Origin of the sequence: Clostridium polynesiense, assembly GCF_000820705.1 — a bacterium.
GTDB lineage: Bacteria > Bacillota > Clostridia > Clostridiales > Clostridiaceae > Clostridium_AA > Clostridium_AA polynesiense.
The window spans coordinates 57,672-115,342 of the sequence record NZ_CCXI01000012.1 but is presented as its reverse complement, the minus strand read 5'-3'; the positions used below and the strand labels follow the sequence as shown (position 1 = coordinate 115,342).

The 57,671-nt window shown below is 33.1% G+C and carries 53 protein-coding genes and 3 pseudogenes (2 of these 56 cut by a window edge); 11 read left to right on the top strand and 45 right to left on the bottom strand.

Annotation, left to right across the window (positions count from 1 at the left end):
• The 7 genes and pseudogenes from TA89_RS02230 to TA89_RS02205 form a co-directional block, all read right to left on the bottom strand.
• Positions 1-195: the 5' portion of a RidA family protein gene (locus TA89_RS02230; protein ID WP_040210465.1), read on the bottom strand. It extends 186 nt beyond the left edge of the window; 195 of the gene's 381 nt are visible here — the first part of the coding sequence; the start codon lies at positions 193-195; its stop codon lies off the left edge, out of view.
• Positions 196-358: 163 nt separating this feature from the next.
• Positions 359-1,480 carry a tRNA 2-thiouridine(34) synthase MnmA gene (gene mnmA / locus TA89_RS02225; protein ID WP_040210464.1) on the bottom strand — a complete coding sequence of 374 codons (1,122 nt, stop codon included), beginning with the start codon at positions 1,478-1,480 and terminating at the stop codon, positions 359-361.
• Positions 1,481-1,505: 25 nt separating this feature from the next.
• A complete protein-coding gene (locus tag TA89_RS02220; protein ID WP_040210463.1) occupies positions 1,506-2,390 on the bottom strand; it encodes a tRNA 2-thiocytidine biosynthesis TtcA family protein in 885 nt (294 codons plus the stop codon).
• 5 nt (positions 2,391-2,395) lie between these two features.
• A complete protein-coding gene (locus TA89_RS02215; protein ID WP_040210462.1) occupies positions 2,396-2,674 on the bottom strand; it encodes a hypothetical protein in 279 nt (92 codons plus the stop codon).
• A 483-nt stretch (positions 2,675-3,157) separates the two neighbouring features.
• A complete protein-coding gene (locus tag TA89_RS19230) occupies positions 3,158-3,319 on the bottom strand; it encodes a GNAT family N-acetyltransferase (RefSeq protein WP_423219492.1) in 162 nt (53 codons plus the stop codon).
• 71 nt (positions 3,320-3,390) lie between these two features.
• Positions 3,391-3,885, bottom strand: coding sequence for a nucleotidyltransferase domain-containing protein (locus TA89_RS02210; RefSeq protein ID WP_040210461.1), 495 nt, complete (start codon positions 3,883-3,885; stop codon positions 3,391-3,393).
• Positions 3,886-3,908: 23 nt separating this feature from the next.
• Positions 3,909-4,269, bottom strand: a pseudogene (locus TA89_RS02205) (IS1595 family transposase); the annotation flags it as partial.
• A 392-nt stretch (positions 4,270-4,661) separates the two neighbouring features.
• Between TA89_RS02205 and TA89_RS02200 the strand changes: the two are divergent.
• Positions 4,662-5,369 carry a cytochrome c biogenesis CcdA family protein gene (locus TA89_RS02200; protein ID WP_040210460.1) on the top strand — a complete coding sequence of 236 codons (708 nt, stop codon included), beginning with the start codon at positions 4,662-4,664 and terminating at the stop codon, positions 5,367-5,369.
• Positions 5,370-5,459: 90 nt separating this feature from the next.
• Positions 5,460-6,083, top strand: coding sequence for a TlpA disulfide reductase family protein (locus TA89_RS02195; RefSeq protein ID WP_040210459.1), 624 nt, complete (start codon positions 5,460-5,462; stop codon positions 6,081-6,083).
• A gap of 144 nt (positions 6,084-6,227) precedes the next feature.
• On the opposite strand, the gene TA89_RS02190 is transcribed toward TA89_RS02195, so the two are convergent.
• The 9 genes and pseudogenes from TA89_RS02190 to TA89_RS02150 all read right to left on the bottom strand — a co-directional run.
• Positions 6,228-6,461 (bottom strand): glutaredoxin family protein, encoded by a 234-nt coding sequence (locus tag TA89_RS02190; protein ID WP_082023812.1) that lies wholly within the window; start codon positions 6,459-6,461, stop codon positions 6,228-6,230.
• A gap of 130 nt (positions 6,462-6,591) precedes the next feature.
• Positions 6,592-8,349, bottom strand: coding sequence for a helicase-related protein (locus TA89_RS02185; RefSeq protein ID WP_040210458.1), 1,758 nt, complete (start codon positions 8,347-8,349; stop codon positions 6,592-6,594).
• A gap of 87 nt (positions 8,350-8,436) precedes the next feature.
• A complete protein-coding gene (locus TA89_RS02180; RefSeq protein ID WP_040210457.1) occupies positions 8,437-9,552 on the bottom strand; it encodes a THUMP domain-containing class I SAM-dependent RNA methyltransferase in 1,116 nt (371 codons plus the stop codon).
• Between the two features lie 146 nt (positions 9,553-9,698).
• Positions 9,699-12,035: a murein biosynthesis integral membrane protein MurJ gene (gene murJ, locus TA89_RS02175; RefSeq protein ID WP_040210456.1), complete on the bottom strand. Its 2,337-nt coding sequence runs from the start codon at positions 12,033-12,035 to the stop codon at positions 9,699-9,701.
• Positions 12,036-12,044: 9 nt separating this feature from the next.
• Positions 12,045-12,806: a hypothetical protein gene (locus tag TA89_RS02170; protein ID WP_040210455.1), complete on the bottom strand. Its 762-nt coding sequence runs from the start codon at positions 12,804-12,806 to the stop codon at positions 12,045-12,047.
• On the bottom strand, positions 12,803-13,732 hold the full coding sequence (locus tag TA89_RS02165) for a hypothetical protein (protein WP_040210454.1): 930 nt from the start codon (positions 13,730-13,732) through the stop codon (positions 12,803-12,805). Before TA89_RS02165 ends, TA89_RS02170 begins: the two co-directional genes overlap by 4 nt.
• Before the next feature lie 279 nt (positions 13,733-14,011).
• A complete protein-coding gene (locus TA89_RS02160) occupies positions 14,012-15,121 on the bottom strand; it encodes a glycosyltransferase (RefSeq protein ID WP_040210453.1) in 1,110 nt (369 codons plus the stop codon).
• 47 nt (positions 15,122-15,168) lie between these two features.
• Positions 15,169-16,335: a glycosyltransferase family 4 protein gene (locus TA89_RS02155; protein WP_040210452.1), complete on the bottom strand. Its 1,167-nt coding sequence runs from the start codon at positions 16,333-16,335 to the stop codon at positions 15,169-15,171.
• 47 nt (positions 16,336-16,382) lie between these two features.
• Positions 16,383-17,477: pseudogene (locus TA89_RS02150) on the bottom strand (UDP-N-acetylglucosamine 4,6-dehydratase family protein); the annotation flags it as partial.
• 325 nt (positions 17,478-17,802) lie between these two features.
• Here TA89_RS02150 and TA89_RS02145 point away from each other — a divergent pair.
• Genes TA89_RS02145 through TA89_RS02130 form a run of 4 tightly spaced genes read left to right on the top strand, consistent with a single transcriptional unit; the run spans position 17,803 to position 21,945 of the window.
• Positions 17,803-19,125 carry a UDP-glucose dehydrogenase family protein gene (locus TA89_RS02145; protein WP_040210451.1) on the top strand — a complete coding sequence of 441 codons (1,323 nt, stop codon included), beginning with the start codon at positions 17,803-17,805 and terminating at the stop codon, positions 19,123-19,125.
• Positions 19,126-19,138: 13 nt separating this feature from the next.
• A complete protein-coding gene (locus TA89_RS02140) occupies positions 19,139-20,152 on the top strand; it encodes a GDP-mannose 4,6-dehydratase (RefSeq protein WP_040210450.1) in 1,014 nt (337 codons plus the stop codon).
• Between the two features lie 14 nt (positions 20,153-20,166).
• Complete coding sequence (locus tag TA89_RS02135) at positions 20,167-21,321, top strand: DegT/DnrJ/EryC1/StrS family aminotransferase (protein ID WP_187119255.1); 1,155 nt, start codon at positions 20,167-20,169, stop codon at positions 21,319-21,321.
• Positions 21,322-21,333: 12 nt separating this feature from the next.
• Positions 21,334-21,945, top strand: coding sequence for a sugar transferase (locus TA89_RS02130; protein WP_040210448.1), 612 nt, complete (start codon positions 21,334-21,336; stop codon positions 21,943-21,945).
• Positions 21,946-22,035: 90 nt separating this feature from the next.
• On the opposite strand, the gene TA89_RS02125 is transcribed toward TA89_RS02130, so the two are convergent.
• Positions 22,036-22,971 (bottom strand): DMT family transporter, encoded by a 936-nt coding sequence (locus TA89_RS02125; RefSeq protein ID WP_052447273.1) that lies wholly within the window; start codon positions 22,969-22,971, stop codon positions 22,036-22,038.
• Positions 22,972-23,100: 129 nt separating this feature from the next.
• On the opposite strand from TA89_RS02125, the gene TA89_RS02120 reads away from it, so the two are divergent.
• Entirely contained in the window at positions 23,101-24,003 is a 903-nt protein-coding gene (locus TA89_RS02120) for a Gfo/Idh/MocA family protein (protein ID WP_040210446.1), read from the top strand.
• 30 nt (positions 24,004-24,033) lie between these two features.
• Here the strand turns inward: TA89_RS02120 and TA89_RS02115 are convergent, their stop codons facing one another.
• From TA89_RS02115 to TA89_RS02100, 4 genes are all read right to left on the bottom strand, one after another.
• Positions 24,034-24,711 carry a DUF421 domain-containing protein gene (locus TA89_RS02115; protein WP_040210445.1) on the bottom strand — a complete coding sequence of 226 codons (678 nt, stop codon included), beginning with the start codon at positions 24,709-24,711 and terminating at the stop codon, positions 24,034-24,036.
• An 80-nt stretch (positions 24,712-24,791) separates the two neighbouring features.
• Positions 24,792-25,163, bottom strand: a complete 372-nt coding sequence (locus TA89_RS02110; protein ID WP_040210444.1) for a DUF4363 family protein — start codon at positions 25,161-25,163, stop codon at positions 24,792-24,794.
• A 20-nt stretch (positions 25,164-25,183) separates the two neighbouring features.
• Positions 25,184-25,549, bottom strand: coding sequence for a DUF4363 family protein (locus TA89_RS02105; RefSeq protein WP_040210443.1), 366 nt, complete (start codon positions 25,547-25,549; stop codon positions 25,184-25,186).
• A 30-nt stretch (positions 25,550-25,579) separates the two neighbouring features.
• Positions 25,580-26,308: a YetF domain-containing protein gene (locus TA89_RS02100; protein WP_040210442.1), complete on the bottom strand. Its 729-nt coding sequence runs from the start codon at positions 26,306-26,308 to the stop codon at positions 25,580-25,582.
• A gap of 194 nt (positions 26,309-26,502) precedes the next feature.
• On the opposite strand from TA89_RS02100, the gene greA reads away from it, so the two are divergent.
• Entirely contained in the window at positions 26,503-26,970 is a 468-nt protein-coding gene (greA, locus tag TA89_RS02095; protein WP_040210441.1) for a transcription elongation factor GreA, read from the top strand.
• 82 nt (positions 26,971-27,052) lie between these two features.
• On the opposite strand, the gene TA89_RS02090 is transcribed toward greA, so the two are convergent.
• The 6 genes and pseudogenes from TA89_RS02090 to treP form a co-directional block, all read right to left on the bottom strand.
• Positions 27,053-28,888 (bottom strand): extracellular solute-binding protein, encoded by a 1,836-nt coding sequence (locus TA89_RS02090; RefSeq protein ID WP_040210440.1) that lies wholly within the window; start codon positions 28,886-28,888, stop codon positions 27,053-27,055.
• Positions 28,889-28,891: 3 nt separating this feature from the next.
• On the bottom strand, positions 28,892-29,761 hold the full coding sequence (locus TA89_RS02085) for an ABC transporter permease (RefSeq protein ID WP_040210439.1): 870 nt from the start codon (positions 29,759-29,761) through the stop codon (positions 28,892-28,894).
• 13 nt (positions 29,762-29,774) lie between these two features.
• A pseudogene (locus TA89_RS02080) lies at positions 29,775-30,860 on the bottom strand (ABC transporter ATP-binding protein).
• A 267-nt stretch (positions 30,861-31,127) separates the two neighbouring features.
• Entirely contained in the window at positions 31,128-31,841 is a 714-nt protein-coding gene (treR, locus tag TA89_RS02075) for a trehalose operon repressor (RefSeq protein ID WP_040210438.1), read from the bottom strand.
• 33 nt (positions 31,842-31,874) lie between these two features.
• Positions 31,875-33,542: an alpha,alpha-phosphotrehalase gene (gene treC / locus TA89_RS02070; protein ID WP_040210483.1), complete on the bottom strand. Its 1,668-nt coding sequence runs from the start codon at positions 33,540-33,542 to the stop codon at positions 31,875-31,877.
• Between the two features lie 70 nt (positions 33,543-33,612).
• Positions 33,613-35,058, bottom strand: a complete 1,446-nt coding sequence (treP, locus tag TA89_RS02065; RefSeq protein ID WP_040210437.1) for a PTS system trehalose-specific EIIBC component — start codon at positions 35,056-35,058, stop codon at positions 33,613-33,615.
• Positions 35,059-35,396: 338 nt separating this feature from the next.
• Here treP and TA89_RS02060 point away from each other — a divergent pair, with 338 nt between their 5' ends.
• On the top strand, positions 35,397-36,011 hold the full coding sequence (locus TA89_RS02060; protein ID WP_052447272.1) for a 50S ribosomal protein L25: 615 nt from the start codon (positions 35,397-35,399) through the stop codon (positions 36,009-36,011).
• A gap of 104 nt (positions 36,012-36,115) precedes the next feature.
• On the opposite strand, the gene trhA is transcribed toward TA89_RS02060, so the two are convergent.
• From trhA to TA89_RS02005, 11 genes are all read right to left on the bottom strand, one after another.
• Positions 36,116-36,748: a PAQR family membrane homeostasis protein TrhA gene (gene trhA, locus TA89_RS02055; protein ID WP_040210436.1), complete on the bottom strand. Its 633-nt coding sequence runs from the start codon at positions 36,746-36,748 to the stop codon at positions 36,116-36,118.
• Positions 36,749-36,882: 134 nt separating this feature from the next.
• Positions 36,883-37,440 carry a hypothetical protein gene (locus TA89_RS02050; RefSeq protein ID WP_040210435.1) on the bottom strand — a complete coding sequence of 186 codons (558 nt, stop codon included), beginning with the start codon at positions 37,438-37,440 and terminating at the stop codon, positions 36,883-36,885.
• Positions 37,441-37,650: 210 nt separating this feature from the next.
• Positions 37,651-38,286 (bottom strand): precorrin-2 dehydrogenase/sirohydrochlorin ferrochelatase family protein, encoded by a 636-nt coding sequence (locus TA89_RS02045; protein WP_052447271.1) that lies wholly within the window; start codon positions 38,284-38,286, stop codon positions 37,651-37,653.
• A gap of 56 nt (positions 38,287-38,342) precedes the next feature.
• The gene (locus tag TA89_RS02040) at positions 38,343-39,140 is read right to left on the bottom strand and encodes a sirohydrochlorin cobaltochelatase (RefSeq protein WP_040210434.1); all 798 of its coding nucleotides are present in this window, start codon (positions 39,138-39,140) and stop codon (positions 38,343-38,345) included.
• 27 nt (positions 39,141-39,167) lie between these two features.
• Positions 39,168-41,195 (bottom strand): alpha/beta hydrolase family protein, encoded by a 2,028-nt coding sequence (locus tag TA89_RS02035; protein ID WP_040210433.1) that lies wholly within the window; start codon positions 41,193-41,195, stop codon positions 39,168-39,170.
• Between the two features lie 77 nt (positions 41,196-41,272).
• A complete protein-coding gene (locus tag TA89_RS02030) occupies positions 41,273-42,220 on the bottom strand; it encodes a metallophosphoesterase family protein (protein ID WP_040210432.1) in 948 nt (315 codons plus the stop codon).
• A 188-nt stretch (positions 42,221-42,408) separates the two neighbouring features.
• Positions 42,409-43,845, bottom strand: a complete 1,437-nt coding sequence (locus tag TA89_RS02025) for an aspartate ammonia-lyase (protein ID WP_040210431.1) — start codon at positions 43,843-43,845, stop codon at positions 42,409-42,411.
• 289 nt (positions 43,846-44,134) lie between these two features.
• Entirely contained in the window at positions 44,135-44,644 is a 510-nt protein-coding gene (locus tag TA89_RS02020) for a GNAT family N-acetyltransferase (RefSeq protein WP_040210480.1), read from the bottom strand.
• Positions 44,645-45,055: 411 nt separating this feature from the next.
• Complete coding sequence (locus tag TA89_RS02015) at positions 45,056-45,946, bottom strand: CPBP family intramembrane glutamic endopeptidase (RefSeq protein ID WP_040210430.1); 891 nt, start codon at positions 45,944-45,946, stop codon at positions 45,056-45,058.
• A 174-nt stretch (positions 45,947-46,120) separates the two neighbouring features.
• Entirely contained in the window at positions 46,121-47,629 is a 1,509-nt protein-coding gene (locus tag TA89_RS02010) for a DUF1846 domain-containing protein (protein ID WP_040210429.1), read from the bottom strand.
• A gap of 223 nt (positions 47,630-47,852) precedes the next feature.
• Positions 47,853-48,050 carry a DUF4177 domain-containing protein gene (locus TA89_RS02005; protein WP_040210428.1) on the bottom strand — a complete coding sequence of 66 codons (198 nt, stop codon included), beginning with the start codon at positions 48,048-48,050 and terminating at the stop codon, positions 47,853-47,855.
• A gap of 205 nt (positions 48,051-48,255) precedes the next feature.
• On the opposite strand from TA89_RS02005, the gene TA89_RS02000 reads away from it, so the two are divergent.
• On the top strand, positions 48,256-48,795 hold the full coding sequence (locus tag TA89_RS02000; protein WP_040210427.1) for a sigma-70 family RNA polymerase sigma factor: 540 nt from the start codon (positions 48,256-48,258) through the stop codon (positions 48,793-48,795).
• Entirely contained in the window at positions 48,776-50,158 is a 1,383-nt protein-coding gene (locus TA89_RS01995) for a DUF4179 domain-containing protein (RefSeq protein ID WP_040210426.1), read from the top strand. The genes TA89_RS02000 and TA89_RS01995 overlap by 20 nt, the downstream gene beginning before the upstream one ends.
• A 104-nt stretch (positions 50,159-50,262) precedes the next feature.
• Here the strand turns inward: TA89_RS01995 and TA89_RS01990 are convergent, their stop codons facing one another.
• The 7 genes from TA89_RS01990 to TA89_RS01960 form a co-directional block, all read right to left on the bottom strand.
• The gene (locus tag TA89_RS01990) at positions 50,263-51,228 is read right to left on the bottom strand and encodes an MYG1 family protein (protein ID WP_082023809.1); all 966 of its coding nucleotides are present in this window, start codon (positions 51,226-51,228) and stop codon (positions 50,263-50,265) included.
• Between the two features lie 110 nt (positions 51,229-51,338).
• Positions 51,339-52,484: an AI-2E family transporter gene (locus tag TA89_RS01985; RefSeq protein WP_052447270.1), complete on the bottom strand. Its 1,146-nt coding sequence runs from the start codon at positions 52,482-52,484 to the stop codon at positions 51,339-51,341.
• A 147-nt stretch (positions 52,485-52,631) separates the two neighbouring features.
• Positions 52,632-54,431 carry a S9 family peptidase gene (locus TA89_RS01980; RefSeq protein WP_040210424.1) on the bottom strand — a complete coding sequence of 600 codons (1,800 nt, stop codon included), beginning with the start codon at positions 54,429-54,431 and terminating at the stop codon, positions 52,632-52,634.
• Positions 54,432-54,724: 293 nt separating this feature from the next.
• Entirely contained in the window at positions 54,725-56,098 is a 1,374-nt protein-coding gene (locus TA89_RS01975) for an MATE family efflux transporter (protein ID WP_040210423.1), read from the bottom strand.
• A gap of 251 nt (positions 56,099-56,349) precedes the next feature.
• A complete protein-coding gene (locus TA89_RS01970; protein WP_052447269.1) occupies positions 56,350-56,706 on the bottom strand; it encodes a hypothetical protein in 357 nt (118 codons plus the stop codon).
• A gap of 29 nt (positions 56,707-56,735) precedes the next feature.
• Positions 56,736-57,341, bottom strand: a complete 606-nt coding sequence (locus TA89_RS01965) for an anti-sigma-I factor RsgI family protein (RefSeq protein WP_040210422.1) — start codon at positions 57,339-57,341, stop codon at positions 56,736-56,738.
• Between the two features lie 249 nt (positions 57,342-57,590).
• Positions 57,591-57,671, bottom strand: partial view of a MarR family transcriptional regulator gene (locus TA89_RS01960; protein WP_040210475.1) — the final stretch only. 96 nt of this gene lie beyond the right edge of the window; the window shows 81 of its 177 coding nt (coding positions 97-177); the start codon falls outside the window, past its right edge; the stop codon is at positions 57,591-57,593.

Genomic DNA, 57,671 nt, shown 5'->3' with positions numbered 1-57,671 from the left:
AGCTTCCTCCAATATAGCTTTAACATTTTCAAGACACTTTTCTGTAGCTCTTTTTATTTCTGTTTCTATCTCTCCGGTTTCAGCATCCATTGGAAGCTGACCTGAAGTATAAATTACATTTCCCATTTTAATTCCCTGTGAATATGGTCCTATAGCTTTTGGAGCCCTTTCTGTTTTTATTATCTGCTTATTCATAATTAACCTCCTAAAAATATTTATATAAAAGTAAATATAGTAATCAGCTGTAATTTATATATACAGCTGTTAAGGTTATATCATATCTTTATTCTACTTTATAATTGTAACATATAATTTAGTTGCTTTGTAAAACAACTTATAATAAAAGCCAGTCATTTGACTAGCCTTTAATATAATTTTGAAGCCTATTTTTGTTTTTATAATATTCTTCAATAATTCCTCCGCCAAGACATTCCTCACCGTCATAGAAAACCACTGCCTGCCCAGGTGTAATAGCTTTTTGAGGCTCTACAAACTCTACTATTGCGGAATTTTTTTCTTTAATATGCACTATGACCTTCTGATCAGGCTGTCTGTATCTGAACTTTGCTGTACATTCAAAGCTTTGAGATTTAGGCCTATCACTTATCCAGTTAATATCTACGGCCTTTAACCCAAAGGAATAAAGAGCTTCATTCTTTTCACCCTGCACCACGTATAAAATGTTCTTTTTTAAATTCTTATCCACTACAAACCATGGTTCTCCCTGACCACCGATTCCCAGTCCTTTTCTCTGTCCCAAGGTATAATGCATAAGACCTACATGCTCTCCTTTTATTTCTCCTTCAGGTGTCATTATAGGGCCTGGCTTAGCCGGTAGATAGTTATTTAAAAACTCTCGAAAATTTCTCTCTCCTATAAAGCAAACCCCTGTACTGTCCTTTTTAGTTGCAGTAGCAAGCCCTTCCTTTTCTGCTATTTCCCTAACCTGAGGCTTAGTTAAATGGCCAATTGGAAATAAGCTTTTTGAAAGCTGACTCTGATTCAGTTCACATAAAAAATAGGTTTGATCCTTATTATTATCTACACCTCTTAAAAGCTTGTATTCTCCATCTATATAATCCACCTGAGCATAGTGTCCCATGGCAATATAATCAGCACCTATTTTTAAAGCAAACTCTAAGAAAGCTTTAAATTTAATTTCTTTATTACACATTACATCAGGATTAGGTGTCCTTCCCCTCTTATATTCTGAAAGAAAATACTCAAAGACTCTATCCCAATATTCCTTTACAAAGTTTACTGTGTAATAGGGTATTCCAATTTGATCGCATACCCTTCTCACATCATCATAATCATCTGCAGCGGTGCAGACCCCATCATCATCTTTTTCATCCCAGTTTTTCATAAAGACGCCCACCACATCATAGCCCTGCTTTTTAAGTAAAAGTGCAGCTACGGAGGAATCTACTCCTCCTGACATCCCTATTACCACCTTAGTATCCTTTGGTTCTTTTTTCATTTTATATTTTCACCCTCTACTATTCCTATTCTAATCCTTCAGGTGCATCTTCATCATAAAAGTCTAAGTAGGAATATTGTTTTCCATCTTTCATCCAGCCTAATATAGATTCCATATTAACGTTTTGAGCAGCCCTGAATATAGATTTTTCAATCTGCGGAAAATTTTCCTTAAGTTGTTTTATCATAGCTTTAATTTCATATCTCTTATTTCCGATTCTTTTTGCAGCCACCATGCATGCGCAATTCAGCGGCCATATTCCGCTGTTTTGAGTGAATCTCTGTATATGCTGCTCTTCTATATAGTACATTGGTCTTATAAGTTCCATGCCCTCAAAGTTTGCAGCTTTAAGTTTTGGAAGCATGGTTTTAAAGTTACCTGCATAGAGAATATTTAAAAGAGTAGTTTCAATAACATCATTAAAATGATGTCCTAAGGCAAGCTTATTGCATCCCAGCTCCTTAGCTTTAGCATATAGAGAACCTCTTCTCATTCTGGCGCACATGTAGCAGGGATAATCCTTTGCTATTTTGTCTACCACTTGGAATATTCCTGATTCATATATTTTAACCGGTATGTTTAAATATTCGCAGTTATCAATTAAAAGCTTTTTTATATCTGGATGATATCCGGGATCCATGGCAATATACTCAACCTCAAAATTAACCTGCCCATGCCTCTTAAGCTCCTGGAAAAGCTTTGCCATTATAAGGCTGTCCTTTCCTCCTGAGATAGCAACAGCTACCTTATCTCCCTCTTCTACAAGGTTATATTCCTTTATGGCCTTTATAAACTTTGACCAAATACTCTTTTTATATGTTTTAACAATGCTGCGTTCAATTTCCGCCAGCGGCTTTCTTTCATTGAAAGGCACTAAAATATCGCAGCCCTTGCCAGCTATACTATCCAAAATTATCACCTCTTATTGATATTTTTATCCTCAAGTTCTTCAATGATGAATTTATCGAAATCTATATCCTCTATAAAGTTATTTTCATTAAAAGCGGTTTTTGAAATCCTATTATATTCATTCAAGTTTTTATTAAGCCAATAGGGTTTTTCTATATCAAACCTGTGGCATAATTCTGCAATGGCCGCCTTCAGTCCCGCCTGATAATTGTCCTTAACCTCAAGAGGCACAGTATCATTTTTAATTATCTTGTTATTTTTAATTATTTTGCCCCATAATCTCATAAACCTGCCTCCTTTTATCTCTAAGATACTATATATTCTATAACTACACAATTATAAATTAAAAACAGATTAAATTCAAACTATTAAAAGATAATTTAAAATTAAAAATGCAAAATGAAGGGGGAAACTCCGATAGGAGTTTCTTAAATTATATTTAAAGAAATTCCGGAGGAATTTCCTCCTTCATTTTAAATCTTATACTGTTTCTTCAAAACCTGTATTTGTATAATGTTGATATTAGAAACTATTTTAAAAGTCCAGCAAAAATTTGCTGGACTTTATTTATTAGCAATTTATAATTGAGTATTAAGTTATATAAATATTAAACTCAATATCTGTAATTATATATAATTTCGTCCTTCACTTCTGGCTCCTCAGCTCCAATACTCTTATATAATCCACATGCCGCTTCATTGCTTTTATTTGTAGGAATCCAAATCTTCATTACTTCATTTAATTCTCCATCCTCAATAATTTTATCAATTATTTTTTTGCAATTCCCATTTTTCTATAAGATTTCAATGTGCCTATTTCATATAAACAAATCATATTCTTTGTGGTATCAAGCCGTCTTTGAATATAGGCAATTGCATAAGCAACTACTTTCTCCTTTATTGTTGCAGCATAAAAACAATTTTCATCTATAGATAAAAACTTTTCTATTGCTTTTTTGCTAAAACAACATCAATTGGAACTATCAAATTGGAATTTATTACTTACTTGTATTCATTCGGAACAGGAATATCAAATCTCTCACACAATAGTTTTTCATCATGTACATCATTTTCATCATGCTCATAGCCCAAATGAAATAATACTTGATTTTCAGCATCAATACATCTTACCACTTTAGCACCTATTTTCCCAATACCACTAAACACCTCTGGGGGATATGCTTCTCCTTCAAAAACAATATATCCTTGTTCGTTGAATTTAAATATATGAAGGTCAATTATCCTATCTTTAGTATCCTTCCAAACCGAGTGAGATGTGGTTGTATATGATTCTGTAACTTCAGCAAAGCCGTTTTCTTTTAATATTCCAATAAACTTTTTACTGTTACTTTCTTCCACAAATAAATCAATATCATTGTGTGCTCTTGTTTCCACTTCTAATAGCGCATCTACTCCCCAACCACCATCTATCCAAATGCTAATCCCATTTTCTTCAGCATATGTTATTATCTCGATAGCATCTGTTTTATTTACCATTCAATCCCTCCGTTCTAATTACTATTTATCCATTTCTTTAATTTGCTGTGGACATCAATTATGTGCTGATATGGTATATTCCTTCTTTATGCTTTCCTCTTTTTATACACTTATATTCTAATGAAAAATCATGGGCGAACTGAACATACCTCTTATGACTATCAGTACAAAGGATAGAGTTATCCCCTATACGCCCATCATAGAGCCTTTCTAATTCCTTGTGTGTCATTCTACCTTTACATATTAGTTCCATGATTAAATTACCCTGACTATTAATTACAGTTGCTATACATACTTGTTCGTTTGATATACCTCTCTTTTTAACCTGTTTCCCCTCTTACGAGATTTTCTTGGCATTTTAGAAGACTTTATTCCTTTGAAACTCAAGGTTGAAACTCCTACCGGAGTTTCTTAAATTATAATTTAAAGAAATTCCAGAGGAAATTCCTCCTTAACTTTTAATTTTTAATTCTTAACTTTTCATTACCTTTTCACATTTTTAATTTTTAATTATCTTTATGTATATTTTCTCCAAATAAAAATATAGTAATAATAGTGCAATATTTTTCTTCAAAAACAATATACCTCCCATCGGTATTTTAAGGTATTATTATTTTACAATACCAAATTTTAATAATTTAAAAAATATAGGAACGAAATAATAACTATTAAATAATATTTTTTACTTTTCTGTAATTATAATTATCTTTATGTTATTATTAATTTAATAAAAAATATCCACATTTAATAAATGACATTTAAAAGAAGGTGATTAAGTGAATAGTATACCACTATTTTTAGCATTCTCCGCAGGATTGATATCTTTCCTTTCACCCTGCGTTTTACCTTTAGTTCCTGCTTATGTCAGCTACATGACAGGAGAATCTGTTCAAGGTAATGAAGGCAGCACAAATAAATTTTATATATTGTATAAATCTTTAGGATTTGTTATTGGGTTTTCGGTGATTTTCGTAATCATGGGAGCTTCTATAACTTCTTTAGGAAGATTATTCATTAAAAATCAGATGATTTTTAAAAGAGCAGCGGGTATTTTAATGATAGTTTTTGGTCTCCATACCTCCGGTCTTTTAAAAATAAAATTCTTTTCACAGGAAAAGAAACTTATGAACTTTGGAAATACCAGAGGAACCTTTGGATCTGTATTAATGGGGATGGCTTTTGCAGCAGGCTGGACTCCCTGCGTTGGACCTATACTTTCTTCCATTTTGGTATATGCAACCAGCATGGACACCGTAAGTAAAGGTATTATTCTCCTCACATTATACTCTTTAGGTCTTGCTGTTCCTTTTGTATTAACCGCTTTAGCAGTGGATAAACTTTCCGCCAAACTTCCAAAGGTAACAAAGCATTTAAAGGTAATATCTATTATAAGCGGATTAATGCTTATCGCATTAGGAGTTCTGATATTTACCAATAAAGTAGGCTTATTAAGCAACTACTTAGATTTTATAGAATTCTACTAACTCCAAATATATATACCTTGGGAAAATCTTAAACATATTAAATTTTCAATCACAGTTATTTAAATTTTGATTTAAACGGAGAGTGGCTTTATGAAAAAATATATAATTGCTCTTGGAGTAGCTGTTTTAATCGGCGCATCCGCTTTTACCGTATACACTTATAATAAAGGTTTGAAGGAAAAAGAAGCTGCAGAATTAAAATTAGCTGAAGAAAAGAGAGCTGAAGAAGAAAGAAAAAAAGAAGAACAAAAAAGCAATGAAGAATCCAAAGAAAAGGAAACTCAGGAGAATGGCTCAAAGGATAACAAAGAAGCAGCCTCCGATTTCAAATTGAAGGATCTAAGCGGTAAAGAGGTTTCTCTCAGCGATTTTAAGGGAAAAAAGATATTTTTAAACTTCTGGGCAAGCTGGTGCCCTCCCTGCAAAGCTGAAATGCCTGACATGGAAAAGCTCTATCAGGAAACTAAGGATTCAGACTTGGTAATTCTCGCTGTGAATATTGGTGAAGGAAGACCTACAGCAAGCAAATTTATAAAGGAAAATAAGCTGAATTTCCCTGTGCTTTTAGATGATACTACAGCTATAGCATTAAAGTATGAGGTGGCTTCTATCCCAACCTCTTACTTTATAGATAAAGACGGTAACATTTCTGCAAAGCATATAGGAATGATGTCTTATGAAAAAATGAAATCCTTTGTGGATAACATTAAATAAGATATATAAAAGTAAAAGCTATCCCAAAAAATGGGATAGCTTTTACTTTTAGAAACTATCATGATTTTTAAATAAATTTATATTCTTGTTTCTAATATGCAGGTTTTACAATATAGTTTTTATTTCAAACTTTCAATCACTGCATTACATTTCAAGAAGCCTGTCGATATTTTCTTTATCGAATCCAACGATAATGTCACCGTCGATATCTACTACCGGTACTCCCCTTTGTCCTGATTTTTGAATCATTTCCATTGCTGCATCATAATCTTTCGATACATCCTTTTCCTGGAAATCAACATTTTTAGATTTTAGGTAAGCCTTTACCTTATGACACCAAGGTCAAGTTTGTGTAGTATAAACAGTTACATTTCTCATAAATAATACCTCCAGTTTATTTTACTTAGTAAATTTTGCTGATTACCAGCAGCTTAATTTTATTATACCCCTAAAAATTATGAACTTTTACAACTTAGTATTAGCTTTTTATTAACATTTTATAAACATATTATATTTTCCTAAGTATTTCTATAATTTCTTCACTTACCCTGCTTCTTTCGGAATAAACCCATTCCTCATCAAAGGTCAGTTTAAAGGAATTTGACAGGGAATAGTATAGATTTATTTTTTGATAGTATATTTCCAGGTTATATAAATCTCTTATATAACAGTTCGGTTTAGAAATCTCATCACTTTTTCCTATAAATATTTCATCTATGTATCCTAAAAAAGCCTTCATTATATCATCTTTAGAAACATCAAAGGGTACTTTAATCAGCTTCCATTGTATTTTTTCAGGAAGCTTATAGGGTTTTAGTTTATCCAGCACAACCAAGTATTCGCTTATATCCATTTTCCTATAAAAATATATAGATTCCTCCATAGTGCTCCAAAGGGCAAGCTTTTCACGGAGGAATAGTCCTTTTATATCTAATATTGCTTCACCTGGTCCAAGCACCGCTTCCCTTATAGGGTCATCAGCTATGTTTATATTTTCTCTTATAAACTCCACATTATTTCCGTAAGCAGCCACATAACCTTCATCGTATATACCTTTTCTTCCTGCCCGTCCTGCTATCTGCTTAACCTCCTGAGAATTTAAAAATCTTATTTCAGTGCCATCATATTTTTTAACATCCATAAATATAATTCTTCTGATAGGAAGGTTTACTCCCATACCTACAGCATCAGTGGTTACAAGTATAGAGCTCCTTTTATTTATAAAGTCCTCATACTGGCTTCTTCTAACCTCTGGTGGAAGGTCTCCATATATCATGGCAGCTTTAATTCCCAAATTAGAATAAAAGGCTGCAAGCTCCAGTACCCGCTTTTTTGAGAAAGCTACCAGTGCATCTCCGGGCTGAATGTCTTTATAATTAAAAGCTTTATCTTCTATCAATAAAGGAATATTACGCTTGTATTCCTTTATTTCATATTCTTCTCCGCAATCCTCAAGTATATCTATAAGTATTTCCTTAGAATTTAAAGCCCCGCATATATGGATCTCTCTGCTTTTTACACCTAACAAGGCTCTTGTCCACGCAGCCCCTCTTTGATCATCTTTTATCATCTGGATTTCATCTATCACTGCTGTTTCGTAATATTCTCCCAAGTCGAGTTTTTCTATGGTACAGGATAAATGTACAGCTCCCTCTACAATTATCTGTTCCTCTCCGGTTATAAGGCTGCACTTTACCCCTTCATTATTGAGTTTTTCATAATTCTCCAGAGCCAAAATCCTTAGAGGAGACAAGTATACTCCTTTAGAGCTTTTCTTAAGGGCTTCCATAGCATTATAGGTTTTTCCTGTATTGGTTTCTCCCAGATGAAGATAGACTTTTCTTGGGATATTTCTGGTTTGTAAATACTCATCCTTAGGATTGGAAGGAAATACTCTTTTAAAATCCTTAGCTACAATTTCAGGTATATGATTAGAAATAAGTACGCTGATTATACCGGATCTTAAGTATCCATCAAAACTGCTATTTACTACTTCATCGTAGGAGAAATCAGTATTGTTTTTCATGTTATAATCCTGAATAAGCCTTCTAGAAACGTATTCGAGCATTTCCAAATATCTGGTATAAACCCTGTTAAAATCTTTAATCTCCTGATTTTTCATTTCACCGAGAGATTTAAGCTTTTTTCTTATGGCTGCTTCATGCTCCCATAAAGAAGAAGTTTTTGAATTTCTTATTATTTCATCTATCTGAGCAATTTGATTTTTAAGCTTTCTAAAATTCCTTTCCGCAGCTCCTCTTTTCATTTATGCCTCCTTAAATGTTATTTACTCACTTTTATAAAAACCGCACTGATATACAGCACGGTTTATCTTGTTCATTTCACATTGTAATCAGCTCTCCATAAACTGATACAAATAACACTTCAGCCTTCCGTTATAAAGCTTCCTGTTTTTATCTGACTTTTTATTAAATAGTCTTTCAAACCCTTCATAAGAAGTCAGGATAAAATATGACCATTCAGGGAGTTCTCTAAATACCCTTCCCATGGTTTTATAAAGCTCCTCTACTTCCTTTGTTTCACCAATCCTTTCACCGTAAGGAGGATTAGTAATTATAACACCGCATTTCTTTTTGCTGCTAAAATCTTTTACGTCCAGCTTTTGAAAAGCGATATTATTAGATACACCAGCTTTTTCAGCATTGCCTCTAGCAGTCCTTAGGAGTCTTCCGTTTATATCAGAGGCTAAGATTCTAAATTCCTTGTTATTAATTGAGTTTCTTGCAAAGTCTCTTATATCACTCCACATATCCTGAGGAATTATTTCCCACTGCTCTGATGCAAAGCTTCTGTTAAGTCCGGGAGCCATATTTCTTCCTATCATTGCAGCTTCTATTGCTATAGTTCCTGAACCACATAAAGGATCAGCCAGCTGTTTTGATGGATCCCATTTGCTTAAAAGTACTAATGCAGCAGCAAGGGTTTCTTTTAAAGGAGCTTCTCCTGCAAACTCCCTGTATCCTCTCTTATGAAGTCCCGGTCCGCTGGTATCTAGGGTAAGAGTAACAACATCCTTCAAAATAGCTACTTCAATTTTATATTCCGCACCATTTTCTGGGAACAAATCTCTTCTGTATTTTCTTTTCATGGATTCTACCACTGCTTTTTTTACAATGGATTGACAGTCTGGCACGCTGAACAGCTTTGATTTAACGGATTTGCCTATTACGTGCATAAATCCTGTAATAGGAATGATGTCCCCCCAATTTACCGCCAGCGTTCCCTGAAATAAATCCTCAAAGCTTTCGGCTTTAAATTCCGCCATTTTAATTAACACCCTGTCTGCGGTCCTCAGCCACATATTGCATGTGACTATATCCATTTCATCACCTTCGAAGGTGACCTTCCCATTCTCCACCATAAGGTCATCGTAACCTAACTGTTTTAATTCATCTGCAACTACTTTTTCTAATCCAAAGGTTGCTGTGGCAATAAGCGTAAAGTTCATCTTTTTCTCTCCTAGTAGTTTAGTTTATATTCATAAGTATATATTATTTTCTATAGTACATATATAATTTCACGAAAAATGTAAAAAATATTTTCATTTTAAATTTGTTAAACTTAAGTCTGTATACTAAATTCTTTCCTTAAATATCAGCCTTTAATCTTCCAATTAGAACTTTTAGAAGCTGTATGCTTAAATTTAAAATATCTCATTAAAAGATAAAAGACTTTAAATATTGAGTTTATAACTTTACTTTCCCGGACTTTTCCGGCATCGTAGAAGTTTATAGCCTTATCTCTATATTTTTTTACATGTTCTTCAATTTCATTTATTTCCTCTTGAGAACCGTTATTTAAATGCAGGCATATGGTTATAACACCGAAAAAAAAGCTTCTTGGTCTTCCAAACTGCTGAGGAATAAATGTAATTCCTTTATATTTATATGGAGTTAAACCTATACCATCAGTTATATATTTAAAGCCTGATGCTTTAAGTGCTTTTAAAGTATTACCGTCGAAATTATGACAGGGTGCCATAAAAATATCGGTGCTTATCCCCTTACTGAGAAGAATTTCTTTTCCTAAAGTAATTTTCTCCAGCTGTTTTTCTAAGTTGAGTCCTGTAAACTCAGAGGTTTTCTTATATCCATATCTCTCCTTTAATATACCCTCTGTGTTCAATATGACCTCATGAGTGTACCCATGTTGAGCAATTTCTACTATTTTATGCTGCTGCATATATTTTATAATTTCCCAAAAGTAAAATTTTCCTTCACTGACTATAAGATCTTTATCCTTATTATCTGGAACCACACCTATTAAAGGAACAACATTATATTTTTTAAATATCATTATAACCTTCCAAAAATTATCCCAATTCATATGCTCAGTGATATCATCCAATCTATATATATAATAAGCTTTATATGAATTTTTAATCCTGATGATTACTTTTTCTCTAAACATCTTTTTCAATTCATCATAAAGAAAATATATCTCTGAGTTTTTTGCTAAAAATAAGGTGATAATATAAATGGACAATCCAACGCTTCCACACAGTGTGAACCTTAAAAAATCCCCCATAGCCCTATATCTCCCTAAAACCATGTTTAAAATCATTATTGCCGAGACGCTGATAAGAGCGGAAGCAAAGCACTGTAAAGTACCTTTCCATATAGTAATTTTTCTTAAATCAGTAAATATTTTTGATATACTTATATAAGCCAGTAGCGCTGTGACTATAGAGGCTGATAAAGAGGCTGCCATCAGTCCTGTTAAGCCTAAATGATTAACAAGAAGAATGCTTAAGATTATATTGATCATTACACCAAACGCTGTATTCCTAGTAACCTTTTTCGTATGCTTTAATGAGTATAATCCCTGGTTTAGTATATCCTTCATCCCTATGAAGGCTGTAGTTATAATTTCATATATCATAATCCTAGAGGTGATAACAGCAGCATTATAATCAAACTTTCCTCTGGTAAAAATTATGTTTACAACGCTGAGACTGTTAGAAGCCAGTATAGCAATAAGAGGAAACATAATTAAGTTATGATAATTTAATGAATTGCAAAGCAATTGCCTTGTACCTTCACTGTCTTTATTAAGTGCGCTTTTAGATAGAGCAGGATATATTACAGTAATAAGAGCAGTACTTATTAGACCATACATTATATCGCTTATTTTTGAAGAATACCCAAGAACAGCTATACTTCCCTGAGGCAGGGAAGACGCCATGCTGTTATCAACAAGTATTTTAATCTGCTGTATTACCGCTCCTATAATAACAGGTATAATAAGCTTTGATAGCTCCTTAATCCTTTCATCTTTAAGGTCTAAAATGAATTTATACCTATAACCATGCTTAATAAGCCAGGGTATAGGTATTAAAAATTTAAAAAAGTTCCCTATTATAGTTACTATAATGAGCCCCTCCACGGTTAAATTACGGAAAAGGGCTATATATATGATAATTATTATACTTAGAGGTATATGAACAAGATTTGTAGCTGTAAACTCATTTAAGCTTTGAAGTGCAGTAATAAATACACTGGACAGACATAAAAACACCAAATTAATCAGAGTTATATTTCCAAGCTTTAAGGCTAAATTAAAGGTTTCTTCTGAAAAGCTGGGAGCTGCAGCTCTTATTAGAAACTCCAGATTACCCTTAACAAAAATAAAAATAATAATTGTAATTATAAGAATCAGGTTAAATACGTTATTTATGAACTTAAAGGTCTTTTCTTTTCCCTCTCTCTGGTATTGTTGTACAAGCATAGGAAGCATAGCTGTGGAAATGGAAGAACCTACTATGGAAAATATCACATTAGGTATTAATAATGCTACTGAATAAGCATCTATAGTATAGTCTGCACCATATCCAAAAGCTATAAACTGTTCCCTTATAAACCCAAAACCCTTTGATGCTACAGCAAGTATTACAAAATAAAGCAAGGATTTTTTAATATTTTTTTCGCTCACAATTTAACCTCACAGCAGCTTATTAATAACCTTCAAAGCAATTCTACCCCTTAAGCTTTTAGATTCCATAGTTTCAAAATATTGAAATTCCTTCCCACCAAACTGCCTTTTAAAATATGAAATTCTTTTTTTCTCTTCAGTTTCATCAGAAATCCCACCCCAGTCATATATAGACAAGTTTTTATTTCTAAAATATAAGAGTTCCTGATAAAGGAGCATTTTATTTAAATATGCTATATTATTTTGCTCTTTTCTTACTTTTGTATTTCTAAATTTAGAAACTGAATATAATCCTCTAACATAATTATCATCATGAATGAATACCCGATATACTAAAGGACTGTTTTCCAGTATACCTACCGCCATAGTAAGATTATTATTAAGGGCAAACTTTTTCAGCTTTGAAAGATTTCCTGGCAGAAGCTTTTTCTTTTTAATAAATTCATAATAGCTTTCTTTAAATTCTTTAAATAAGCGGTCATCCTTTAAAAACTCAGTAGAATCATGAAATTGGCATTCATAACTCAAAGCGCTTACCCTCTTAATGGATCTTTTCACCTGATTGTCAAAATCTCCATAGATTTCTTCAGGAGTTCTTTTTAAATCAGTAATAAGGGTTTTTCTTTTTCTGCAGTATTCACTTCCGTTTTTTTTTGTAATTTTCTTAACTAATATATCTGTTCCATTAAATGCTTTAATATCACTGTTATCATATATATCCCAAACTTCGTCTATGGATAATAAACACTTTTTATATCCCAGTCTAATCATTTTTCTTCACCAGCCTTCTTTTCTAAATATCTAAAATAACTTGATAGAGCTATAGTTGTCCATATCCATGGGTACCAATAATCAGATATTAAATTATATTGAATTATCATAGCTGTAATGCCAATGAATATAAAATACTTAAATTCATACTTCATTTGAAGTATTCTTTTAATGCTGATTAATAAAATTAAAATAATTGTAATAATACCTAATAAGCCTGTTTCCACTGTAGCTTCTATAAACCAATTAGTGCTTCCGGTGCTGTAGGTATAGGATAAAAAACCCAAACCTCTGCCGAAGATCATCTGAAAAAAATCAGCATTAAGAAAGCTGTCTAGGCTAAACTGCCATCTCCAAAGCCTTCCTGAATCATTTACAAATAAAACCTTCTCCATTATTCCCTGAAAAAAGCTGATATCCTTAATATAGTAAAAAACTATCATTACAAAAATTAAAGCTGTTGAAAATAATAGTATGGATTTTTTACTGTGCTTTTCTATGGTATAAAAAAGAAATGCTGCTAAAAATGCAGCGGCTAAACTGGCAAAAGCTCCTGCACTAAAGCTGACTAAATATCCTAAGGAGCATATTATAAAATATATTAAAAATGCTGCTATTCCCTTGTATCTGTAGATATAATATAGGCTTATAGGTAAAAAGGCATTAACAAACATTGCATAATGTCCTGATTCAGTCATAAATGCTCTGCTTCTCTGGTACACCTCAAAATAAAGAGCATCATATTTAAGCACCGTATCTATACCCAATAAATTAAATACACTTAATAAGGAAGGAAATAGATTTCTTGCAGCAAATTCTACAAGAGCAAAAGAACAGGTGATAAAAACCGATACGGATATCCATTTTAGTATCTTTTCTATTTTAATGCTGCCTTTTTTTAAGGTACACAGGAAGTAACATTCCATAAGATATCAATATAAAAGAATAGGAAAGAGTATGCTTAATAAAGGTTAAATCACCGGTATTATTATTTATAAGAAAACTAAAGGTGCATATTATAATAAAGAATATATATATAAGAAAATCTGATGCCGGGTAACCTCTGCTGCCATTATCTTTTTTTAGTCACCGCTGCTAAAGATATTGCCATTACCACAATATAATTAATAGTGAGATATTTTATGCTGTATATATAGGTCAAAGGAAGTGTTAAAAAAAATATTATTAGAAGCAGACTCATCTTTTCACCTTTTTTCATATAGTATAAGATTTTCTATTTTTTTCATCATTATTTCTATATCAAATTCCTTTGTAGTATATTTATATGCAGCTTCTGCAATATCTTCTCTTTTAAATTTGTTTTCTTTCAGAAACAGAATCTTTTCTGCTAAAGCACTGCTGTTTTCCTTTTCAAATAACACACCAGTTACTTCATCCTGAATTATTTCACTAAGCCCGTCTACATTAGAAGCAATTATAGGAACTTTACAAGCCATAGCTTCCACAGCTGCAAGACCAAAACCTTCCCATCTTGAAGGTACTACAAGTATATCTAATATACTCATAAGTTCAGGAATATCCTCTCTAACCCCTAGCAATATAACTTTTTCCTTGAGGCCATAGTCTTTAATAAGCTTCTCATAATAAATTCTCAGTTCTCCATCCCCCACAAGGATAAATTTAATATAAGGGTGATCCTTTAATTTATATGCTGCCTCTAAAAGTATATCCTGACCTTTTGCTTTTCTGAAATTTCCTATACATCCTATAACAAAGTCCTCAGCTTGTATATTGATGCTCAATTCATTAATTTTATTATCTTTATAAGTTTTACAAATGTTGAATCTGTTTAAATCAATGCCATTTTTTATTACTGTTATTTTTTTTCTGCTTATTTTATTTCTTGATTCCAGCACTTTTCTTACGCTTTCAGAAACGCAGATATACTTTGAAACCTTAAAGGAGCTAAGCTTATCAAAAACAGCAGCCAAAATATTTAAATCCTTTTTTGTGCTTTCCACTGCAGTAAATAATTTAACTTTAGATAAAACACCTATAATTCTAACTAAAAAGTTAACCTTATAACCAAAGCAGTATATTGCTTCATAATTTCCTTTATATATAAGCTGCCATATAGATAAAAAGGTCTTTAAAAAGCCTTTGTTTTTAATATCTAAACATTGGGTCTTTACAGGAATCTCTTTTATTTTTTTATCTATAATTCCACTTTCATACAAAAAAACCGTCTCTACATGAAAATCATCTCTGTACAGCCTTTTTGTTATTTCAAATATTTTTATTTCACTTCCCCCAAGTATGGTACTGCTTCCGAAAATTAAAACTTTAGGCTTCAACAAACTTCACCTCACAGCATAATACTGCAATTTAGTAATGTAATTCTTTAGTTTATAATGTTTTTTTCTTTTAATATATCTTTATATATTTTTAATTGAAGCTCTATAACCTTACTTTCATTGTATAAATTTAAAGCCCTTTCTCTCCCACACTTTTTCATTGAATTTAGTATCTCAGGATTTTCATAGAGAAACTGTATTTTTTCCTTTATCTCTTTAGGGGAGTTTATATTTACTAAATACCCATTTTTTTCATTTATAATCTCTTCTCTGCATCCTCTTGTATCAGTGGTTATAACTGCACACTCCATAGCCATAGCTTCAATTATTGAACGGGGCATCCCCTCTCTGAAGGAAGGAAGGCAAAATATATCAGTGATGCTTAAAATCCTGCTTATATCCTCTCTTCTTCCTGTGAAGATGATATTAGGATGATTATAGTACTCTTTTATTTTTTCTAAGGTTTTAACATCTCTTTCTTTGTCTTCTAACCTTCCTACTATAAGGAATTTAATATTTTCTCCTTCCATATCCTCTGATGCCTTTAAAAGATCCAGAATACCCTTTTCCTCTATCAATCTTCCTATAAAAGTAACTACTCTGATATTTTCCTCTAATTTGAATTCCTTCCTTATGCTTTTTCTCTCCTCCATGGATATATTTTCAGGATTAAATTTATTTAAAAGGTCTACCCCATTCCCAATTGCTATAATCTTATCCTCTTCTTTAAACCTTCCTTCTACGGAAGTCCTGCAGTCTTCCTGGCTTTGGGTAAATAAAATATCTGTAAAATATCTGGCAAAGAATCTTTCTATATTAAAAATCATTTTATATACAAGAGGCCTCATATTTTCATGAAAATAAAAACCATGAGCTGTATATATGATTATTGGAGTTTTACAGAGCTTCGCTGCTATTCTTCCCAGTACCGCTGCTACAGGAGTATGAACATGAACTATATGAGGATTAATCTTCTTTAAAAGTTTATATAATTTCATTAAAGTCTTTATATTTTCTATAGGCTGAATCCTTCTCTGTATCTCTATATTTATTATATTTATACCTTCCTCTTTTATTGCCTCTGTAAACTCACCTTTAGAGCAGACAGCAGTAAGGGAATATCCTGCATCTATAATTCCTTTGTTTAAAGCGGTGAGCATGGTGTACATAGTACTGTCTACTGCTGATATCTGAACAACTCTTGCTTCCTTCATAAATATACCTCTTAAAATACTATTAACCTTTAAAGGACTTGTTATAATCAGGCGCTTTTTATGGCATAATTGGGAACTATTTCTTTGAGTTTTAAAAGAAGCTCCTTTTCATTTCCATATTTCATGCTTTTCTTTAAGATATCTAAATTACTTTTTAAATTCTCTATATTCCAATCTGAAGGATTTACTATGAAAATTTTTTCATTTTTAGTTTTCTGAAATTCTTCATCCTTCATCAATAATTCTTCATGAAGTTTTTCACCAGGTCTTAATCCGGTGAATTTAATTTTAATATCCTTATGGGGAATTAATCCTGAACTTTTTATAAGCTTACAGGCTAAGCGGTATATATTTATTGGATTTCCCATGTCCAGTACGAATATCTCTCCTCCTTTAGCCAAAGCTCCTGCATCAAGTACCAGCTGAACCGCCTCTTCAATAAGCATAAAATATCTTGTAATCTCAGGATGGGTAATTGTGACAGGTCCCCCTTGCTGTATCTGTTTCATAAAGATTGGAACAACAGAACCGCTGCTCCCTAAAACATTGCCAAATCTCACAGCTACAAATTCAGTGCTGCTGGTTTTACCTGCTGCCTGAATCAAGATTTCTCCAGCTCTTTTCGTTGCTCCCATTATGCTGGCAGGGTTAACAGCTTTATCCGTGGAAATAAAAACAAATTTCTTAGTTCCATGCCTATCAGCAGATTCTATAAGATTCAAAGTTCCGAATATATTATTTTCTATAGCCTCTATAGGATTTGCCTCCATTAAGGGTACATGTTTGTATGCTGCTGCATGAAATACTGCTTCAGGTTTATATAACTGAAAAATATTATTTATTCTTTCCATATTATTAATAGAAGCTATTATAACTTGGAAACTTAAACAGGAAAATTTCCTTTCCAATTCAATCTGAAGCTGATAAGTGGTATTTTCATATCTATCTAGAATTAATAGCTTTTTGGGATTAAATTCAGCAATCTGTCTGCAGATCTCTGAGCCTATAGATCCTCCTCCTCCTGTAACAAGTACAGTCTTATCCGCTATATAATTTTCAATTCCATTGATATCCAGATTGATTTGTCTTCTTCCAAGTAATTTCCTAAAATCTAACTTCGTCATTTCTTTTCTTTTACTTTTCCTTAGTTTTATTATTCTTTTTATCATATTCATTAGTTTCCACCTTTTCACTAATAAATTTGGGCCGGATTTATATGTTTTCTTTAATATCTTTATATGTATAAAAAGTTAAAATGCTACTTTAGAAAGAGTAAAAACATTGAATTCACTTAATTCCTTGTAATTTTTATAAAGTTTAATCAAATAGTGGTCATAGGTTTACTACATCGGAATATTATATACTAGATGTTTTTACAGATCTTATCCGAAGCAAAAACACTGCTGTTTTTCAAAGCTTAAACCATTTCTTTCTAAACACTTACCTCATAAAGGAGAGAAAATAATTATGAACAAGATTGCAGTTATAGGTACAGGTTATGTAGGCCTTGTGAGCGGTACCTGCCTTGCTGATTTCGGCATGGAAATTACCTGTATAGATAATGATACAGAAAAAATTAATGCTTTAAATAATGGAATAGTTCCATTATATGAACCTGGATTAGATATTATGATTGAAAAAAATTGTTATTATAAAAGGCTGAATTTTTCTACTGATACAAAAAAAGCTGTAGAAGAAAATGAAGTTATTTTTATTGCTGTAGGTACTCCTCCCAAGGAGGACGGAAGTGCAGATCTCCAATATGTATTAAAAGCTGCTGAAGAAATTGCATCCTATATGAACGGTTATAAAGTCATAGTTAACAAATCTACTGTTCCTGTAGGAACGGGATTAAAGATAAAGGAAGCTATAGGGGATATATTAAAAAGGAGAAAAGTAAACTTCAGCTTCGATATAGTTTCAAACCCTGAGTTTTTAAGAGAAGGTGCTGCTGTGAGAGATTTTATCCATCCGGAAAGAGTCGTGCTTGGAGCTGATTCTCAAAAAGCTATTGATATTATGAAGGAGGTATACAGAGTTTTATATATAAATGAAACTCCCTTTTTAATTACTAACCTTCAAACCGCTGAGCTTATAAAATATGCCTCTAACGCTTTTTTAGCCTCAAAAATTGCTTTCATAAATGAACTTACAGAGCTTTGTGAAAAGGTTGGCGCTGACATTCAGCAGGTATCAAAGGGTATGGGAATGGACACCAGGATAGGTTCTAAATTTCTTCATGCAGGTCCGGGCTACGGAGGAAGCTGCTTTCCCAAAGATACTAAAGCCTTAACAAAAACCGCAAAGGATAACCGCTGCACCCTAAATATCGTTGAAGCAGCTATAATAGCAAATGAAAATCAAAAAAGAAGAATGGCAGAAAAAATCATTAGTGCTATGGAAAATGTTGAGGGTAAGACTCTGTCAGTTTTAGGCCTATCCTTTAAACCTGAAACCGACGATATGAGAGAAGCCCCTTCTATTACAATTATAAATTCCCTCTTTGAAAAAGGAGCAAGGTTTAGAGTCTACGATCCTCAAGGACTAAAAGAAGCTAAATGTATATTTGAAAATATAAAAGCCTCCATCACTTACTGTATCAACGAATATGAAGCCTGCAGGGATGCAGATGCAGTTATCATAATAACTGAATGGAATCAGTTTAGAAATCTGAATTTATCCAAAATAAAAAATTTAATGAAGGGGAACCACTTCTTTGATTTACGAAATATTTATGACCCGGAAAAACTAAAACAAAATGGATTTATTTATATATCCGTAGGAAGGTAAGGAAGGATTGAATATGAAAACTATTCTAGTTACCGGTGGAGCAGGTTTTATTGGTTCTCACTTAACAGAAGCCCTGCTTGAAAACGGCTTTAAGGTAATAATACTGGACAATTTCCACTCTTATTACCCCCCAATTATTAAAAGAAAAAATATAGAAGAGATACATCTCACCATGAATAACCGTAAAATACCCCTGAGCAATTTTCTCCTGACTGAGGGAGACATCAGAGAAGAATCCGTACTTGAAAGCCTATTTAATACCCAAAATATATATATGGTTATCCATCTTGCCGCCATGGCAGGGGTTAGAAAATCTATAGAAAATCCACTGCTTTATTTTGATGTTAATGTTCAAGGCACCTTAAGACTACTGGAAAAATGCAGAAAAAAATCAATTAAAAAATTTATATTTGCCTCCAGTTCTTCAGTGTACGGAAATAATAACAAAATTCCTTTTTCCGAAAAAGACAGTGTAGATAAGCCAATTTCTCCTTATGCAGCCTCAAAAAAATCCGGAGAACTATTATGCTATAATTACCACCATTTATATGATATGAGTATTGCCTGCCTTCGTTTCTTTACAGTATATGGTCCAAGGCAGAGGCCGGACCTTGCAATTCATAAGTTTTCCCATTCAATTATTAATGACATTAAAATCCCCTTTTATGGAGATGGAAGCTCCTCCAGAGATTATACCTATATAAGCGATATAATTCAGGGAATATTAGGCGCAGTCCATTGGATAGAAAATGATGAAATAAAAAAATACGATATTTTCAACCTTGGAGGGGATAAATCAATATCACTAAAAAGTATGGTGGAAACTATAGAAAACACATTAAATAAAAAAGCTGACTTACAGCTGCTCCCTTTACAGCCCGGAGATATGAAAATCACCTCTGCGGATATAAGTCACTCCCAAAAACAGCTTGGATACATGCCCACGATACCCTTTCAGGAAGGTATAAGAAAATTCATTACTTGGAAGTTAAATTCACTGAAGATCAAAGAGCAGGATTATAAGTAAAGGAGATTAATATAATGAGAGATTTTATACCTTACGCTAAGCCCTGCTTCGATGAAAAAGAAGAAAAAGAAGTTGTGGCAGCTTTAAAATCCAACTGGATATCAAAAGGTCCAAAAACCCATGAATTTGAAAAGAGATTCGCTGATTTTATCGGTGTAAAGCACGCTGTGGCTCTAAATTCCTGTACCGCAGCGCTGCATTTATCCTTAATATGTGCAGGAATCAGTGCTGGGGATGAAGTTATAACTACTCCTTTTACCTTTGCAGCAAGTGTAAATACTATAATCCACTGTGGAGGAAAACCGGTTTTTGTTGATATAAATCCTCATACCTTATGCATAGATGTAGATAAAATAGAAGAAAAAATAACCTCGAATACTAAAGCCATCCTTCCCGTTCATTATGCAGGCCAGTCTGCAGATTTAGATAAAATTCATCGATTAGCAGATAAGTATAAGCTTTTTGTTTCTGAAGATGCCGCTCATGCATTATTTACCACCTATAAGGATAAATTAATCGGTTCCCTCTCTGATGCCACCTCCTTCAGCTTTTATGCTACAAAAAATCTTTCTACGGGAGAAGGGGGAATGCTTACTACAAACGATGACAGCATTGCAGAAAAAGCTAGAGTTTTAAGCCTGCACGGAATGAGCAAAACTGCCTGGAACAGATATTCAAAGGGAGGCAACTGGTACTATGAAATTCAGTATCCAGGTTATAAGTATAATATGACGGATATACAAGCGGCTTTAGGTCTGCAGCAGCTCAATAAGCTTGAGCACATGCAGAGCCTGAGGAGCAAATATGCAGATATGTATAGTAAAGCTTTCAATAATCTTTCTGGGATAATAATACCGGAAGAAAACCCTTACGGAAGACACGCTTGGCATATATACGCCATTCAGGTAGATGATAAAGTTCTTAATATTAATAGAGATATATTTATAGAAAAGCTTACAGAATCTAATATAGGAACAAGCGTGCACTTTATTCCCCTCCATCTTCAGCCCTATTACAAAAAAACTTTTGGCTTCAAGAAGGGAGACTTCCCTATATGCGAGAGAACCTTTGAAAGAATCCTCTCTCTTCCCCTTTACCCTTCTATGAAAGAAGAAGATGTTAACTATGTTATAAGTACAGTTACTCGTATTGTAAAAGAATGTATATAGCAGGAGATTTCAATGGGTACCACATTAAACAGGATATTAAAAAGGATATTTGATGTTTTCTTTTCTTTCACCGGTTTGATTGTTCTATCCCCTGTGCTTTTGATAGTTTCACTCATAATCAAGCTTACCTCTATAGGTTCTGTGTTTTTTAAACAGGAAAGGATAGGTATAAATGAAAAGCCCTTTTATATTTATAAGTTTAGAACCATGGTGGTGGATGCTGAAAAAACCGGAAGACAGATAACGGTTAAAAATGATGAAAGAATAACAAAATCCGGAGTATTCTTAAGAAGATATAAGCTGGATGAACTTCCTCAGCTTATAAATGTCCTTAGAGGTGAAATGAGTTTTGTTGGCCCCAGACCTGAGGTGAAAAAATATGTAGAACTTTACACCTTAGAGCAAAAGGAGGTTTTAAGGGTAAAACCCGGAATAACTGATTATGCATCTATTGCCTACAGAAAGGAAAATGATCTCTTAAAGGATTCTGAAAATCCGGAAGATTATTATATAAATATCATCATGCCTCACAAAATTTCCCTTAATAAAAAATATATAAGTAAAAATAATATATTTATAGATATAAAAATAATTATTGTAACAGTTTTAAAATGTTTTATGTAGCAATCTAAAATTAATATTGTATTTAATCATGAAAAGCACCGGCAGAAGAATATCGGTGCTTTTCATGATTAAGGCTGTTCAATATAATTATTAAGTCCTTGCCTTATCAGTAATTATTTCACTAAAAAGCGTTGAACCTAATATAAGTATTCCTCCAATCAACTGCAGCAAAGTCATTTTCTCCTTTAAAAATATTGAAGCAAATACTACTGCAGATATAGGATCTATATAGCTGAGTATTGCAGCAGATTGAGCATTTAAATCCTTTAACGCAGAAAAGTACAAAAGATAGCTTAATCCTGTATGAACTATTCCTACAATGATTATCAATACCCATGTGTTTAAGTCAAGGGTTAATATATGTTTAAACTTTAGAATTATAGAAGCATATCCCTCTTTTTGAAATAAAATAAAGGGAAAAAGTACTGCTGCAGCAGAAGTTAACTGAAAAAGAGTACGCCTGTAATCAGATATATTTATAATGAATTTGTTTATGAACACCACAGAAGCATAAAAAACTGCTGCTAATAAGGCAAAAGCAATTCCTTTTATATTGCTTAAATATCCTATTTCTCCAGCTCCTTTAATATCCAGTATTAAGAACAGTCCAATTACAGCTGTAAATATGCTAATTGCCTTTATTTTACTAAAACTTTCTTTAATAACAATAGGAGATGCTATTATAATAAAAACCGGAGCAAAATAATAAACTAAAGTTGCATTTGAAATAGTTGTATGCTTAAAGCCTTGAAATAGAAAAACCCAGTTAAAGCCTAAAAGCATACCTGATATAATCAGAAGCTTAATATTATTTTTTACTTCACCTTTAAAAGCATATGGTTTATAAGATTCTCCTTCTCCTGACTTTTTAAACTTTCTCCTGCTTACACTGTATATAAATAAAAAAAGACTTCCTATAACAGCTCTTAAAAAAGCAATATTTATTGAACTTAATGGTATATTCCTAATAAAAAGTCCTATACTTCCAAATAAAAGCATAGCCAGCAAGACTTTAAGCTTGTTCATAATTCTCCCCCTATTTTCCCTTTTTATTAATGTTTAATTTACTACATTATTATTTGTTTGTCATTAACTAGATGCTCTATTATAATTATACTAATAAAATATGGAATTAAATTATTAGGAGGTATATTTATGAAGGTTGGAATTATTGGTCTGGGTAATATTGCTGAAAAAGCTTATCTTCCTGTTATTACTTCTAAAGAAGATATAGAGTTAGTATTTTGTACAAGAAATGTGAACAAGCTAAATAAGCTATCCAATAAATATCGAATTAAGGAACATACAACTTCCCTGAAGGAACTCATATCTATGGGGATTGATGCAGCCTTTGTTCATACCGCTACAGAATCCCATACAGAAACAGCAAAAATGCTGTTGGAAAACGGAATCAACGTTTATATAGATAAACCTATTTCTTATTATTATGAGGATGCTTTAAATCTTGCTGAGCTTTCAGCAAAAAAGGATAAGATATTAATGGTAGGATTTAACAGAAGATTCGCTCCAATGTATAAAAGTTTAAAAGATAATCAAAAACCTGATATTATAATAATACAAAAAAACAGAGTTAACCTTCCTGATAATGTAAGAAGGTTTATATTTGATGATTTTATACACGTAGTAGATACCCTTAGATTTCTTATGGATGAGGATAATATGAACATTAATATAAATTCCTTAAAAAAAGAAAAACTTCTTTATAATATAGTTCTGCAGTTATCTAACAATACCACCACAGCTATTGGCATAATGAACAGAAACAGCGGAATCTCTGAGGAAACTTTAGAATATATGTGCAGCAATAAAAAATTCTTTATTGACAATCTTGTAGAAACTACTAAATTTGAAAATGGCAAAGAAGAGATAATAAAATTTAACGATTGGGATCCTATTTTATATCGCAGAGGATTTTATCAGATTATCAGTGAGTTCTTAAGCTCTGTAGAAAAAAATAAAATTCCTTCCATTACTATAGAGGACTCATTAAAAACTCATGAAATATGCGAAAAAATAGTTAAAGAGCTAACTCTATAATAATTAACCCTTAAAGCCTGAGTTTAAATCTCAGGCTTTATTCTTTGAAATAATCAGTTTTCCTGAAGAATCTATAGCCGCCAGGACAACTTGATTTTTAAAATCATCGATTCCTTGTTTTTCCAGCTCCTCAAAAAGCCAGGATTTATCCTTATGTATATGCTGCAGATTTATATGAATAATCTTTCCATCCATAATCAAAGGAATAGTGAATCCTGAATCCTGAGATTTTATATTTATATCTTTTAAAGTTACAGGTTGCCTGTCTCCTGTTGGAAAAACTGATAGATTTCCCTGAGGTTCCATAATTACCATATCTAAGACATTAACATCGCTATATCCCTGCTGCCTTAAAAGTCCCATAAACTGATTTAAGCTGAGGCCTAAATATTTTAGGTTATCCATCTGTATTTTTCCCTTATTTACAATAACTAAAGGGGTATGCTCCATTATTGGTGTAAGCTTGTTAATAAGGGAAAGCTTTGCGCTTATAAACATAAGAAGCACTAATACACCTGTTCCATATATGGATTTTATAACTATTTTATCCACTAAAGGTTCTGCAGCAACATTGGCAAGTATCATTAATCCGGCAAACTCATAAGCAGACATTTGTGCTATAGCTTTTTTAGTTAATATTCTTGCACAGATATAGGTAAAGAGATAAACCAACACAATTCTTATGGTGTAAGATACTACGTATTCCATATGTAATGAGGTTCCTTGATATTATGAGTGTATAAAGAGATAATTATTTATAGGAACCTTCTCCTTTCTTTAAGATGTATTTAAGGTCCTGCAAAAGGCTTTATAGCATAATCTAAGGAGTACCTTAAAGCTCCTAGATAGTCCAGGGCTGAGGACTCTTTATTTCTAACACAGTAGTCCAGCTGACCAAGATTATAATTAAAGCTTATAAAGGCTTCAGAAGCATTATTTGTTTGTATAATGACCTTCCTCTGATAATAGCTGTTTTTAAATTCATCTAAATATCTTTCAGCACTGCTCCAATCCTCCTCTGTTATGGATTTCTCCATACTGTTTATAGATCTGATAAGAGTTTTTTCAGGGGTTAAGTAATAAAAAACACCCCAGAGGAGAATAAATGCAAGTCCCCATGCAAAGACAATATACTTTCTTATATCTGTATTTTTAAACAATAAAATCATCTCCTATTACTTTATCTTCCTAACCCCTCCCAATGCTCAAGAGATGCGCAAAGCTCAATTACTGCTGAAGCTTTATCTTCAGCTAAGATAGCCCCCTCTAGTCTTGCAAGACTTGCACTAAGAGCATTTATTTCATCTCTTTCAGCACTGAACTGCACTCTCCTAAGTATTTTTTTCCATACTTCATTAAGCTTCTCAGCATCTTTATCTGCTCTTTCCCAGTCCTCTTCAAGCACATCCTGCATTACAGCATCAACGGAGCCTTGAAAGTTATCATCATTTCCCAAAGGGCGTTTTAATATGCTTCCGCTGAGCATTATTATCATAAATACAGCTATTGTAGCAATAGGTATAGATACTACCAAAAATTTTCTCATAATGTCTCCTTTATTAAGGTAATATTTATTTTAATAAGGACCTTTATAATCACCTATATCAACACCATTATTTATGTAGTCCTTGTATTTATCCACATATAATTCACCGTTATGGTCTATAGTAGCTAGAAAAACCTCTTCAGGATTTTTGATTCCCTGTTTATTAAGCTCCTTCTTAAGCCAATTTCTATCTAACTTTAAATTTTTGAGATTTTCATCAAAAATCAATCCGTCGTAAATAATTTCTGTACTTATATCTACCGGTTTAGAAGAAAGGTTTAAGTCTTTTTTAGTAACAGGCTGCTGTTCCGCCTTTTTAAGTACTGAAAGCTGGCCATTAGGCTCAATAATTGCAAATTCAACTTCATTTAAATTAAAAACATCTTTATTTCTTAGAAGTTCCATAATATCAGAAACCCTGTATCTTACCTTTTTTAATCCCTCCTCCAGTATCTTTCCCTTCATTATTATGATAGTGGGCTCTCCATCTATATATTTACCGCAGTAACGCCATTTCATTGCGGCATATTCCATTAAGAGCCCTAAAGCAGCCCAGGTTAGCAAACCTATCCAGTGCGGCCATGCCCTGCTGGATAAATCCGTAGTTAATGAGGCTGCGATAGAACCAATGGTTATACCTAAAACATAATCAAAAAAATTCAGCTGACTTATCTGCTGTTTTCCTAATATTCTGGCAAAAATAAGCAGAGAAAAAAAACCTATAACAGACCTTACAGCCACCACTAACCCTTCAATCATATACTCACCTCTTGAAATGAATTATCAAAATATAGTATGCTTAATATATTTATATTTATTCAAAATATCACTTAGAGCCTACCCCTCTGATTTTACAAATACACTTCATTAAAGATATGCCATTACTGGAAATTTACTGTAAATTATGCTATGATGAATATTAATAGAAAATATATTAAGAAGGAAGGATTAAATTGCATAACTACCTTACTGAAGAAGCAGTTCAAATGCTAAAAAATGAAATAGAACATCGTAAAATTGTAGTAAGACGTAAAATTAATGAAGATTTAAAAGAAGCCCGAGCTCATGGAGATCTCAGTGAAAACTTCGAATATAAAGCTGCTAAAAGAGATAGAGCCCAAAACGAAGGAAGAATAAGATATTTAGAAAGAATGATAAACACTTCAACCTTAATAAAGGATAACACTGATACTGATGAGGTAGGTCTTGGCAAAACAGTGACTTTAAATTTCATAGAGGATGAATATGCAGAAGACTTTAAAATAGTTACCACCATAGAGTCAGATCCTCTTAAAAATATGATAAGCATTGAATCGCCTTTAGGAAAAGCTATTTATAAGCAAAAGCTTGGAAAAGAAGTTATTGTGGAGTGCCCTGATGGAGAATATTCTGTTAGAATTGAAAAAATATCTCTGGTTTAATTTAAATTTATTATGTTTATATAATAAAAAGCCTTAAAAATGCTTTTAAATATTCAGCATTTTTAAGGCTTAATTTATTGCTTTATTTTACTTCTGACCATATTCTATCAAATATAGTTATTTTATCTCCTACGTCCTTGAGGTATTCTCCTCCTTTAAGCTCTTCTTCCGGAGGATAAACCGCTATATTTTCCATGATTTCATCTCCGATTAAAGGATACGCAGCAGTGTTAGGATTTCCGTAAGGGAAATGCTTAGAAATTTCAGCAGATATCTCAGGTTCCATAATAAAGTTAATAAAAAGCTCTGCAGCTTTAACATTTTTCGCATCCTTAGGAATAACAAAATTATCCTGCTGAAGGAAAAGTCCTTCCTTTGGTATCACATATTTTATCTTTGGATTTTCCCTTTGAGCTACGGCTCCTTCTGCCCCCCAGGCAAATATCGCCTTTGCTTCTCCGTTAATAAGACTTGTTTTAGGGCTATCGCTGTCGTAAGCCTTTATATTAGGTTTTAGCTTTTTAAATTCCTCTTTAGCCTTTGCTAATGCCTCTAGGGAAGTTTCATTAATGGAATACCCAAGTTTTTTAAGGGTTATTCCTAAAATCGCTCTTTGATCATCCAGAACCACTAAAGAATCCTTTAATTCACTTTTCCACAAATCCTCATAACCTGTAATAGTTCCTTCCGGAATTTTTGAACTGTCGTAGGCTATTATCCCTGCAAGCCACATATACGGAAGGCTGTATTTATTTTCCTTGTCAAAGGGCAGCGACATAAATTGAGAGCCCATATTCTTAATGTTAGGGATATTTTCTTTGTTAATCTCGAGTATTAACCCCTGTTTTGTCAAAACCTCCACCATAAAATCACTGGCTACAGCTATATCATAGTTCCCCCCTCCTGCCATAAGCTTGGCCAGCATCTCTTCATTGGAGGAGAAGGTTGAATAATTTACCTTTATATTATAGGTTTCCTCAAATTTGTCTATGACAGACTGAGGCAGATATTCAGACCAGTTAAATACATTGAGCTCCTGCTTTGGCCCCTTTGACCCCTTTGCAAAGCTAAAGAGGCTGTATCCCATAATAGAGGTCATAATAACTATTGATAGTATTATAGTTCCTACCCTTTTCATATTAAGATTGATATTTTTCAAGAAAAGAGAAAGACCCACTATTATAAAGGTCAATACTATTATTATTGTAGATAAAGCATTTATTTCAGGAGTAACCCCAAACTTCACCATGGAAAATACCTTTAAAGGAAGAGTCATGCTTCCCGCTCCTGCAACAAAGAAACTGATGATAACATCATCTAAGGATAAAGTAAAGGCTAATAATCCACCTGCTATAACTCCCGGCATTATCACCGGAAGAGTAACATGGATAAAGGTTTCAAAAGGAGTTGCTCCTAAATCCATTGCAGCCTCCTCTAAAGAACTGTTAAACCCTTCTAACCTGGCCTTTACTACAGAAATTACATAAGCGATGCTGAAGGTTACATGAGCTATGATCAGTGCAACCCTTCCCGTAGGAAGCTTAACCATTGAAAAAAATGCCAGTAAAGATATTCCCATTACTATTTCAGGAATAACCAAGGGTATATTAAGGACAGAATCTAGTATATTCTTACCCTTAAATTTATATTTATATAAACCTAAAGCTGCAAAGGTACCAATGATTACAGAAATCACAGTACTAACCGCTGCTACAATAAAGGAATTCTTAACCGCTTCCAGTATTCCTGCATTATGCAGCAGGCTGTTATACCATTTAAAGGTAAAACCTGTCCATACTACATTAAGCTTTGATTCATTAAATGAGAATACAATAAGCACCATTATAGGTATATATAAAAATAGATACATAATAAACATATAGAGGGATTTATATATATTACTGTTTTTTTTCTTCATAATCTAAAGTACCCTCCCCTTTTTTGTATCTCCGCCCAATCTGGTGTAGTAAAATATAACTATTATCATTACTATCATAAGAATAACGGATATAGCCGAGCCAAATGGCCAGTCTCTTGCAGTGAGAAATTGATTTTTAATTACATTGCTCATAAGCATCACCTTACTTCCACCCATAAGATCTGTAATAAAGAACAGTCCAAGAGTAGGAACCAGCACTAATATAGACCCTGATAGTATTCCTGATCTGGTTAATGGAAGCGTCACGTTAATAAACTTTTTAATAGGCCTTGCTCCTAAATCATCCGCTGCCTCAAGTATTCTGAAATCCAGCTTTTCGATGGATGCATAAAGAGGAAGCACCATAAATGGAAACATCATATATACCATACCTATAATAACTGCAATATTATTATACATAAGCTTTAAAGGCTCCTGTATAAGTCCTATATTAATTAAAAGGGTATTGATTATCCCTTCTGTTCTAAGCAGTATAATCATAGCATAAGTCCTGACTAAGGAATTAGTCCAAAAGGGAAGTATTATGAGCAATAGCATTATAGGCTTTATTTTTTTATTTGCTCCTGCAATTATAAAAGCAAAAGGATATCCAAGAATCAGACATATCAATGTCGTTAAAATACTTATAAAAAGAGATTTCAAAAATATCACTACATAAAGTTTGTCAAAAAGCCTTGCATAGTTTGATAATGTAAATTTATAAACTATTTCTCCAGCATCTCCTCTTGTGAGAAAACTTACAACAAATATTAAAAGCAGCGGAACCACGAAAAATGCTGTCATCCAAAGTGATACCGGCAGTATTGTTGACAAAATTCCTTTTGTATCTTTATTGGAAAAAGTTTTTTTCATTTGTCACTCCCCCTTATGCCTTGATGACTACAGTTTTATCTGTACTCCAGGTTGCAAATATCTCATCATCTGCATTTTTAAGGGTAAAGCTTTCTCCGATAGGTTCATTAATTAGAATTTCTTTTCCGTTATTTAAAAGAGCTACATTTTTAATAACAGCTCCATTATAAATTCTTTCTTTTATCTTACAGGGAAGCCATACATCTCCTTCTTCAGGAGCATACTTAAATTTTATCCTTTCAGGACGTATGGATACTATAAATTTATCACCCATAACATATTGACGGTTAGGTATCCTTATTATATCGCTTTCTTGTTCCAGGTGGAGAAGAACTTCTCTTTCCTTTAATTTTATAACTTCTCCCTCCAGAATATTGGTTTCTCCAAGAAAATCTGCCACAAATTTTGTTTTAGGCTGTTCATACAGTTCTTCCGGTGTACCTATCTGTTCCACCGTTCCGCCGTTCATAACTACAATTCTGTCAGACATAGTTAAGGCTTCCTCTTAGTCATGAGTAACAAATATAAAGGTTATGCCCAGCTGTCTTTGAAGATGCTTAAGTTCTAACTGCATCTGCTTACGAAGTTTTAAATCAAGAGCTCCCAGGGGTTCATCCAAAAGAAGAACCTTTGGCCTGTTGATTAATGCTCTGGCAATTGCCACTCTCTGCATCTGACCGCCGCTTAACTGAGCAGGCATTCTTTTTTCATAGCCTTCCAGCTGTACGATCTTCAGCATTTCTTCAACCCAGCTTGCTATTTCTTCCTTACCCACCTTCTTCATCTTTAATCCAAAGGCTACATTATCAAAAATATTCATATGAGGGAATAGAGCATAATTTTGAAAAACAGTATTAACGCACCTTTGAAAAGGTGCCTTTTCAGTAACATTATCATTATCAATGATAATCTGCCCGCTTGTAGGGCTTTCGAATCCTGCAATCATCCTAAGGGTTGTTGTCTTTCCACATCCGCTAGGACCCAGCAGCGTTAAAAATTCTCCTTTTTTAATCTCCAGGTCCAGATTCTTTATTACTGTTTCCTCTTGATCATAACTTTTACAAACATTTCGCAGTTCAACGAAAACATCGTCTTTCACACCGTAACATCCCCTTTAATAAATCAATTTTTCAAAAAATAAAAAACCTCCTTATGGCGTTAATATGCCAAAAAGAAGTTATTAATTTAATTTATAATTACTCCATATTTCGGAATAATTATAACCATAACTGAATATACTATAATTATTTTTAAATCTCAATAGTTTTTATAATTTTTTTAAAATATTTTTTTCTCGTTAAAAAGCTGATGCCTCAATATATTTAGAGGTATCAGCTCAAATTGACTTTATTACATGCTTTCAGCTTTAATTGGTTCTTCTTGCAAAATCTACAAATTTAAATTTATCTGGTCTATGTCTGGATTCAGTATACTGAAATAAGCTGGTGTCATCCAGATAAGTATAGCTTCTCACTACCACTATCATATTATAGCCTTCGCAATCCAGAAGTTTTTTATCTTCCTCAGTACACTGCTGCACGGTTATTTCCTTCTTAGCAAATCCTATCTTAAGCTTCAGCTCTTTTTCAATATATTCATAAATAGAATCTTCGCATACTTCCTTGGTTAAGTTTGGAATTATTTTTTTATTAAAAAAGTCCTTATCTAAAATGACTTTTCTATCTCCTAACTGTCTGACTCTTATAACTTTCCAAACCTCATCTTCTGATGTAAGCTCTAAATTGCTTTTAAGAAATCTTCCCGGTTTCACTACCTTCAGTTCCTCCACAAAAGTTTTTGCCTCCACTCCCATATCCTTGGATAATTCTTTGAAGCTGGTTATTCCTGATACTGGAAAATTGAATTTATTTATATCCAATATAAGAGAGCCTTTTCCTTTTATTTTATGAATATATCCTGCTTCTTCTAACAAGTTAAGAGCTTTTCTTACAGTGTCTCGGGATACATTAAAATGCTGCATCAGTTCATTCTCTGAAGGAAGTTTACTATTGGGCTCATAATCTCCGTTTTCAATCCTGCTTAATATATCATTATATATTATCGAGTATTTACTATCCATTTTGCTTCACCCTAGAACATTCTACCATCCCCATTATTCTTTTTCAAGATAATAGACAACAGACTCATAGGGACGTAGTACTATTTCTTCACCATATTCAGCACTGTCTTTATAATTCGAAATTAAAATCTTTGATTTAATATATGTTGTTTTAAACTCCTCTGAAAGTCTAAATACAGGAGTTCCATCATAGAAGTTATTAATAACAACGATCCTTTCATTTTTATAATCCCTTATATATGCAAAGATTTCAGTATGTTCTTCAAGTAAAGGAATATAGCTTCCATAAGCTATGACATCATACTTTTTCCTAAGCTCTATGAGTTGTTTGTAGTGATAAAAAACAGAATCTAGATTTTTAAGAGCTTCTTCAGAATTTATTTTATCATAATTTTTACTTATAGGAATCCATGGTTCTCCTGAAGTAAAGCCGGAATTTTTCTCAAAGTTCCACTGCATAGGGGTTCTGGAATTATCCCTGGATTTATTTTGAAGTATTTTAATTATTTCCTGCTCACTTTTCCCCTGATGTTTTAGTATATTATAATAATTTATAGATTCGACGTCCCTGTAATCTTCTATATCATTAAAATAAGGATTGGTCATTGCCAGTTCTTCTCCCTGATATATAAATGGGGTTCCCCTCATCATGTGTACTGATGTAGCAAGCATTTTAGCAGACTCGTTTATATAAATATCATCATCTCCGAATCTTGATACGCTTCTTGGCTGATCGTGATTGCATAAAAATACAGCACTCCATCCCTGCCCTTTTTCCATACCGCACTGCCAATTATTTAATATCTTTTTTAATTCATAAAAATCAAAGTCCATTAACGTCCACTTATCACCATTTTTATAATCTACCTTTAAATGGTGAAAATTAAATACCATTGACAGCTCTTTTTCTTTAGGATTTGTATATCTTATACAATTGTCAATGGAAGTAGAAGACATTTCCCCTGCAGATATTATATTACCATGTCTGCTGAAAGTTTTTTTGTTTAATTCTTTCAGATATTTATGGATTTTAGGGCCATCGGTATAAAATCTCCTACCGTCTCCTACATCATCATCTTCATAGACAGAAGGCTTAGATATTAAATTTATGACATCCAGTCTAAAGGCTTTTACCCCTTTGTCTATCCAATAATTTATCACATCATATATTTCTTTTCTTACCTTGGGATTTTCCCAGTTTAAATCCGCTTGAGTGCTATCAAATAAATGAAGGTAGAATTCCCCAAGCTCCGGAACATATTCCCAAGCTGAACCACCAAACTTTGATATCCAATTTGTGGGAGGTTTCCCCCTGAAACCCTTTTTAAATATATAATAGTCTTTGTAGTTTTTGTCACCCTGAAGTGCTTTTTTAAACCATGGATGCTCTGTGGAGGTATGATTAAATACCATATCAAGCATAATTTCTATACCTCTTTCTTCCGCTTCCTTTATAAGCTCCTGAAAGTCCTCCATGGTACCGAATTGAGGATCTATATTCCTATAATCAGCTATATCATAACCGTTATCTCTCTGTGGCGAGAGATAAAAAGGTGTAAGCCAGATGCAGTCCACCCCTAAATATTTCAGATAATCTAATTTATCAGTAACTCCTTTTAAATCACCTATACCATCTCCGTTAGAATCATAAAAAGATTTTGGGTATATTTGATAGATTATGCTCTTTCTAAAATCCTTCATGTATATCTGCTCCTTTAATTTCATTGTATAACATAAAAGGGAGGAGGCTTCCCCCCTCCCTTATTTGTTTTTATGCTTTAGCTTTAGCTTCAATGGTTTTATACTGCTTTACTCCGACTTTTTTCTTAGCAAAGGCTATAGTAAGCACAAAGGGTACTATCACTGCTGTTACCATTGCTATGAAGAACATTAGCATGAACTGAGGTTTAATAGATAAGATTCCTGGAAGTCCTCCTACTCCTATGGAGTTTGCCATTACCCCGCTTCCTACGGAAATAACCGCTGCTATAGAGGAACCTATCATTGCTGCCAGGAAAGGGAAGATATATTTAAGATTTATACCAAACATTGCAGGTTCAGTAACACCTAAATAGCATGATATGGCAGCAGGTATTGAAACTTGTTTTTCCTCTTCATTTTTTCTGTTCAAATATATCATAGCAAGTACTGCAGATCCCTGTGCAATGTTAGACAAGGCTATCATAGGCCACAGATTTGTTCCTCCCATTTCCCCCATAAGCTGGAGATCAATAGCATTTGTCATGTGATGAAGTCCCGTAATAACCAAAGGAGAATATACAAATCCAAAAACAGCTGCAAAGAGCCATCTTAAATTAGAAGTCAATCCTGAATATACTACATTTGATATAACCGAACCTATTTTCCAGCCAATAGGACCTAAAACCACATGAGCTATTAAAACCGTTGGCAAAAGAGAAAGGAAAGGCACCACTATCATTGAAATATAAGAAGGAACCCAATCCCTGATTTTAATTTCTAAATAAGATAAAAGGAAGCCTGCCAAAATTGCCGGAATAACCTGAGCCTGATATCCAATCATCTGAACCTGTGCAAAACCAAAATTCCATACCGGTATTTTATCTGCACCGGCAACGGCATAAGCATTAAGAAGCTGGGGGGATACAAGGGTAAGACCTAAAACAATTCCTAATATTTGTGTGGTTCCCATCTTCTTTGAAATAGACCATGTAATCCCTACAGGAAGAAAATGAAATATAGCCTCTCCTATAAGCCACAGAAAAGCATGAGCGCCAGACCAGAACTGTGAAACCTCTACCAGAGTTTTGGTACCGTCTTCCAAAAGCTTAATATCTCCGATTATATTTCTAAATCCAAGTATTAAACCTCCTACAACTATTGCAGGTATAAGAGGTGCAAAAATGTCCGCAAGATGAGAAATAAGTTTTTGAAGCCAGTTCATATTTTTTCTGGCAGCCACTTTAGTTACATCCTTACTTACCCCTTCTATTCCTGCAGCCTGTACAAAGTCATTGTAAAATAAGGGAACCTCATTTCCTATTATCACTTGAAACTGTCCAGCTTGAGTAAAAGTGCCTTTAACCGCTTTAATTCCTTCAATTTTGGGAATATCAGCAGCTTCTGCCCTATTAAGAACAAATCGCATTCTGGTGGCACAGTGTGATACTGCAGCGATGTTTTCACTGCCTCCTATATACTTAAGGAGCTCAGCGGCTTCATTTGAATATTTACCCATGATTCTACCTCCTAATAAATTCTTGATGTAATCATTTTCAAGAAAACCTATACGTACAAGTTGTTTTATAATATCATTATATCCTGTACGTACAACTTAGTCAAGGTTGTAATTTCATATATTTACCTATATTATTTTAAGAATTTTCTAACTAATTGTTAACTATATGATAACTAACTATAAACATTGTAAACAATAGTTTAATAAAAGGTTAACCTTTTCCTCTAAAGCTTTATATTAAGTTATATTAATGTAGAATAATCATATAGTAATAAGTTATTTAATAACTTTACTATTTTTTATTGGTTTAATGAGACAATAAGAAAGAGGTGTTATTTATGTCACAGTCAGCAATTAATGTGATGGAAAGAAATCCCCAGGAAAGAGTTAAAGCTTTAAGGCGAGATGGTATAGTTCCTGGAATAATTTATGGAAGTTCCATGGATAAAAATATACCTATTAAGGTGGATAGCATAGAATTGGCAAGAGTATTAAAATATAATTCAAAAGGTTCTATTCTAAAATTAGAAATTAATGATAAAAAATGGTCATGTTTAGTTAAAGAAGTTCAAAAAGAACATTTAGGCGATGGAGTTATTCATGTAGACTTCCAGCATGTTAAGTCTGATGAAGTAGTAAAAATGAATATTCCTATTACCTATACAGGCCGTGAAAATTTACAGCTTAATAGACTTGTTCTTGAATCACTTCAGCCTGAACTGGAGCTGCAGGGTCCCGCAGAAGATATTCCTCTGCACTTTGATATAGATGTTTCACAGATGCAATTTGAGGACAAACTCTATGCAAAGGATATAAAGCTTCCTGATAATATTACCCTGTTAACAGATCCTGAAACCCTTCTAGCTGTGGTAAACGCTTCAGTTATGTACAAGGATCTTGAAGAAACCGCTGAAGCTGACGCTTCTGAATCAGGGACATCTTCTGAAGCGTAATTTCAGTATAATATAAAAACTGATAAAATGTCTTTAATATAAATGATAATAAAAGTAAGCCACACTAATTAACCTTTAGTTAATCAGTATGGCTTATTTTTAGTTTACAAAAGCGTCATCACTGAGAAAAAGTGAAAGACACTTCCTACTATTACAAAAAGATGCCAGATTCCATGATTGAATCGTATTTTGTCTTTGATATAGAAGAACGCTCCTCCTGTATACGCCAATCCTCCCAAAACTAAAAACGTAACTCCTGCAGGAGTCATAGCTGAACTAAGGGGCTTAATAGCTATAATTATTATCCAGCCCATAAGTATATATAATAAAGTAGATAACCTATCCCATTTGCCTATGGAAATGGCTTTAAATATGATGCCTATAACAGTGCATCCCCATACCACTCCGAATATTGTCCAGCCTACATAGCCTCTCAGCACAGTTAAGCAAAAAGGAGTATAAGTTCCGGCTATCAATAGGTATATCGACATATGATCAAATTTCCTAAAAATCCTTTTTGCCTTAACATTGGTTAAGGAATGATACAAGGTAGAACCTAAATAAAGAATGACCAATGAAGCACCATAAATGGAAAAGCTGACTACATGCCAAACTGTTCCCTTCAGTGCTGCAAATACTATAAGAACTACTAAAGCTGCTATAGCCAGAGCCGCCCCGGCACCATGAGTTATGGCATTTACTATTTCTTCCTGCTTTGTGTAAAAATTATTCTCCATAGTGTACTCCTTATCTATTATTTTTTTAATTATATCACATATGACTGCTTTTCAAAATAAAGTTCAAAATAAATTATATCCATAAAAATAAGGCCTGAATTAAACTCAGACCTCTTTCTATTTAAATCTACTTTTTATTTTTTAATTTCAGTTTTTCCTGTTACAGTACCTTTGTCAGTTTTAAATGTCTTTTGTGCTTCCTCATTAGCAAAATAAACATTTCCTTCAACTTTACCATCTACGATGGAGAAGTCTTTAGCTTCAACATATACGTCTCCTACAAAAGTACCACCTTGTATTTTTGCATTTTCACTTTTTATAGTTAACTTAGGAGCTTTTAAAGTATACGAAGCAGTCTTATTCCTCTTATCATCCTGATCATAAAGAGCTAATTTACGTCCTGCAGGAACTTTTTTAGAGGCATCGTTTTTATCTGCTTTAGTAAACTCTCCTTCCATCACTAATTCCTTACTTGATGTTAAATCAGATTTTAAAACTATAATCCATGTACCATCCTTGCTTAGAGCTTTTTCAAGAGATTGTTCATCTTTGGCAATAGATGCTCCGGAAACTACATCAGGATTCTTTTCGCCTTCTTTCTTGGCATCATTATTCTGAGTACCCTTTGAACCGCATCCCGTTAGTATAACCGCCGCTGCAGTCAATGATAATAATAATCCTTTAAGTTTCATAAATATTACCTCCTAATATTTTTTATTCTTTAGTATTAATTACAAGCACTATAATTATATCATAAGTTGCGGTTGACACAATAGTTTCCATGGAAATCATTATGAGATATAAGAAAATTTACAAAAAAAGAGCTTTAAAAGCTCTTTTTTCCTTAGCGATAACCTTATTTAATACAATAATTTAAATCCTGTTCTATTTCCCTATAAACTTCACTTTTCAGCTTCCACAAAGGATTTATGTACCAATTCCTTTAAGCTCTCATAAGTAATGGTTTCAATATTAATAATCTCATCTTTAGGAATATTAAGTACCTTGCTGAATATTATCTTTTTCTCCTCTTCAGTAAAGTCTTCCTTTAGTACCTTCTCTCTAATACCGGCTAATACATTTATATACTGGGAATATTCTTCTCCATAAATGCTTTCAAGCTCTTTCTTTATCTTTTTATTCAGGAAAGGGACCTTTCCTGAAGTAGAAATAGAAAGAGAAAGATCTCCTCTTGTTATTGTAGATGGGAATATGACAGAGGATTCCTCCAGAGAATCAGAAACGTTACAGAAAGCACTATTTCTTTTACAGTAATCGCTGATTTCCTTATTAATTTCTCTATTATTCGTTGCAGCTACTATCAAATAGGCATCTTTTAAATAGCAGGAATTATAGGGTTCTTTAATTAAGGTAATCTTATTCTGAATACTTTTAAATTCTTCAACAAAATCAGGGCTTATAACAGTTATTATACCTCCGTATTTCAGTATAGTTACGCATTTTCTGAAGGCTACTTTTCCTCCGCCTATGATTACAACATTTTTATCTTTAAAATCTATCATTAAAGGCATAAACATATCCTCACCTCATCCTTGTACTTCTCTATAACTAAATTACTAATAGCAACATCAATTTAAAGCATCATTTTCTCTATACACTTTATAATAAGATCTATAAAGTACCCTTCATCTGCCAGTGCTCCATTTAAAATATCATAATTAATACCCTGCTTTATAAACTCCCTTTGAATAAGTGAGGTTTTTTCAGATAATATATCTTCTTTCATATGGTAACCGTTATAAATAAACAGCGGAATCATGGTTAAATTTTTATAATCTTTTTCCTTTAGTTCCTCCACTAAGGCTTCAATAGCTTCTTTATCTCTAATGGAAATCAAAAATGAATACGGAAATTCTTCTTTTATTGCTTTTTTAAGCCTTTCATAAGATATATTACCTCTTCTGCTGCTTCCATGGACAATAAAGATATAAGCTGAATTCCTGAAATCCTCAGTATACTTCTTTTCCTGCTTCTTAGAATAGGATTCATTGATAAGCTTCATCAAGAAGATTTTAAAATTTTCAATGTTTCCTGTTTCTAATAAAGCCTCCCCTAATCGTATATCCTCTGCCTTCATCATGACCAGATAACTTTGGATATTACGGAATATTTCCCCTCCAGCAAGGATTAAAGGCTGTATATATACCTTGCTTCCTTTACCTTCACAACATTTAATTGCTTTGGAAAAAGCTATAAATCCCAAGTTATTTAATTTTTCATCCTCTTCAGCCTTTAAATCCATGTAGGAATGAATAACTTCAAAGCCTTGAAATATATCTAAAAGCCTTGGTTCAAGTCTTTTTTTCAGACAATATATTTCATTTATATCAGATGTCTTATTATACACTAAAATAATAATATTCTTATTCATACAGCCTCCTTTCCCCAGTTGGATAAACTATTTTAAGTGTTTATTAAACCACTGAGTAATCTCCTGAAGCCTTCTAAGCCTGTGTTTAGGCTTACCGCTTCTGCTTAACTCATGGTTTTCTCCCCTAAACATGCATAGTCTTGAATCTACCCCATGATATTTAAGGGCAGTAAACATCTGTATACCTTCAGCAAGCCAGCACCTATAATCTTCTTCAGAATGTATAAACAGCGTAGGGGTTTTTACTTTGTCAGCATATTTTAAAGGAGACTGTTCCCACAATTTTTCCTGATCTACCCAAGGTGTTCCCTGACATTGATCATCAACAAAGAAATATCCGATATCCGTGGTACAGAATTTAGATATCCAGTTAGAGATGCTCCTTTGTGAGGCAGCGGCTTTAAATCTATCTGTATGACCGATTATCCAATTAGTCATAAAGCCTCCGTATGAGCCTCCGGTTACTCCCACCTTCTCTTTATCTATAAAGCTGAACCTTTTAATAACTTCATCTGTAAAAGCCATTATATCATCATAATCTATAGTTCCATACTTACCTCTAATATCTGCAAATGCGTTACCTCCTCCATCACTTCCTCTTGGATTGCAGAAGAATACCGCATAGCCTTCATTAGCCCAGTACTGCATCTCGTGATAGAATACAGTTCCATAGACGGTTTTAGGTCCTCCATGAATATCTAAAATGGCAGGATACTTTTTATTTTCATCAAAATCTACAGGCTTCATAATCCAGCCTTCTATCACTACTCCCGGAGATGTTTCTATAGAAAGCTTTTCCGGAGTAGAGAGCTTTCTTTCGGAATTAACCCATCCATTCATATCTGTAATCTGTTTTTCCGTACCTATTGTAAATTTATATAATTCCTGAAGCTTGTCCGTTTTCATTCCTATAAACAGAAGACTTTCTTTATTTATGCTTATTCCATCAACGGAGCCTTCTCCTGTAATTATCTTTTCTATTTTACCTTGAGCATCTATTCTGTTTAAATAAGAATTATGTCCTTCAGTAGTGACATAATACAAATATCCATTATTTATTTCCTTTAAAGATGCCCCTCCGTATCTACAGTCAGATCCTACAGAGTTTGTAAGGGCAGCATCTAAATCCGGGGTTATACATACAGACTTTCCTGAATTTAAATCAAGTATATAAAACTTATCATTTTCATTAACTCCATATCTCTTCATGTTAGTTGCGGAATATATAACTCTGTCATCAGATATAAAGTCTGCAAAACTGTGGGATAAACCTTCAGAGTTTTCTGTTTCCCCCTCAGAAGCTTGATAATCATATATCTGAAGCTTCTTACTCTTAATATCATAAACTGCAATGAGATTTGTAAGTTCCCTTTTGTCTTTAAAGTCAGACAAAAGCAGTACTGCCTTGCTCTTATCCTCATTTATATTAAAAAGATCCACATCTACGCTTTCATCAGTTATTTCCTCTATGTCATGAGAAGCTTCATTGTAGCTGTAAAGCCTGTTTCTTTTCTTATTTGTAAAGCCTCCTCCGTTTGACCAGAAGGGTATTTCTTCCAAAACTTCATAATCCTTCTCTTCTTTTCTAAACTTCAGCTCTTTTTTCTTTTCTTCTTCAGTAAGAAAACTTATATCACTTCTGCCTATGCTGTATGGAGAAGTAAAAAGAAACATTTCTTCTCCTGCTTTTTTAATTGACGACACTAATTTTGGTATTTTAAAATACTTTAAGGCCTCACCGCCGTTAATGTTTATTTTATAATACTGAGTGAATTCTTCGCCGGCCTCTAGCTTTTCTTTATCCCTTGAATCTCTTGCATCGGGAAAAATAATGTTATCATTATCCAGCCATAAAAAGCTTCTTTCACTATCAAATGCTGTCAGTTGATAATATTTTTCTGTTTCCACCTCTAAAACCCATAGATTTGAGAGATATTTATTTTCATCAAAATCCATGCTATGTACAACAAAAGCAGCATGTTTTCCATCAGGAGAATGTTTTATTCCGGATAAAAATTTATATCCGGTAAAGTCATCAATTTTTAAGCTTTCCATTACTATCACCCCTAATTATTTTTTAATTATATTATACCTCTATTTTCAGACAAGTTAGTATATAATAAAAATTAATATTAATTTGAATTATTAATCTTCTTATGAAAAATCAGCTTTTTATCCTTGAAATCTATTCCCCTGATAACTACTTCCTTCCCTTTAACTTCAATATACAAGCCTTGGTTCAAAGGTACTCTTTCCATTTTTCCATCATTAAATAATATGGTATACTTTACAGCTCCTGTATGAACCACAGTAAAGGGTTCTTCTGTATTTACATTTTCATCATTTAAGGATTGATGGGTGTGAGAATTAAATACTATCACCTCCGGGTATTTTGATAAAATCTTCTTAATTTCACTGCTGTTATCTAGTCCTACCCATCCTTTAGAGGTTTTATTTATATTCTGGTGGAGAAACAGGAATATAGGTTTTCCTTCCTCATACCCTTCTGCAAGCTTTTCTTTAAGCCACTTAATCTGATTTTCCGAAATAAGCGCTTTTACAGAATTTATATTTTGGGAATTTCCGTCCTCGGAGCCTAAGGATATGAAATGATAACCATTAATCCATCTGTCATGATATACCCTGCTTTCACCTGCAAATTCAAGATATCTATCAATAAAGGTTTTCACATCTTCTTTAGAGTTTACTTCTATCTTATAATCAAAAAATTCATGATTTCCTATATTTTTAATGATATTCTCAGGAATATACTTCTTATTTTTCATAAGAGCTTTTTCAATTAATTCATATTCATTGGGAAGCCCTTCATCTACAGTATCCCCGTTAAGTATCAAAGCATCCTGCTTTGAGTTTATACTATTCAGCGTTAATATAGCCTCTTCAAAATGATCAATGTTTGTATGGATATCTCCCAACACAGAAAAAGATATATCTGCTTCAGTATCAGCCTTAATTCCAATACTTTTACCGCTTCCTTTAGTATTTATCCTATTTCCACAGGCACCTATATAAAAACTCACCGCTACAGCAATAACTGATAATAAAATGGTCTTTTTCATGCTTTTTTTCCTTTCAATAGCATAATATTGAATATTAATATTATTTAATATTCATTATAATATATAATATTATCAGTAATAAAACATTTTATAAAACAAAAGCTTCTTTTCTCATAAGAATATTTATTAATTCCATGGGAAAAGAAGCTTTATTATAGTTTATTGTTTATATTCTAAAATAATAAATACTATTTAACAGTTAAAACCTTATTTGATATTCCAGGCTCCGTCATAGCCATGGTATCAAAAACCTCTTCAATTTCTTCTTCATTTAATATACCGTACTTCAATACCAGCTCCTTCACTGGTTTGTCTGTTTTCATAGCTTTTTTTGCGATTTTGGCAGATTCCTTATATCCTATATGAGGACAGAGAGCAGTTACCACCCCTATGCTGTTTTCCACCAGGGAGCTGCATCTTTCCTTATTTGCTGTGATTCCTGATATACAATTACTTACAAAGGTATCAACACCTTTTGTAAGTGTTTCTATGGACTCAAAAAGCTTGTAAAAGATAACAGGTTCAAAAGCGTTTAATTCCAATTGTCCAGCTTCTACTGCCATAGATATGGTGGTATCATTTCCTATAATATTGAAGGCTATTTGATTTACCACTTCAGGTATAACGGGATTTACCTTTCCAGGCATTATAGATGATCCATTTTGTTTACCGGGAAGATTTATTTCTCCAAATCCAGTTCTTGGTCCTGAGGACATAAGTCTTAAATCATTAGCAATTTTGGATAGTGTTACAGCACATATCTTTAGTGCTGAAGATACTTCTGCAAAAACATCGATATTCTGCGTGCCATCCACTAAATCCTCCGCCTGATTCAGTAAATGATTTGTAGCTTTAACTAAGTTAGGTACTATCTGACTCTCGTAATCTTTATGAGCATTGATTCCTGTACCTATTGCAGTTGCTCCCATATTTACTACTCTTAGGCTGTCCATAACCCTGTTAAGCCTTGTAATATCCCTTCCAACTACAGCACTATACGCCTTAAATTCCTGACCTAATCTTATGGGAACAGCATCCTGCATCTGTGTTCTTCCCATCTTTATAACGCTGTTAAATTCCTCTGCCTTCATTTCTAAAACAGCTTTAAGCCTTTCCATCTGCTTAATAGCTCTTGGAAGTAGTTTTAAGGCAGTAAGTTTTCCTGCAGTAGGTATAACATCATTAGTAGACTGTCCCATATTAACATGATCATTTGGATGGACTATAGAATAATCTCCTTTTATTCCACCTAATATCTCAATAGCTCTATTAGCTATAACCTCATTAGCATTCATATTCATAGAGGTGCCGGCTCCCCCCTGAATAGGATCAGTGATAAATTCTTCATGGAGCTTTCCCTCTATTATTTCATCACAGGCTTTTACTATTGCATTTTTAACCTTTTCAGTTAAAAGACCTATTTTCCCATTGGTAACAGCAGAAGCCTTCTTAATTTCCGCCAAGCTCCTGATGAATTCTTCATTAATTCTTAAACCGGTAATTTTAAAATTTTCCACAGCCCTTAAGGTTTGAACTCCATAATAAGCATTGGCGGGAACTTCTTTTTCACCGATAGAATCACTTTCAATTCTGTAATCATTTTCATTGCCACAATAATCTTCCATATTAATACCCCCAAATTGAATTATATATTCATCAAACTTGCAAGAATACCATTCACTCAAGTATATTTTATGCAATTTTTCTTTCATCATTTCCAGTATAGCCCTTTACAAAGATAAAATCAAGAGATTTGCATGAAAAGATTCATATTTTGGAGGTTTCATATATTATTTTGCATTAATAGCTTCAAAAATTGTATGATAGCTATATATGTTTTCACAAAAAGGAGCTTATGTGCATTAAAAAGTAATTTTTACAGCACATAAACTCCTTTGAATATTCATTATAATATTATGCAGAAAGCTTTAGAAAATCATTCATAGTAATAGTATAGTGCATTTCTTTTGACATTTCTTTGTTTAAAGAAAAGCCTATTTTACTGAAAGCCCTTCTGGAGCGGCTATTTTCAAACTTAATCTTCGCAATGACTTCATCTACTCTCCACTGAAAAAAAGCATGCTTCAGTCCTTCATAAATGGCATTAGTACCTAATCCTTTACCCCACATTTGTTTTTCACCAATTACAATAACCATCTCTGCCCCAAAGGATTTAGGTATTAGCTTTAAAAAACCCACAGGCTCCTCTTCTTCATGGGTTATCATAAAAAAGCTTCCATTTTGGTTGAATAAATGAGTAAGTATAGGCATGTTTACTCTATACATTACTTCCTTTATGCTCTCCTGAACATTTTGTCTTTCATTTAAATATTGAGTTACTTCATTATCCTCCAGCCAATGGATAATCCTCCAAGCATCAGATGCAAAAATTTCTTGCCTCAATTTTACATTGTTACCTCTCATTACAAATAATCCTTTCATAGATGATAATAAAAAAAGTCATATAAAAAGACCCCTAAAGGCCATTTTTTCTTTCCTAACACCTGCAAATTATACTAATACCATACATTTTAGTCAATGATTGTAACTATCTAATTCGAGCTTTAACTGCATATATCTATATAAATCGACATTTATCAGTATTTTCCTGCTATGGTTGTTATTTTCCATTTAAATCAAGAAACTTACTTTAAATAGAAATGTCCCAAAAAATACAAAAGACCGCATTAAGAATTCTCTTAATACAGTCTGATACATAGGGAATATTTAGATTCCCACTTTATCTTCAACTATTCTATTTAATTATATGCTTTTAATAATTATAACTAATATTTAAAAAATAGTCCAATTCATTAATGAAATAGTTATATGGTATTAGTAACTTCTTTTATCTCTTAATATCAAAATTACCATTACAATAATACCTAAAGACAATGCAAGAGTACATGCTATGCTTCCTTCCGGACCAAAATTACCGCCAGTAAAGATCTCACTGCCCACAAGCTTTAAATTAATCAGAGATCCTGCACCTGATTGATTACCGCTTACTTCAAGCCCATATATATTCCCCTGAACCCAGTTCCAGGCAGCATGAAAACCGCAGGCTCCCCATAAATCATCGGTTTTTATCATATAAAGTCCAAGTAGTAATCCCACAAGGATAATATTAATTACTGAAAGAATGGTGACACCATTATTAGCCAGGTGAAGGAAGCCAAATAAACTTGAAGAAACAATCAAGGCTAAATAAGCATTATATCTGGCTCCAAGCACATTCATAAACCATCCTCTGGTAAGTATTTCTTCTGTACTTCCCTGGACAATCCATCCCGGCAGGATTATAAGAATCCCTGTTAATGCAGACAATCCTGTAGGGTATAAAGATTTAGTTTCTATTACTGCATTTCCTAATAAATACAAAAGTCCCACAACTAAAGAAAACAATAAGCATCCAAAAATAAACCCCGTTGAGAATTTTGCGAAAAAGTCTCTCCCTTTAAGCCCTAAACTGCTTATACTTCTTTTCTCTACTTTTTTTACCCATAAAAAAACAAATAAAGAAATAAATAAAAACTGAAAGATTAAAAGCATCAAGGATTCAATCGCAACAGATGAAATGCTGCTTATAAAAAAATAAATTATAAATAATCCTAACGTCTGTCCCCCTAATAAAAACCCAAAAGTTAACAGTACAGCAAAAAATATATTCGGAAGATATTTAGATGAACTGGCTTCCTTAAAAAGGCCTTTATTTTTTGAAAGCATTATATAACCCCCTATCTCTTTGTTCAGCTTATAACATTAAGCTAATTATATACATATTAATTATACCAGTTTTATACATCAATTACATTATATATAAAAACACCATATAATTATTTTTACATTACAAATAAGCCTCTATGCAGTTAATCTGCACAGAGGCTTATTATTTTGTTGTTAATTGTTATAATACAGACTTTCAGAAGGATATTCAGGATCACAAGTAATATCAATACCAAGCTTTCTAAAGGTCTGTTCATCGCTTCTGCTTAAAATTGTCGTAGAGTGAGCCTGACAGCCTTTAAGCATTACAAGCTTATCCAAGGCTACCTGTGCTGTAGGGTTAGTAGCAGCACAGATACTAAGTGCAATAAGCACCTCTTCACAATCCAATGCAGTGCTCATACTGCTTAAGGTTTTAGATTTTAAATTAATTATAGGCTCTAATATTAAAGGTGAAATAAGGTGTATATCATCAGAGATATTTGCAAAATGCTTAACTGCATTCAGCACTACCGCTGCAGTGGAATTCATTACATCAGAGCTTTTTCCTGTAAGTATGGTTCCGTCCTCCAGTTCTAAAGCTACTACAGGGCAAGGCTCATTTTTATTATACATATTTTTAAGCTTTGCTGAATATTCTCTGGCAGGAATGACAACTCTCCTGTCCTCCTGCTTCAGCGTAAGTTCCTCCATTATAAGCTTAACTCTCTGGAGGGTTTCTTCATCTACATAACCCTTTTTATATTCACAACTGGTTTTAAAGTATCTTCTGATTATCTCCTGCTTTGAAGCTTCCTTAACCACTTCGTCATCTATTATTCCATAACCTACTCTGTTAACTCCCATATCGGTAGGAGATTTATAAAGAGATTCTTCTCCAGTAATCTTCTCAATTATTCTTCTTAGAACAGGAAACATTTCAATATCTCTGTTATAATTTACAGCCATTTTGTTGTAGGCATCAAGATGGAAGGAATCTATCATATTAACATCTTTCAAGTCCGCTGTAGCTGCTTCATAAGCAATATTTAAAGGATGCTTTAAAGGTACATTCCATACAGGGAAGGTTTCAAATTTAGAATATCCTGCTACCTTTCCTCTTTTATATTCATGATAAAGCTGGCTTAAACAGGTTGCAAGCTTACCGCTTCCTGGTCCCGGTGCCGTTACCACTACAATAGGTTTTGTAGTTTCTATATAAGGGTTTTTACCGTAGCCTTCATCGCTTACTATGGTATCTACATCTGTAGGGTATCCCTTTGTGGCTTCATGGGTATAAACCTTTATACCCCTATGCTCAAGCTTTTTTATAAAAACCGTCGTAGCAGGCTGTCCTTCATATCTGGTTATTACCACACTATTTACATCCAATTCATAAGATCTCAAATCATCTATCAGCCTTAGAACATCCATATCATAGGTAATTCCAAAGTCTCCTCTTATTTTGTTTCTTTCAATATCTCCTGCATAAACACAAATTATGATCTCAACCTTTTCTTTGAGTTTTTGAAGAAGCTTTATTTTAGCATTTTCATCAAAACCAGGGAGAACCCTCTTTGCATGAAGATCAAAAAGCAGTTTTCCACCAAACTCCAGATACAGCTTATCGTAATTATTTACTCTTTCTAAAATATACTTCGATTGCTCTTCCAAATACTTTTTATGATCAAATCCTATCTTCATATGTACTCCTTACAACACTAAATTCTAGTATTTTTAACAAATTATTTTAATAGAACTTAAATTAATTCTATATCTTCCAATTCTTAATTATGTCACACTTCCTAGGTAAAGTAAATATAAACCCTTTCTAAAACTTCTGTAATATTAAGGCTCTTATAAAAAGCTGCAATTAATAATTGCAGCAGCAGTAAGATTCTATCCAGTATAATAAACACTATAATATTTATTTAACTTCTTTCTTAAAAACCAAGCAATCGTAATCCAATTTAGAAGGCTTTCCTACAGTGGCATAAGGCTTTTTCATGGTACCAAGGCATTCCCAGCCTTCACTGCCATATTTATTAAGCTCTTCCTCCACTGTTGAATCAGAATCAGAACTGATAAAATGATCCATAGTTACAACTTTATATACCCAATTCATTATATCAAACACTCCTTTTTATATTCTTTTGCTTATTATTCCTAGATATAACAATAACCATACTAAAAAATATCCGTTATAATATCTTTGTGCTTATTTTAGTGAATTTATAATAATTAACGGTGAACCAAATATAGAAATCCGGTATCTAATGTATATAAATACTTCGAAGATATTTGTATTAAAAAGGAAAGGGGCATCATAAGTGAATTTTGATTTAGAGGTTAGTCTTGCTATAAAGGGCAATAAAGACTCTTTCATTCATTTAATAGAACACTTGGAAAGTTACATGTATAAGGTGTCAAAATCCATGCTTTATTCAGATTCTGATTGTGCTGACGCTATTCAAGAAACTATATTAAAAGCCTATAAAAACATTGCTTCCATCAAAAATCCTCAATTTTTTAAAACATGGTTAATAAGGATTTTAATAAATGAATGTAATAAGATAAATAATTATAAAAAGAAAGTAATACCTATGGAGGAAATTTTCCCAGACAGCCAAGGGACTGGAATCACTGACAGCCTATCCATAGAGCATTCCATAAGCTTATTAGAGGATGATTTGAAAGAAGCAGTAATCTTATATTACTTTGAAGATTTACCGGTAAAAGAGATATCTAGGGTTTTAAATATACCTGAGGGTACAGTAAAATCCCGGCTTTCCAGAGCCCGTGTAAAGCTTGCAAAGTCTTTAGGAAATGATTTTCAGAGGAGTGATAATTGTGAACGAAGAAGTATTTGATAATAAAATAAATGAGAAGGTTAAAAATTATAATCCATCTGTTCCTCCTATAGTTAAGGATAGAATAAATTCAACTTTAAATTCACTGAATGAAATGCAAGATAGTACTTATATTGCAAGTAAAGTTTATAAAAAGAATAAGTTTTTTAACTTTAAAAACAGAAAGAAAATTATAGCCGCTTCCTTAGTGTTAGCTGTAATATCCACAGCAGCAATACCAACTTATGCAAAAAAACTCAATATAGCAGAATCAATAAAGAAACATTTTAATATTGGAACTAAATACGATAAAGTAACAGATGAATTTGGTGTATCAAGAAAAAGCAGCGGTATTGAGGTCACAATAAACAGCGCAATTTATGACGGCTATTATCTTTTACTGGATTATAAGGTGGAAGGAGATAAACCTTTTAATGAAAAGCCATCTATAAAATCAGAGGTAATCCTTACCCCCGGCACAAAAAAAATATTCAAAAATAAGAACTTTGCCTCCGTCAGCCATGAATACGGAGATTTTATCGACAGCAGTAAAAAAATATATGAAGGCTCCGTAAGCTATCGCGTACCGGCTTCAAAGATAAACAATGAGAATAAACCTGAAACAATAGATACGGTTATGGATAAAGCTCTAATAGCATCTAAGCTTCCTGAAAACTATAAGTTAGAAATGGATATAAGCGAATTATCAGGGATAAAGGGCAATTGGGATTTTAATTTATTAGTAAACAGTGAAAAAGCTAAGAATAATATGTATGAATATGCAATAAATAAAGATTTAACCTTTTTAGATTATAAAGCAAAGCTGGATAACGTTGTAATCACCCCTATAAAACTTTATCTTCAGGGTAGTTATTCAACAAAGGATTCATTTTTAGATTACATCTTAATAAATGATAAAAATGAAGTACTTGCCCTCTCCGGCGGTGAAACTGTAGAGTATAATAATGATAGAAACTATACTTATGCTTATGAAAACTTTGAAAATGAATCAGAATATATCACTGTAATACCATATAATTATTATCAACAAAAAAAATTAACTTCAATTCCTCTTAACCTTAAGGGAAAAACCTCCGTTCCTTTGGGAGATGGAAGAGAACTGACTATAACCAAGGTAGAGGAAAAAGATAACAAAACCTACGTTTACTATGAATCTGAGCATCCGGTAAACGAATATCTGCCCTTCTATTTAGGTGATGATGAAGGCAAAACCTATATGAGAGATAGAGTGGAAAGCAAAACCGCCTTCCATCTTAAAGAAAAGGTAGTGGTCTTTGAAGGAAACTTATTAAATAAAAACCTTCATGTAATAAACAATACTGTTATACATTATAATAATTCCTTTAAGATTCCCCTTAAATAAGAATATAGCTTCTGCTTCATGCAGAAGCTATATTCTTATTTATTTTTCTTCCCTTTTACGGATATATAGCAAAAGCACAGTAAAAGCCAGCCAAACACCATGATTTATTTATTAATATTATTCTTATAATTAGTAAAGAACTTCTGAAAGAATTTACTTAGCGCTCCTGAAGACTTTTCTTCCTGAGTACCTATTGCAATCTCCACCATTTTTTTAATCCCCTCAAAAGAACCTGCTATGGCTATAAATCTTCCGGAATGGCAGAAGACCGCATCCTTCACTCCCGTTACTTCAGCTAACTCACCATCTCTTTTAGATGCCCAAGCCTCAGGAAACTTTTTTCTGTCTTCTCCTTGTGAATCTCTCACCGTTTGAGCAGCATAGTTGTTTTTATCCTTATATATAACATAAAGAACTTCCTGCTTTTTATCTAACCTTTGAAGAACTTCACCGTAAGGGATATATTTATCCAAAACCATAACCTGAGGGATATATCTGTTATTAAAAGCTTTTTCTACTGATTCCCGGGCTTTAACAGAGGAAAGTTTATATCTAATTTTGTTTTTCAAAACCTGAGATGCCAAACCAACAGCTTTTAGAAAAGCTTCATCTTCATTTTCTTTAGAAAACCATGGAGGATTAAACCCTGAAAGTATATTGGAAATATTCAAAATAGGCACTGAGGTTTCTCCTATATTTACTCCATTATCCAGTGCATCTATCCCCTCGATTAAGGCTCTGTCTATATACCTTGATAAATAATCCACATCCTCGACATTTAGTGAAGGATCTGCTGTACTGATAACCCTCTCTCCAAACTCTTTCCAAATTAATCCGCAGGCCGCATAAGGGACACCATCTTCCCTATATATTTTATCCATTCCATGATGATCGAATTTTCCTCCTCCAACATCATAAACAATATCTAATTTCTCCAGCGTGCTTTCTTCTCTGGTCCTTGTTATTTCTATATTAAAAATCTCCTTAAGAATAGCCGTGGCCATCACATCATCAGCATGAAACCTTCCATCATGGGTACCTACTTTTTTATGCTCCCTATTATAATTCATATAATCACCACGCTTCTCAATTTATTTTAAATAAAAACTCAAAACCTGTTACAATGAAAATCCAAAAATTTCTATATCACAGCAAATTCACATCTCTCACCTTTGGCTTCTCACCTCTCCCTCTCCATATTAATCCCCTTCTTTTTCAACCTGTCATTAACAGCTCTAGAAAACACCGTATATATCACTCCCAGTAAAGGGATTCCGATAAGCATACCAAGGACACCGAAATATCCTCCTCCCACAGTTATAGCAAGCAGCACCCATAAGGCAGATAAGCCTATTGAGTTTCCTACTACTATAGGATATATTAAGTTTCCTTCTATCTGCTGAATAACAATTATAAGTACTATAAACCATATAGCTTTAGCTGGATTTACCATTAAAATTATAAAAGCTCCAGGTATGGTTCCTATTAAAGCTCCAAAAATAGGAATTAAGGCTGTTACTCCCACCAGCGTACTTATAAGCACCGCATAAGGCATGGAGAAGATGGTCATACCTATGAAACATAGCAGCCCAAGTATAATGGCTTCAATAAATTGACCGGAAACAAATTTTGAAAACTTCAGTTGAGATAATCTCGCAATTTCCATTACTTCCCTTGCTTTATCAATTTCTATAAAGGCAAAAAGAATTTTTTTAGCTTGTAATATAAGTTTTTCCTTACTTAAGAGGATATAAACAGATATTAAAAGCCCCATTATTATATTAAATATCACAGATGTCACTCCAAGGGTGATACCCAGCAGCTGATTCATTAACCCTCCAGTTATTTGGCCTACTACTTTAAGAATATTTTCCCCCATAGACAATACTTTTACCCAAATTTCATTAAGAAGTTCTGTAGAACTCATATATTCGTTCATAAAGCCTTCAAGAGAGCTGACATATTGAGGAATATTCTGCATCAGAGTGGAACTGCTCTGAACCAGCTGTGGAATCACATAAAGGAACAAAGCTACTATGAGTCCCATTATGATTATAAGGGTTGATAAAAGAGATATAGGTCTTATAATCCCTTTTTTCTTTGATCTTTTCAGCAAAGGCTGCATTATATTTTCTTCTATTAATTTCATAGGAATATTAACTACAAAGGCAATTCCCGCTCCTATTATAAAGGGAGTGAGTATTCCCATTAATCCACCGAAAAATCTTCCTACAGCCTTAATATTTAATAATATAAAAGCTAAAAATACTATGTAGGTAGCCAGCAGTATTTTTGATGAAAATTTTGGATCATTTAAATGTTTCATTTCCATTCTCCTAACGATATAAACTATTTCTTAAACTTTATATACAAAACATTTTAACATAAACACAGCAGAAATATTATAAAAGTAATATAAAAAGTGCATAAGCAATATTTTACTTATGCACTGATTTTATTATAGTTTTCTATTCTACTTTATTCCTAAATTTCTTTTTAAGAATTCTGCCATTTGAGGGTAGCAGTGTAGCTTATTCTTCATCTTGCTTATTCCATGACCTTCATCTTCATATCTAAGATATTTAACACTGACACCTCTCTTTGCAAGGCAGTCCACCACCTGCTCTGCTTCTCCTACAGGAACTCTTGGATCGTTAGCGCCGTGAACTACCATGAGAGGTGCTGTAATATCATCCACCTTTCTGATTGGTGACACCTCTCTTAATATTTCACGATGATGCTCTAATGTACCGTATTCTGAACCTCTATGAGCTCTTCTGTATTCTGCTGTATTCTCCATAAAGGTCTCTAGGTTAAACATACCCACTATATCTATTCCGCAGGCCCATAAATGAGGATACCTGCTTAAGCTGGATAAAGTCATATATCCGCCGTAGCTTGTGCCCATAACAGCAATTTTATTTTTATCAGCTATATTTGAATTTACTATATATTCTACTAAAGAATCGATGTCTTTGACGCTGTCTAATCTCTTTTCTACATCGTCTAAGTGATGATAGCTCTTCCCGTATCCTATACTTCCCCTGACATTAGGTGCTACCACAGCTATTCCTTCGTTTAATAAATATTGAATCAATGGATTATAGATTGGGCGTTCCTGCCCTTCAGGTCCACCGTGAATTTCTATTACTACCGGAAGATTTTCAGGACTTTTTCCTACCGGTGTATACAACCAAAAAGGAACTTCTAAACCATCAAAAGATTTATACTTTTTAAGCTCCGGTTCAACGAGAACATCAGTATTTAAGTCTGCCATAGAACTGTTGGTAATTCGTTTTAAGCTGTCATTATCTATATCCAGTATCCATAGATCTGAGGTTCTTTTTCCTGAAGTTAATGAAAATAATAATTTATGTCCCTTTTGAGACCAGGTTATGGATTCATAATAGCTTATAACTCCTAAAGGAGGTATAGGATGATTTATGAATATTCCATTTTTTGTATCCATTATTTTCATGGAAGAATAACCATCTTCATTTATTAGCATAACTAAATATCTGTTATCTGAGGACAAAGAAATAGCTTCTATATCCCAGTTAGTTTTATAGTAAGGCTTAAGAGACTTAGTTTCGATATCGTAATAAGCTACATAGGTATATTCGTCTTCTCTGTCTGTCAATAAGTAAAAACCTTTGCTGTCTGAACGCCAGGTTGGATTTACATATTGTGCAACTGTATCATCTTCAGGTATCTTGACAGCTTTACCGTTATTTACATCCACCATCCATAAAGCATTATCTGATGTAGCCAGTAATTTATTATAAAGTAAATACTGTCCATTAGGTGATAAGCAGGCAGGAAGATTATAATTATCCTCATTTTGAAGTATAGTCTTAATTTCTCCTGTTTCAACATCAATAGAACAAATATCAAAACTTGCTCTTTTGCGTGCATTGCAGCTCATAATGATTTTCTTTCCATCATTGGTCATTCCGCCTAAATAATGGCGAACTTCAGGATTATTAGTTAAATTTACAGGCTCTTCAGCTCCATCCTTAAGAAGATAAATCTGCTCCTGCTCATTTCCGCCTTCATCCATACAGAATATAATACTCCTGGTATCCATATGAGTTTGTACTCTAAATATTCTTTCGCTGTAGAAAGTCCTTTGACGGGTTTCTCCTGTGGATAGAGATTTTTGCCAGATTTGTGGTACTCCGCTCTTATTATTGATAAAAACAACATTTTCATTATCAAGCCATTCGCCTCTGCCGCTGTTTTCTACCGAAAGATATTGTTCTAATTGGTTCATGTCTCCCACACTCCCTTTTATGATTTAATATTAACGCTAATTAAGAAAGCATTTTCTGTTTTATAAAGCCGTTTATTTAGATATACTAAGTTATTAATGTTTTGTCACAACCAAGCTTTATTTGACTTTAACTTATATAATTCGACAATTTTCATGTTTTTCCTTTCATTTTTTCTAAACATTTTAACTTTTAATTAAAACATTTTTCAGACAAAAATTAATGACCATATTAAAACATAATCCTGAATATCAGGTTTATGCTCAATATGGTCAAATTTATTTGATATATTTTTCTACTTAGATTCAGTTTTGGGATCGGATAAATTACGTCTTACATAAGTTATAAATACTATAGTTGTTACAGTTGCAGCTATTATATCAGCTACAGGCTCTGCAATTAGTATACCTGTTGTACCCCAGAAAATAGGGAAAATAATAGCTAGTGGAATAAGAAGTATTATTTTTCTAAGCAGTGCTAAGAACATAGATATTTTAGCCTGACCTAAAGCAACCAAGGTATTTTGACAGGCAAACTGCGCTCCCATAAGTAATACACCGGCCATAAATATCCTCATTCCCTTGACGCTTAATTCAATAAGTTCTCTGTCATTTGAGAAAATCATAACAAAAGCTTGAGGTACAAACATAGAAACCAGCCACATAAGGGTAGAAAAAGCCATAGAGCTCATTATTAACAGTTTAAATGTCTTTTTAACTCTATCCACCTTCCCAGCACCATAATTATAACTTATTATAGGCTGAGCTCCTTGTGCTAACCCCATCATTGGCATAAGCAGAAACTGCATAGTACTTACCATAATGGAAAGAGAACCTACCAGCTGATCCGCTCTTGCGCCACCGTATCTCTTCATTCCTGAATTTAATGTAAGCTGTACTAAGCTTTCAGTAGACTGCATTATAAAAGGTGATAATCCTAAAGCTAATACAGGAAGTATAACCTTTTTGTCTAATTTAAAATATTTTTTTCTTATCTTTATGATACTTTTTTTACTCACTAAGAACTTAAGCACCCACAAAGCTGAAATAAATTGAGAAAATATTGTAGCTATGGCAGCTCCTCTTACTCCCATGTTAAATCCAAAAATAAGAATAGGATCTAATATTATATTTGTTACAGCTCCAATAACTACAGTCATCATACCGATTTTTGCAAACCCCTGTGAGCTTATAAAAGCATTAAGTCCTAAGCTGATCTGTACAAAAATAGTTCCCATGAGATAAATGGTAAAATATTCATCCGCATATGGAAGGGTATTTTCTGTAGCTCCAAACCAGGTTAACAAAGTTTCTTTAGTAAAAAAGAAAACTATCATTAAAGTTATAGAGATCATTAAAAGGGTAACGAAGGAATTGCCAAGAATCTTTTCCGCTTCATCATTTTTTCCTTCCCCCATTTTTATTGCGGCTCTTGGAGCACCCCCCATACCAATAAGAGCTGCAAAAGCGGATATAATCATTATTATTGGAAAAGCTATTCCCAATGCTGCAATAGCAAGGGATCCTACATTGGGTATCCTTCCTATGTACATCCTGTCTACAATGTTGTAAAGAGCATTGATTACCTGTGCCGTTATAGCCGGTATAGCCAGGCTGAATAATAACTTTCCAACGGGTTCCACTCCCAATTTGTTTTCTTTGTTGTCCATACTCTTCTCTCCTCTTTCTAAATTAACCATCTTTTATCCTGTGTATAAAATCTTATAAACATAACGCAGGTTTTAAAAACTTTAGTTTATTATATATTTGAACTTTTATATAGTATTATATAATCCTGATATATATATGTAAACCTCGTTATTAACTCTCTGAAGTAATAATTTCAATTAAGCTATATTAAAAAAGCATGCATATTTTTAATATATACATGCTCATAAATACTAAAAACTAATATATTAAATTAATCATCCTCTTCTTCATGGTCAATTTCTTTTTTGTTTTCTTTGTTTTTTACTGAAGCTTCTTTTTTAGAATCCTTTTTCTTCTTTTTCTTTTCCTTATTTTTTTCTTCTTTCTTCATTTTTTCCTTAGATTTATCTTCTTCTTTTCTTGCCTTCTCTTCAGCTTTTTCTCTTTCCTCTTCAGCTTTTTCTTCAGCTTCTCTAGCTTTTTCCGCTTCCTTTTCTGCCTTTTCTCTCTCTTTCTCTGCTGCTTTCTCTTCCTTTTCTCTTGCTTTCTCCTTTGCTTCTTCTTCCTTCTCTTTTGCTTTCTCCTCTGCCTCTTTAGCATCCTCTTCGGCATCATCTGCCTTATCCACAGCATCCTCATACTTATCCTTAACAGTGTCTATGTTATGTTGTTTTCTTTGGCATAAGCAAAAAGGCTGGCTATTTTCACTTCAGCTAATTCTTCTTTACTAATATAAGAATTACCTTTTACTAATTTTTCAATAACAGAATATTTTCCTGCGGAAACTCCATTTTCATGAGCTTCCTGTAAAAGTCTATCATTAACATCTATATTCTGCTTAACTACTTCTGAGTGTACTTTATTGGCCTCCAAAGTTTCTTTAACACTTTCATCAACTTTTTCAAGTATATCTTTAGATTTATTGCTTATAGATCCTGTGATTAATATTTCATTTGCCTTATCCGCTTTTATGTATCCAAATTCCACTGACTTTTCAACAATTTGCTTTACAGCATCTTTAATCTTCAAGCCTATAATCTCTAAGTCAGAAATAAGCTTTTCTGCATCCTTATTAACTGCATTAACGCTTACCACATTGTCATATTGGTTAGTTACTAATTCTATACTGGGATTTATGTCTATTGCCACATAGTTTTTAGGAATAGCTTGTACCGTAACCCCCCCTAATAAAAGCATTAGTGAAAGTGCACAGGTCAAAAGAAAAGTAAAATACTTTTTAGTCATTGCTTTTATTCCGTCCAATTACATTATCCTCCTTTTAAATTACTGAAATTCCGTTCCTTTATTTGTATAATCCATGAAAACATTACTTTTTTGCTGTCTATAAACATTTTTATAATTTCCTTTATAATTATATCATATTTGTAATTAAAACCAATAGATTATGTTATCTATCATTAAATATGGTAATAAAAACAGCTTTAATCCTAGGATTAAAGCTGTTTTTTACAAACCTTTATATGTTATTTTTATTTCACCCTATGCTTTAAACTAATTTGCTGAATAGTAGCATCTTTTTGGGGAGCTGATTTTTTCTTCAGATTTTAAAGCTTTTAAAGCTTTATCTACTTC

What these genes read in the sequence shown, in the direction of transcription:
- TA89_RS02060 (WP_052447272.1), top strand. Translation starts at nt 35,397, where the DNA reads ATGTCACAGTCAGCAATTAATGTGATGGAAAGAAATCCCCAGGAAAGA.
- TA89_RS01975 (WP_040210423.1), bottom strand. Translation starts at nt 56,098, where the DNA reads ATGGACAACAAAGAAAACAAATTGGGAGTGGAACCCGTTGGAAAGTTA.
- TA89_RS02025 (WP_040210431.1), bottom strand. Translation starts at nt 43,845, where the DNA reads ATGGAAGATTATTGTGGCAATGAAAATGATTACAGAATTGAAAGTGAT.
- treC (WP_040210483.1), bottom strand. Translation starts at nt 33,542, where the DNA reads ATGAAGGATTTTAGAAAGAGCATAATCTATCAAATATACCCAAAATCT.
- TA89_RS02100 (WP_040210442.1), bottom strand. Translation starts at nt 26,308, where the DNA reads ATGATTGAAGGGTTAGTGGTGGCTGTAAGGTCTGTTATAGGTTTTTTT.
- TA89_RS01990 (WP_082023809.1), bottom strand. Translation starts at nt 51,228, where the DNA reads ATGAATTATAATAGGGAGCATAAAAAAGTAGGTACCCATGATGGAAGG.
- TA89_RS02170 (WP_040210455.1), bottom strand. Translation starts at nt 12,806, where the DNA reads ATGATTAGACTGGGATATAAAAAGTGTTTATTATCCATAGACGAAGTT.
- TA89_RS02145 (WP_040210451.1), top strand. Translation starts at nt 17,803, where the DNA reads ATGAACAAGATTGCAGTTATAGGTACAGGTTATGTAGGCCTTGTGAGC.
- TA89_RS02195 (WP_040210459.1), top strand. Translation starts at nt 5,460, where the DNA reads ATGAAAAAATATATAATTGCTCTTGGAGTAGCTGTTTTAATCGGCGCA.
- TA89_RS02035 (WP_040210433.1), bottom strand. Translation starts at nt 41,195, where the DNA reads ATGGAAAGCTTAAAAATTGATGACTTTACCGGATATAAATTTTTATCC.
- TA89_RS01985 (WP_052447270.1), bottom strand. Translation starts at nt 52,484, where the DNA reads ATGAAACATTTAAATGATCCAAAATTTTCATCAAAAATACTGCTGGCT.
- TA89_RS02185 (WP_040210458.1), bottom strand. Translation starts at nt 8,349, where the DNA reads ATGAAAAGAGGAGCTGCGGAAAGGAATTTTAGAAAGCTTAAAAATCAA.
- trhA (WP_040210436.1), bottom strand. Translation starts at nt 36,748, where the DNA reads ATGGAGAATAATTTTTACACAAAGCAGGAAGAAATAGTAAATGCCATA.
- TA89_RS02180 (WP_040210457.1), bottom strand. Translation starts at nt 9,552, where the DNA reads ATGAACTTTACGCTTATTGCCACAGCAACCTTTGGATTAGAAAAAGTA.
- TA89_RS02005 (WP_040210428.1), bottom strand. Translation starts at nt 48,050, where the DNA reads ATGAATTGGGTATATAAAGTTGTAACTATGGATCATTTTATCAGTTCT.
- mnmA (WP_040210464.1), bottom strand. Translation starts at nt 1,480, where the DNA reads ATGAAAAAAGAACCAAAGGATACTAAGGTGGTAATAGGGATGTCAGGA.
- TA89_RS02130 (WP_040210448.1), top strand. Translation starts at nt 21,334, where the DNA reads ATGGGTACCACATTAAACAGGATATTAAAAAGGATATTTGATGTTTTC.
- TA89_RS02140 (WP_040210450.1), top strand. Translation starts at nt 19,139, where the DNA reads ATGAAAACTATTCTAGTTACCGGTGGAGCAGGTTTTATTGGTTCTCAC.
- TA89_RS02090 (WP_040210440.1), bottom strand. Translation starts at nt 28,888, where the DNA reads ATGAAGAAAAAAAACAGTAATATATATAAATCCCTCTATATGTTTATT.
- TA89_RS02085 (WP_040210439.1), bottom strand. Translation starts at nt 29,761, where the DNA reads ATGAAAAAAACTTTTTCCAATAAAGATACAAAAGGAATTTTGTCAACA.
- treR (WP_040210438.1), bottom strand. Translation starts at nt 31,841, where the DNA reads ATGGATAGTAAATACTCGATAATATATAATGATATATTAAGCAGGATT.
- TA89_RS02020 (WP_040210480.1), bottom strand. Translation starts at nt 44,644, where the DNA reads ATGAGAGGTAACAATGTAAAATTGAGGCAAGAAATTTTTGCATCTGAT.
- TA89_RS02155 (WP_040210452.1), bottom strand. Translation starts at nt 16,335, where the DNA reads ATGAAGGAAGCAAGAGTTGTTCAGATATCAGCAGTAGACAGTACTATG.
- TA89_RS02115 (WP_040210445.1), bottom strand. Translation starts at nt 24,711, where the DNA reads ATGGAATACGTAGTATCTTACACCATAAGAATTGTGTTGGTTTATCTC.
- TA89_RS02135 (WP_187119255.1), top strand. Translation starts at nt 20,167, where the DNA reads ATGAGAGATTTTATACCTTACGCTAAGCCCTGCTTCGATGAAAAAGAA.
- TA89_RS02165 (WP_040210454.1), bottom strand. Translation starts at nt 13,732, where the DNA reads ATGGAATGTTACTTCCTGTGTACCTTAAAAAAAGGCAGCATTAAAATA.
- TA89_RS02125 (WP_052447273.1), bottom strand. Translation starts at nt 22,971, where the DNA reads ATGAACAAGCTTAAAGTCTTGCTGGCTATGCTTTTATTTGGAAGTATA.
- TA89_RS02210 (WP_040210461.1), bottom strand. Translation starts at nt 3,885, where the DNA reads ATGGTAAATAAAACAGATGCTATCGAGATAATAACATATGCTGAAGAA.
- TA89_RS02040 (WP_040210434.1), bottom strand. Translation starts at nt 39,140, where the DNA reads ATGAATAAGAATATTATTATTTTAGTGTATAATAAGACATCTGATATA.
- TA89_RS02045 (WP_052447271.1), bottom strand. Translation starts at nt 38,286, where the DNA reads ATGTTTATGCCTTTAATGATAGATTTTAAAGATAAAAATGTTGTAATC.
- TA89_RS02105 (WP_040210443.1), bottom strand. Translation starts at nt 25,549, where the DNA reads ATGAGAAAATTTTTGGTAGTATCTATACCTATTGCTACAATAGCTGTA.
- TA89_RS02010 (WP_040210429.1), bottom strand. Translation starts at nt 47,629, where the DNA reads ATGAAGATAGGATTTGATCATAAAAAGTATTTGGAAGAGCAATCGAAG.
- TA89_RS02120 (WP_040210446.1), top strand. Translation starts at nt 23,101, where the DNA reads ATGAAGGTTGGAATTATTGGTCTGGGTAATATTGCTGAAAAAGCTTAT.
- treP (WP_040210437.1), bottom strand. Translation starts at nt 35,058, where the DNA reads ATGGGTAAATATTCAAATGAAGCCGCTGAGCTCCTTAAGTATATAGGA.
- TA89_RS02215 (WP_040210462.1), bottom strand. Translation starts at nt 2,674, where the DNA reads ATGAGATTATGGGGCAAAATAATTAAAAATAACAAGATAATTAAAAAT.
- TA89_RS02050 (WP_040210435.1), bottom strand. Translation starts at nt 37,440, where the DNA reads ATGAAACTTAAAGGATTATTATTATCATTGACTGCAGCGGCGGTTATA.
- TA89_RS02030 (WP_040210432.1), bottom strand. Translation starts at nt 42,220, where the DNA reads ATGAAAAAGACCATTTTATTATCAGTTATTGCTGTAGCGGTGAGTTTT.
- TA89_RS02015 (WP_040210430.1), bottom strand. Translation starts at nt 45,946, where the DNA reads ATGCTTTCAAAAAATAAAGGCCTTTTTAAGGAAGCCAGTTCATCTAAA.
- TA89_RS01980 (WP_040210424.1), bottom strand. Translation starts at nt 54,431, where the DNA reads ATGAACCAATTAGAACAATATCTTTCGGTAGAAAACAGCGGCAGAGGC.